Genomic DNA, 56937 nt, shown 5'->3' with positions numbered 1-56937 from the left:
TTAAGGCAGGCTGACGGCCAGTCTTGAGGGTCTTCAGCATCCTGTCAGTTTCGGCCTGCAAGATATGGCGCGTCCGGACCTACCACAAACGGGATGCGATGCGAAAGATACTGGCGTTAATGGCCTTTCTGGCGGGCTTTCCGGCCGCCGCCGCCCATGCCGATGACGCCTGTCTGGCGCCCATGGCGGATTGGCAGCCGCGCGCCGCCGTCGTTGACCTCGCCAGATCCAAGGGTTGGACGGTGCGCCGTATCAAGATCGACGATGGCTGCTACCAGATCGAGGCCCGCGATGCCGAAGGCCGCCCGGTCGAGGCGCTGGTGCATCCGGCAACGCTCAAGGTGCTGGAGATTGAACCGGGCGAGTCCGGGGAAGACTGACAGTCTGACGGCAAGCTGACGAAGAAACACCGGCGCCGTCAGGAAGCCCTCAGCCGAAGCTCCCAGTGTGGTCTCCATCAACCAAGGAGACACTGCCCATGACCAAGACCCTCAGCCTGTTGCTTGCCGCTACGGCACTTTCGGCGGCAATCGCGGTGCCCGCGTGGAGCGCCATGCGGGCCGCCATGCCAGGAGCCGGACAGGCCGCGCCGCAACTGATTCTCATCGATGACGATGACGATGACGATGACGATGATCAGGAATATGCGCTCAAAACCGGCAAGCGCGATCACCGCGACGATGAAGACGATGACGATGACTGCGAGGATGATGACGGCGCCTGTGGCGGCGCCATGAACCCGGCGCCGGCCGGCAAGACATCGCCGCCGCCGAATGGGCTGTTTGGCAAGGGCGAACCGCCGAAGGCCCAGGTCAACTGAACTTCCGAAAGCACGAATCATGATGAAACCGCTTCTCGGCGCGCTGGCATTGTCCACCGCGCTCACCCTGCCGGGCGCGGCCATGGCCCGTCCGGTGACCTTCACCACCGAACTCAACAGCTATGGTGGCAACGGCGCCTATCTGGCCTTCTATGTCACCGACAAGTCCGGCGCGTATGCCGGCAGCCTGTGGATGGCCGGCGGTAAATCGAGATACTACAAGCATCTGACCGGCTGGTACCAGGCGACGGGCGGCGACACCGCGCAGGTCGATGGCATTACCGGCGCCAGCGTCGGCCAGGGCCGGACGCTGGAGATCACGCTCGATCTGGCCGATGCGCTGTTCGAGGCGGGCTACACGCTCCACATCGACGCCGCTGTCGAGGACATGCGCGACAGCCCGCGCGAGATCTCGGTTCCGCTCACCGCGGCGGGTGCGGGACAGCCGGTCAAAGGCCGCCGCTACGTTTCGAGCTTCAGCTACGGCTTGTGAGCGGGAGGCCTTGATGATCCGCATGCTGCACCGCTGGCCGGGGCTTCTGGCGTTGGCGCTCGTCACGCTGCTGGCGCTGAGCGGGGCCGGTCTTTCGGTGTTTCCGGCGGCCGAACGGCTCGCCGCGCCGCAGGCCGAGGCCGGTCTTGACGTGGCCGCCCTCGCCGCCCGCGTGAAGACGGTCTACCCCGGCGTCGAGCAGATCAAGAGGGCGCCGTCTGGGCGCATCACCGCCTATTGGTTCGACGGCGGCACGCCCGGCGCGGCGGTCATCGATCCGGCCACCGGACGGGCGGTCGCGGAGCCCGGGCCAGGCCGTGTTCAGCGCTGGCTCACGGTGTTTCACCGCTCGCTGTTCATGGAGGACCGGGGCCGCCTCGTCATGGCGTCGGGCGCCTTGGCGATGCTTCTCCTCTCACTGTCAGGCGTCATGCTGATGGCGCGGCGGGCCGGCGGCTGGAGGAATCTGGCCAGGCCGTTCAAGGGGCCGTTGGCCAGCCGCCTGCATGCCGAACTGGCGCGCGCCGCGGTGGCGGGCCTCGTTCTGTCCTCGGCGACGGCACTGTGGATGACGGCATCGACCTTTGATCTTCTGCCCGCCGACGCCCGTGTTGCCGCATTAACCGCCGTGCCCAGCGGCAAGACTGGCATGCCGGTGGGCCGCATCACGGTGCTGACGGAAACCCCGGTCACTGACTTGCGCGAATTGAGCTTCCCCGACCCGGCCGATCCGTCGAGCGTCTATGAACTCCTGACCGGCCAGGGCAGCGGCAAGATCGACCAGGGCACCGGCCTATTGCTTGGCTGGACCGCCCCTGGCCCACGGGAGCGCGCCGCCGAGACCATCGCCATGCTGCACACCGGCCAGGGCGCGCCGGTGCTGGGTCTGGTGCTGGGCTTCATGGCGCTGAGCGTTCCGGCGATGGGCGTGACGGGTGCCGTGCAATGGATGGCCGCGCGGCGAGGGCGGCCGCGTATCCGCGGCAACCAGCCCGCCCATGTGGCGCAGACCGTCCTGCTGGTGGCCAGCGAAGGCGGCAGCACGTGGGGCTTTGCCGCAACACTGCACGAGGCGTTGCGCGCGGCTGGTCAGAAGGTGCATGCCGCGCCACTTGGCGCCTTTGACCCGGCCCGCTACGCCAACGCCCGGCGCATGATCATTCTCGCCGCCACCTATGGCGATGGCGATGGGCCGGCCGCCGCGGCGGGCTTCCTCGACCGTTTCACGGAACATGCCGCGGCAAAACTGCCGCTCGCCGTGCTGGGCTTTGGCGACCGCAATTTTCAGCACTTTTGCGGCTTCGCGAGCGAGATCTCCCAACGCGCCAGCCAGCAAGGCTGGCCCGAGCTTCTGCCTTTCGCCACAGTGGACCGCCAGTCGGCGCAGGATTTCGCCCGCTGGGGCCGCGACCTCGCCGCCAGGCTGGGCATCGGCCTCGACCTCGTTCATTTGCCGCCGCGGCCCGAGGCCCATCCGCTGAGGCTTGTCTCGCGCCGCGACTATGGCGCCGATGTCCAGGCGCCCACGGCGATCCTGCGCTTCGCGCTCCCGCGCGTTCCGCTGTGGCGGCGGCTGGCGGGCGGGGGCTTCGGGCGGTTTCAGGCGGGTGACCTGCTGGCGGTGGTGCCGAAGGGCTCAGCCGTACCGCGCTTTTATTCGCTGGCCTCCGCGGCGCATGATGGCTTCATCGAGATCGCGGTGAGAAAGCAGCCGGGCGGCCTGTGCTCGGGCGAATTGATGGCGCTGGCGCCCGGCGCCACCGTCTCGGCCTTCCTCAAGCGCAATCCCCGCTTTCATGCGGATAGGAGCCGCGCACCACTGATTCTGATCGGGGCTGGCGCGGGCGTCGCGCCGCTTGCCGGTTTCATCCGCGCCAATGCCCGCCGCCGGCCGGTGCATCTGTTCTTCGGCATGCGCCATCCTCAGAGCGATTTCCTCTATGACGGGGAAATCGCCGGCTGGCTCAGCGATGGCCGGCTGAAACGCCTGGCCACCGCCACATCGCGGGCTGAGCGGCCGCATTATGTGCAGGACGCGCTGCGGCTGAATGCGGCTGAGCTTGCGCGGCTGGTCGCTGCGGGCGCGCGGGTGATGGTATGCGGCAGACGCGACATGGCGGCGGGCGTATCCGAGGCGCTGTCCCAAATCCTGGCGCCCTGCGGTGTTTCGCTGGACCGGCTCAAGGCGGAGGGGCGCCATGTCGAAGACGTTTATTGAAGGCGGGCTCATCCGCCATGCGCTGAACGGCCCCACCATGGGCACGCGCTGGACGGCCGTGTTCCATGCTGAACGGGGATTTGATGCCGAACCGCTGCGCCAGGCGCTGCAGGCGGCGGTGGACGAGGTCGACAATCAGATGTCCGCCTGGAAGCCGGCAAGCGACATGAACCGCCTGTCCGCCGCGCCGGCTGGCGAATGGCTTGAGGTTCCGCGCCATCTCCTCGCCGTGCTGCGCCTCGGTGTCGAAATCGGGCAGGCATCCGGCGGCGCCTTTGACATCGGCCTTGGTGACGCCGTCAGTGCCTGGGGGTTCGGGCCCGATACGGCATCGGCGGCGCGAATCAGGGCCGCGCGGGTGGCGCGGCGCCGCCCGGCCCATGAGCTTCTGGAGTTCGGCGAAGGCCGGGTGCGCAAGCTGGCGCGGCTGGTGCTCGATCTCAACGGTATCGCCAAGGGCTATGGCGTTGACCGGCTGTCGGAAACCCTGAAACACGCCGGAATCGCCTCTGGACTGGTGGGGATTGACGGCGAGATGCGGGCTTTGGGGCTCCGCTCCGATGACACGCCGTGGGCGATTGCCGTTGAGACGCCTGACCCGGCGCGGCGTGCCGCCCATGCGGTGCTGGAACTCGAGGATGCGGCGGTGGCCACCTCCGGCGATTACCGCCATTGGATCGAAGCCGGCGGCCGCCGCCTTTCGCACACCATGGACCCGCGGCGCGGCGCCCCGCTTGAAAACAGCCCCGCTTCGGTCACCGTGGTCGCGGAGCGTTGCGCCGCGGCCGACGCCTGGGCCACCGCCCTCATGGTGCTGGGGCCGGAGCGGGGCGCGGCGCTGGCCAAACAGCGCGGACTTGACGCCCTGTTTCTTGTCCGAGATAGCCGGGGCGGTGCGGAAGATTTGCCGTTAGGTAAACTCTTCGCCGCGGGTGGCGCGGATGCCGCCGGTCCGGAATGCCGTTGACAGGCTTTGCGCCGCAAGCCTTACTCTCTCACAGGGGCAGCAAAACACGCCGGGCGGAAGACCCGTCGCAAAACTTGGGAAGAGAACGATGAGCATCAGATCGCAGGTAAAGTATTTGGCTGGCCTTGGGGTTGCAGCGCTGATCGGGCTTGCCGCCATTGCGCCGGCCAAGGCGGCGGTCTCCACCGATCCCGTGAAGCTCACGCTGCATGATTGGACGGGCCAGCTGATCACCACGCAGCTGATGGGCGAGATTCTCAAGAAGGCCGGGATCAACGTCGAATATGTCCAGGCTGATTATCTGGCGCAATTCACCGGGCTGCAGACCGGCGACCTGCATGTTGCCATGGAAATTTGGGAAACCACCGGCCGCGACGCCATGGATGCCGCCACCGCCACCGGCAAGGTCGAGGTGTTCGGCCCCACTGGCATGAAAGCCAAGGAGGAATGGTGGTATCCCGCTTATATGAAGGAGGCCTGTCCGGGTCTTCCCAACTGGGAGGCGCTCAAGGACGAGGCCTGCGCCAAGGCCTTCGCCACGGCGGAGACGGAGCCCAAGGGCCGCTATCTCGGCGGGCCGGTGACCTGGGGCGGCTTCGATGACGAGCGCGTGCAGGCCCTCGGCCTGCCCTTCGAGGTGATCCATGCCGGCACCGATGCCGCGCTGTTCGCCGAGCTCGAAAGCGCCTATCAGCGCAAGGCGCCCATCATGCTCTGGATCTACGCGCCGCACTGGGCGCCGTCGAAGTATCAGGGTGAGTGGGTCGAGTTCCCCGCTTACACCAAGGAATGCTACGCCGATCCGGCCTGGGGCAGCAACAAGGACATGGCTTATGACTGCGGCAAGCCTTCGGGAGAAATCTGGAAGGCCGGCTGGGCCGGCCTCAAGGACAAGTGGCCCACCGCCTACACGGCCATCAGGAATTTCAGCCTCGACAATGACGAGATGGGCAAGATGATCACCGAGGTCGATCTCGACGGCAAGAAGATCGAGGACGTGGTCGCCGGCTGGATGAAGGCCAACGAAGCGCGCTGGAGCGCCTGGATCAAGAACTGACGGTCAGGCGCCAGCCGCCTGCCGTAGCCATCCGCCGGGGGCCGATGCCGCGCGACAAGCTGATTTGCCGCAATGTCTGGAAGATTTTTGGCGCCGGCTCCTTGGCGGAGCTGGCGGCGCTCGGCGGCAACCCCAGTCCGGCGCAATGCCAGGCGGCGGGCCTCGTGCCCGCGGTGCGCGATGTCAGCCTCAACGTGCGCGAGGGCGAGAACTTCGTGATCATGGGGCTTTCGGGCTCCGGCAAGTCGACGCTGGTGCGCTGCATGTCGCGGCTCGTCGAACCCACGGCGGGCGAAGTCATCTTCAACGGCCGGGATCTGCTGGCCGCTTCCGAATCTGAAATGATCGATATCCGCCGCCACAAGATGGGCATGGTGTTCCAGCATTTCGCGCTGCTGCCGCATCTGAGCGTTCTCGACAATGTGGCCTTCCCGCTGGCGATCCAGGGCATCTCCCGCGAAGCCCGCGAGGCGCGGGCCCGCGAGATGATCGAGCTTGTCGGGCTGGCGGGCCGCGCGGCGGCGTTTCCGCGCGAGCTCTCCGGCGGCCAGCAGCAGCGCGTCGGCATCGCGCGCTCGCTCGCCGTGGAACCGGAACTGTGGTTTCTCGATGAACCCTTCTCGGCGCTCGATCCGCTGATCCGCCGGGAATTGCAGGAAGAGTTCATGCGGCTGCAGGCCGTGTTGCGCAAGACCATCGTGTTCATCACCCATGACTTCGATGAGGCGATCCGGCTCGCCGATCGCATCGCCATCATGAAGGACGGCGCCATCGAGCAGGTGGGAACCGCCGAAGAAATCGTCACCGCGCCGGCTACCGCCTATGTGAGGGAATTCACGCGGGCCGTTCCCAAGGCCAAGGTGGTCCGCGCCCGCTCGATCATGACGCCGGGAACAGCGACCGCGAGCATTCCAGCGGTGCCCGCCTCCGCTTCGATTGCCGATATCGCGCCCCGCTTCCTCACCGGCGTTGACCTGATGCGGGTGACCGATGACCGCGGTGCGACGGTTGGGCTTCTGCGGCGCGACGATGTCGTGCGGCTGATGCTGGGAGGGTGAGTGCTGTGAAATCCGCCGCCTCTTCCGGCCCCGCCGCGGCGCTGTTGCTGCTGGTGGCTTTCCTCATCACGGTGGTGTTCGTCATCCTCGGCGAGGAAGCGGTGAAATGGGCCTTCGACTGGCCAAAGGCCTGGACACTTCCGGCGGCGAGCTGGATCGGCGGTTTCATGAACTGGCTTACCACCGACGCGGCCATCGGCCCGCTGCGCTTTTCCGATGTCACGCGATTGCTCGCGGCCGTGGTCGATGTGCCCTATCGCATGGTGCTGGCGCTGCTCTCCACCGGTTTCGCGGCGGGCGAGGGCAGCGGCGCCCGGATGATCCTGCCGCCCGTCTCCTGGCTGGCGGTGACCGCGGTGTTCGTGCTGCTCGGCTATTATGCCGGGGGCGTCCGTCTGGCGCTGCTCGAGGCGGCCTGCCTTGGCTTCGTCGCGGTGTTCGGCCAGTGGGCCAGCGCCATGCTGACGCTGGCCTCGATCCTGGTGGCGGTGCCGCTGGGCGTGGCCGGCGGTCTTGCGCTGGGAATACTCGCCTATCGCTTCCAGTGGGTGGACCGCGCCCTGAAGCCGCTGCTGGACCTGATGCAGACCATCCCCGTCTTCGCCTATCTGGTGCCGATCCTGATCCTGTTCGGCTTCGGGCCAACCGCCGCCGTGGTGGCGACCCTGATCTACGCCATGCCGCCGATGACCCGCATCACCACCCTGGCGCTGCAGCGGGTCACGCCGGAAATCCATGATCTCGGGCGCATGGTGGGCTGCAACCGGCAGCAGATGACCTGGCAGGTGCTGGTGCCAAGCGTGAAGGACGCGCTGATGGTGGGCGTCAACCAGGTCATCATGCTGTCGCTCAACATGGTGATCATCGCCTCGATGATCGGCGCGGGCGGTCTTGGCTTCGATGTGCTGGCGGCGCTGCGGCGGCTCGATTTCGGGGCGGGCCTCGAAGCCGGTTTCGCGATCGTGGCGCTGGCCATCGCGCTTGACCGGCTGAGCCAGGCCTTCGCGCGGCGCAAGCCCGGCCCGCCGCGGCAGGGTGGCTTCGTGGCGCGCAACCCCTATCTGACAGCCGTCCTGGCGCTGCTGGCGGCGGGAAGCCTCCTGTCGCTGCTCATGCCGGGCATGCGGGATTTCCCGGAGGCCGCGCGCCTTTCAACCGGGCCGTTCTGGTCAGACCTGATGGCATGGATCAACGTCAATTACTTCGACACGCTGGAAGCAGTGAAGACCACGGTGCTGACAGGCCTGCTGCTGCCTGTGAAGCGATTCCTTCTCGGGCTGCCGTGGTTCGGCGTGGTGCTGCTGCTGGCGGCGCTGGGCTACCGGCTGGGCGGCTGGCGGCTGGCGGTGCTGGCGGGCGGGCTGGCGCTGTTGATCGCCGCCTCCGGGCAGTGGGAAAAAGCGATGATCACCGTCTATCTGTGCGGCGTCTCGGTGGTGCTGGCCATGGCGATTGGCCTTCTGGCCGGCGTCGCGGTGGCGGAGCGTGATCTGTTGTGGCGCGGTGTGCAGGCGGTGATCGACACGCTGCAGACGCTGCCGTCCTTCGTCTATCTGATGCCCGCGGTGATGCTCTTCCGGGTCGGCGATTTCACCGCCATGCTGGCGGTCATCGCCTATGCCATCGTCCCCGCCATCCGCTACACCGTGCTCGGCCTTCAGGGGGTCGATCCGCGGATCATCGAGGCCGGCCGCGCCATGGGCTGCACGCGCTGGCAGATCCTGACCCGCATCAGGCTCAAGCTGGCGCTGCCGGAGATCCTGCTGGGCCTCAACCAGACCATCATGTTCGCGCTGTCCATGCTGGTCATCACCGCGCTGGTCGGCACCCGCGATCTGGGGCAAGAAGTCTATATCGCCTTGACCAAGGCCGATCCCGGCCGCGGGCTGGTGGCGGGGCTGGCGGTGGCGTTCATCGCCATCATCGCCGACCGGCTGATCCACGCCGCGGCCCGCAAGGAACGCGCGCGCCTTGGTCTTGCCGGGGCGTAAACATGGTACGAAGGCATCACCGCCGGAAAGACAAACACGAAACGAGATCGTCATGACGCTTCCCACCCAGGCCCAGATCGTCGTCATCGGCGGCGGCATCATCGGCTGCTCGACGGCCTATCATCTGGCGCGCGACCACAAGGCCGATGTTGTGCTGCTCGAACAGGGCCAGCTCACCAGCGGTTCAACCTGGCATGCGGCGGGCCTTGTGGGCCAGCTGCGCGCCTCGGCCTCGATCACCAGGGTGCTGAAATACTCCGTCGAACTCTACAAGGGCCTGGCCGCCGAGACCGGGCTTGAAACCGGCTGGAAGATGACCGGCTGCCTGCGGCTCGCCACCAACCCGGACCGCTGGACAGAGTTCCGGCGGCTGGCCACCACGGCGAAGAGCTTCGGCATGGAGATGCATCTGATCTCCCCCGCCGAGGTGAAGAAGATGTGGCCGCTGATGGAGGTGGATGACCTGGTCGGCGCCAGCTGGCTTCCCACCGACGGCCAGGCGAGCCCCTCGGACATCGCCCAGTCGCTGGCCAAGGGTGCCCGCATGCACGGGGCGCGGATTTTCGAGAATGTGCGGGTCACCGGCTTCCGCATTCACGAGGGCCGCATCACCCATGTCGAGACTGATCAGGGCACGATCGCCTGCGAGAAGGTGGCCAATTGCGGCGGCCAATGGGCCCGGCAGCTGGGCGCGCTTGCCGGCATCAACGTGCCGCTGCAGCCGGTGAAGCACCAGTACATCATCACCGAGCGCATTGCCGGGCTCACTGCGGATGCGCCCACCATCCGCGATCCGGACCGGCGGACCTATTTCAAGGAAGAAGTGGGCGGCCTCGTCATGGGCGGCTACGAATCCAACCCGCAGCCCTGGACAACGGGTGACGTGCCGCAGGACTGGCAGTTCCGGCTGTTCGACGATGATTACGATCATTTCGAGCAGCACATGGCGCATGCCATCGCGCGGGTGCCGGCGCTGGCCGAGGTGGGCGTCAAACGCATGATCAACGGCCCGGAAAGCTTTACGCCAGACGGGAACTTCATCCTCGGCCCCGCGCCTGAATGCGCCAATATGTATGTGGGGGCCGGCTTCAACGCTTTCGGCATCGCCTCGGGCGGAGGTGCGGGCTGGGTGCTGGCGCAGTGGATCGTCAGCGGCGAGGCGCCGCTCGATCTCTGGGTGGTCGATATCCGGCGCTTCTCGGACTTGCACAAAGACCGCGGCTGGGTATCGGCCCGCACCTGCGAGGCCTATGGCAAGCACTACACCATCGGCTATCCGCATGAGGAATATGAAAGCGGCCGCCCGCGCATCGTCTCGCCGCTCTATGAGCGGCTGAAGGCGCATGGCGCGGTGTTTGGCTCCAAGCTGGGCTGGGAGCGGCCCAACTGGTTCGCGCCGCCGGGTGTCACGCCGCGCGATGTCTATGCCATGGGGCGGCAGAACTGGTTTGCCTATGCCGGGGCCGAACATGCGCTGGTGCGCAATGCGGTGGGCATCTTCGATCAGTCGAGCTTCGCCAAATACGAAATCTCGGGGCCAGATGCCGCCGCGGCGCTGGAATGGATCTGTGCCGCCAGCATCGCAAGGCCGCCTGGCCGCATCGCCTACACCCAGCTGCTCAACAGCCGTGGCGGCATCGAGGCCGATCTTACGGTGGCGCGCCTCTCGGATGACCGCTTCTATGTGGTCACCGGCACCGGCTTCCGCACCCATGATCTGGCGTGGATCCGCGATCATCTGCCATCCGGCGCGCGCGTCGATATCGCCGATGTGACGGAAGCATGGGGCACGCTGTCGCTGATGGGCCCCAAGGCCCGCGACGTGCTGGCGGCGGCCACCGCGGCCGATGTCTCGAATGAGGCTTTCCCCTTTGGCCATGTCCGCGAGATCGCGGTGGCGGGCGTCAGGCTGCGGGCGCTGCGCATCACCTATGTGGGTGAGCTGGGCTGGGAGCTGCATGTGCCGCTTGCCGAAACCGGCCGGGTGTTCGACGCGCTGATGCTGGCGGGTGCTGCTTTCGGCATCAGGCCCGTGGGCTACCGGGCGCTCGAATCGCTGCGGCTTGAAAAGGGCTATCGCGCCTGGTCCTCCGACATCACGCCCAATGACACGCCCTTTGAGGCGGGCCTTGGCTGGGCCGTGAAGATGCGCGCCAACACGCCGTTCCTCGGCCGCGCGGCGCTGGCGGCATCGGCGGAAAAGCCGCTCGGCAAGAGGCTCGCGGGCTTCACCCTGGATAATCCTGAAGTGGTGCTGGTGGGGCGCGAAACCATTCTGCGCAACGGCGAGACGGTGGGTTACCTCACCTCCGGCGGCTTCGGCTACACGCTGAACAAGCCGGTGGGCTATGGCTATGTGCGTCACGCTGCGGGTGTCAGCGATGATTTCCTGCTGACCGGCCGATATGAGCTGGTGGTGGCGGGTGACGTGTTCCCCGCCACGATCGGGCTCCAGCCCTTCTATGATCCGGGCAATGCCAGGGTGAAGGCATGATTGCCGATCGGCACAGAAAGATCGTGGTCATCTGCGCAAAGGACATCTGGTCATAGTTCCGCCATAAACAAACGATTTCAACCTCCGCGATTTCGGGGCACATCTTCAGCAAGGCGGATATCGCGACTTTGCGACGGATCAAGCACGGCGTGTCGTTCCATCGCTTGATCCTGGATCGTTTGAGCCGCTTCCCTCTGCAGGAGGAGTGGAGAGAGGTTCACAATGCCGGAGTTCGTTCAGTTTCTCGGTAAGGCCTTGATTATAACCATCGCCACCGCAGTTCTGGTGATGGTTCTTGCGATCTTCTTCAAATGGCTCCCGCGCCTTGGGCCGAAACGTCCCACCATTAATGTGCGGGCTGCCGCCGCCTTGTTCGAGGAAGGGCGTTTCTTTGATGTCTTGCTGTCATCCGGCGAGCGCCTCCGGAACCTGCAGTTCGAGGGCATCGTTCAGGCGGATGCTGAGGCAGGATGGTCGCTGAGCCAACTCGCCGTGATGCGGCGGCGCAACGGGGGCAAGGTGATCCTGCGAATCGACAGTGTGCGCGTGTTCGAGGAAGTCGCGCCAGCTCCGTCTGAAAGATAACCCACGATGGCGTGCCGTATCGAACATTTCGTCTATGGGAGTGCCACCGGGCTGAAGCGCTTTCGCGCCACCGTGGCCGCCGGGATAGAGATCAGCACGTTGCCAGGCGGTCTCATCCTGCGCGAGACTCTTTGCTGGGCGCAAGACATTGACACAGCCGTCGGCCGGATCGAGGCGCTCGCGCTTGCGCAGGGTTTGCAATATGATGGATACGGACAGGACTTCGGCGCTGGCGATCAGGGCGCGGGCCTCGACATCCAGTACCAGGCCTTCACGGACAGGACAGGTATCAGGGCCGGTCACGGCTTTGCACTGCCCTTGCCAGATGGGCGGTTTGGTCATGCTGTCTATCTGGGCAGCAATCGGCAGGGCTATCTCTTGCTCGACATCAGCGCATTGGTCGCGGATCAGCCCGTCAGCCCCGATACCCTGAGGGATGCGCCACGACGGTATCGGCAGCCGATTCTTGTTTTTCATACCGGCTTTGACGCTCTACCGCTTGCGTCATTGGCGCCACTTGCGCGGCTGCCCTGCACGGTACTGTTCCGCTGTGGCATCGGCGAGCCCCCCGATCCCGAGGAGATCGCGCGGCTTGAGAGGCGCTTCGCGGTCTCTGCGACAGACACGCCTGAGGGCTGGAATGCCTTGCTGATGGCTTTGGCCGAAGCAGGTGAACGCCTGCCCGGGACGGACAGCTATGCCCTGTTCACGGCCCGCGCCGGACGGACCGGAACTCTGAAACTGATCGAAGATTACACCATGCTGCAATTTGCGGACAAGGACCGCTTGCCGATGCCGTGGCAACCTGCAAACATTCAAGAGATCATCGCCATTCTGGCCGGCGGACCAGACGTGATCGCAGCGGCGGACCACGTGACATGACCCGGCTGTATCGCATAACCAATCGTTTCTTGCTGGATTCCGGGGCCGTGTTGGCCACGACCGGGTATTATGACCGCGGCGATGCTTCCTTGCTTTACACCCCTGATCCCGCTGCCCCGAAGTTATGGCACGCAACCCGCGCATGCGTCGCCGGAAGGCGCGGCGCAGGGGGGGAGGATTAATGCCTTGTGCACCTTCATCACGCTGATAGCCGCCACCGATGACCTCGAGCGCGTGAATGCCGTTCTGGCGACACGCGACAGGCGCAGCAATGTCCGCCGGGCTGAGCGGGTTGATACCCCTGCCCTGCGGGCGCTTCTGACCGCGGATGAGCGGGAATATGTGATTTCCCGCGCGCCCTGCGATTGCGGCACCTTTCTCGGCAGCGCCCTTCGGCATGGGACAGACCCTGACGCCATGCGCGCCAGCGAGATCGCGCGCTATCGCCGCAAAGGCTGGTCCGAGGCGCGGATCGCGCGCGCTATGTCCGACAAGGACCACGCCGCCACGCGCCCCCCGCGCCAGCAGCCGAACGAGGACGCCGTCTACTGGATCGGCCTGATGACCGTGCTGGCGCAGGGGCTTGGACTGAAGCGGCTGGGCCTCATGCATCATTTCTATAGCAAATCTCCGGGTCAGGAGCCGGAAACGGCCACCCGCAGGGAGGCAGGCTTGGTAGGCGAGGCCGCCGAAGCGCTGGCCTTCATGGCGGATGCTGTCGTCCATGACTTCGAGACAGGGGTGCGCAGCCGATGAAGCCCGGTATGCGCGAACTGCTGCCGAAGCTCCGGGAAATCGGCTTCGGGATATGGGACCCCCTTGGCCTGGCTGGCGCCTGGAAAGACGGCGAAGCGATGGCTGACGAGTATGACAGCCATCTGCTTCTGGCTTTTTCGGCAGCCGCGGAGGGTGGCGACGCAGAGGCCATTTGTGAGCGTCTGCGCCGGGCTGAGGTTTGCATGGGTCTTGAAAACGGCGGGCCTGCCAATCGCCGTACGATAGCCGCGCGGGAGCTGCTGAACCTGTCCGGGAGAGCCGCCGCTGACTAATGTCAAGCAGCATACCAATCCGCACTGGAGGTGACCTTTCAATAGGTTGTCCATCCGGGCCAGATCGAGGACGCTGTGTTTGCAATAATACGGTATCTTTGGCGAGGTCCCGCTGAACATCCGCAGGCATTCGCGATTTACGCCCTTTGGCCGGGCGCGTGCCGTTCTGGCGGTACTGAGCGGGCAAACGCCCGATCCTTCCCCCTTGCTTCTTTGCCCCGGCTCTTTTTTCAACAACCGGGGGCCGCCCGTCCCTTACCACTGCATGTTGACGAATTCAGGCGAGCCCACCACGTTGGCGCCGCCGTTCACGAAGTAGCGCAAGTTTACTTTGGCGCGCAGCGCATACATGACGAGCCAGCTTAACACCTCGACGCGCAGCTTCTCGCCTGCCTCCACGCATTCGATATAGTCAATGCCGTCGCGGCGGCGCTGCACGATGATGGCCTTGATCTCGTTGGGCTTCATCCAGCCGGGGATATTCTCGTCCGCCAGCCACTGGCAGCGGAAGCTCTTGCACGGGTCCTGCGGATGGTTGCCGTAGATCGAGCACTTGCCCTCGGTGAGATAATAGCAGGGGCGGCCCTTCCAGAACGGGCGGCCATAGGCCTGGCCGCTCAGCCAGCCCTCGCAACAGGCACTGCAAGTGCCGCAAATACGCTTGGGCAAGGTCGGTACGGTATCTGTCATGGTTCTGTGAAGCCCCGGTATAATTGCTGGAACAATGCCTGATTTCGCCTCGTACACTCAATCATTAATTGATTTAACAAGTCTTCTGCAGTCAACAGTTTCAGGTCAGCCTGGAGCGATGGCGTTTCGCCGCATGAAACTCGTGAATCCTTGCCTTCACCCACGGCTTCCCCGCCGCTGCCAACTGGTCTAGGCTTTCATGGCATGCGCATGATCATCCCGCGAGACCCGCCGTTGCCAGGCAATCGCATGGCTGTCACCTGTAAAGAAAAATCAAATAAATCAATAGTTTGTGAAATATCTCCCAGCTGCCCCACAGGCGAGCAGTGAACGGCAGGCGATATGCGTGAGCTTGTCTTCGACCGCCAATTCAACGCCGTTCCCGGCGAGGTGGAGGTGTTGTCACCGTTGGTGCGCCGGGTGGTGGCGGGCAATGCCGGACCCTATACCTTCAAGGGCACCTCCACCTTCATCGTCGGGCGCGGTCAGGTGGCGGTGATCGATCCGGGGCCTGACGACCCCGCGCATCTTGACCGTCTCCTCCATGCGCTGCGCGGCGAGACGGTGAGCCATATCCTGGTCACCCATTCGCATGCCGATCATTCGCCGCTGGCCCCGGCCTTGCGGCAGGCAACGGGCGCGCGCACCCATGCCTATGGCGCGGTAGCCGCACCGGGCGGCGTGGCGGGCCTCAGGCTCGATGCCTCGATCGACCACAGCTTCGCGCCGGACATAAATCTCCGCGATGGCGATGCGGTGACCGGCCCCGGCTGGACGCTGAGGGCGCTGTTCACGCCCGGACACATGTCGAACCACCTGTGTTTCGCGCTCGCCGAAGAACAGGCGCTGTTCAGCGGCGATCATGTCATGTCCTGGGCAACCAGCGTGATTGCCCCGCCCGATGGCGACATGGGGCAGTATTTCATCTCGCTCGAAAAGCTGCTGGGACGGAACGATCTCGTCTACCATCCCGGCCACGGTCCGTCGCGGCGCGACCCCCTGTCCCTGGTGCAGGGCTATCTCGCCCACCGCCGCCTGCGTGAAGAGGCGATCCGGACCAGCGTCGAAAATGGCGCGCGCAGCGTGAGAGATGTGGTGGCGGTCGTCTATGAGGGGCTGGACCCGGCGCTGCATGGCGCGGCGTCGCTCTCCGCCACGGCCCATCTCGAGCACCTCGTGGCCCAGGGCCGCCTGAGAGTGAGCGACGGCGTCTATGAAGCCGTGCCGGGAAAGCGGTAATCGCGGAACCGCTCACGCAGGTCGAGCTTGGAGATCTTGCCGGTGGCGGTGTGCGGAATCTCGTCCACGAACTCGACGTCATCCGGCATCCACCACCTGGCGATCTTGCCCTCCAGATGGGCGCGGATCTCCGCCGCCGAAACCCCGGCGCCGGCCTTGCGCACCACGACCAGCAGCGGCCGCTCGCCCCATTCCGGATGCGCGAGGCCAATCGCCGCCGCCTCCTGCACGCCCGGGCAGGAAAGCGCCAGATTTTCGAGGTCAATCGAGGAAATCCACTCGCCGCCGGACTTGATCACATCCTTGGCGCGGTCGGTGATCTGCATGAAGCCCCATTCATCGATGGTGGCAACATCGCCGGTGTCGAACCAGCCTTCGGCGTCGAAGGCGGCAAGCCCCTCGCCCCTGAAATAGCTGCGCGCGACAGCGGGCCCCTTGACCTTGAGCCGCCCGAAAGTGCGGCCGTCATGGGGAAGCGTATTGCCCGCGTCATCGGTGATCTTCATGTCCACCATGAAGGGCGGGCGGCCCTGTTTCAGTTTCAGCGGCCACCAATCGGCGTCGGCAATGCCCGTTGGCCGGTTGGCGAGCGAACCGATCGGGCTCATCTCGGTCATGCCCCAGGCATGGATGACATCCGTGTCGTAATGCTCGACAAAGGCCCGCATGATCGCTTCCGGGCAGGCCGAGCCGCCGATCACCACGCGTTCCAGATGCGGCAGGCGCAGCTGCGGGTTCTTCTCGAGATGGGCGAGCAGCATCAGCCACACGGTGGGCACGGCCGCGGCAAAACTCACCTTGCCCGCCTCCAGCATTTCGTAAAGCGATGCGCCGTCGAGCTTCGCCCCCGGCATGACCATCGCGGCGCCCGAAATCGGCGCCGCGAAGGCCAGTGACCAGGTATTGGCGTGAAACATCGGCACCACCGGCATCACCGTGTCGCGGGCCGACAGCGCCATTGAGTCGCCCAGCGCGCACATCAGCCCATGCAGAACATTGGACCGGTGCGAATAAAGCACACCCTTGGGCTTGCCCGTGGTGCCGCTCGTGTAGCAGAGGCCGCAGGCGGTGTTCTCGTCGAAGGACGGCCAGGCGAAGCCGGCATCGCCCGCGGCCAGCAGGGTTTCATAGCAGATGGGATTGCGAAGCGTGGTGGCCGGCGGCATGTGGGCTTCATCGGTCATGATGATGAAGCCTTTGACGCGCGGCAGCCGCTCCTGCAGCGCTTCCAGCAGCGGCACGAAGGTGAGATCGGTGAATATCCACTGATCCTCGGCATGGTTGATGATATAGGCCAGCTGCTCGGTGAACAGGCGCGGGTTGAGCGTGTGGACGATGGCGCCGAGCCCCATCAGCCCATACCAGATTTCAAGATGCCGCCAGCTGTTCCACGCCATGGTGGCGATCACCGCGCCGAGCCTTAGCCCCAGCTGCTTTTCACAGGCCGAGGCCAGCGCCCGGGAGCGGCGGTTCAGCTCCGCATAATCGGTGCGGTGCAGCGGACCCTCGATGGAGCGTGAGACAATCGCGGTCCGCCCATGCCAGCGCGCCGCGTGATCGAGCACCTGGTGAACCAGCAGCGGAAAATCCTGCATCAGCCCGCGCATGTCCGGCTCAGCTCCGCGGCTCGATCGGGGTGATGACGCCGAGGCCCAGCGCCTCTTCGATGAAACGCGCGCCGGCGAACAGCCGCGCCTCGCCGCGGCCGGGCGCCACCACTTGCAGTCCAACCGGCAGGCCGGTCCTGGTGAAGCCGCAGGGAATCGAGACAGCCGGCGAGCCAGTGAGCGTGACCGCGTGTACGATCATCAGCCAGTCGACATAGGAGGAGAACTGCACGCCGTCGCATTCCGTTACGTAGCGCTGATCGGCCGGAAATGGCGGCACGATGGTGGTGGGGCAAAGGAGAAGATCATAGGTCTCGAAGACCGCCCGCATGCGGCGGACCATGGCGCCGCGCTGGGCCTCGGCGCGGGCGATCTCGGCGCCGGTGAGGGCGAGGCCGCGCTCGATGTTCCACACCACTTCGGGCTTGAGGAGATCGCGGTGCTGGTCAAGCAGCGGCTTCATGTTGGCATAGGCGAGCGCGCGCAGCACCTGTGCGCAATCCCGGGTTTCCGATAAGTCCGGGTGCGCCTCCTCGACGATCACCCCTTCGGCTGCAAGCTTGCCGGCTGCGGCCAGCACGAGGGCGGCCACTTCGCGGTCGACAGGCGGCAGCCCCAGATCGCGCGATACGGCGATGCGCCGCGGCCGCCAGCCGCTCCGCGCCGCCGCCACATAGGAAGTTCCGTCCGAGGGCAGCGACAGCGGGTCTTCCGGCTCCTCGCCCACCATGGCGTCGAAAATGAGCGCCAGGTCGGTGACGTTGCGGGCCATCGGACCTTCGACGCCCAGGGTCGAATCGATCTTGGAGAACACCGTGGCCGCCACCCGCCCCGGAGACGGCCTGAGGCCGGTAACCCCGCAGAAGCTCGCCGGGTTGCGCAGGGAGCCGCCAAGGTCGGAACCATGCCCCACCCAGGCCATGCCGGTGGCCAGCGCCACCGCCGCACCGCCGGATGAGCCCGAGGCCGAGAGCTTCGTGTTCCACGGGTTGCGGGTGAGGCCGAAAACCTCGTTAAAGGTGTGCGCTCCAGCCCCGAATTCGGGCGTGTTCGACATGGCATAGACGACGCCGCCCCGGCCTTCGAGATGGCGGACCAGAACATCGGACGTCTCCGCCACCCGGTCCCGGAAAATCGGCGAGCCCTGGGTGCAGCGCACGCCTGCCACATCGATCAGGTCCTTGATCGGCACCGGCAGGCCGGCCAGCGCGCCGCGCGCGGCGGGCGGCTTTTCCATCAGCGCGCGGGCATGGCCGCGGGCGCGCTCAAAACACAGGGTTGGGAGCGCGTTGACGGCCGGGTTCACCGCAGCGATCCGCCGCTCCAGCGCGTCAAGGCAGTCGAGCGGGGTAATGGCGCCGCCGCGCAAGCCTGCCACGATCTCCATGGCGGTCATCCGGATCAGATCAGTCATGCGCCAGCCTTTCTAAAGCATGGCATGAAATCCGTTTGCCGCCAGCCCGTCAACCGGCGTAAAAGCCAGCAGTCGCTTTTCCAGGGAGATGATCATGAACGCACCCGTCGCAGCCCCCGGCCTGAACAAGGAATGGGTGGAACGCCGCGCCAAGGCCGTCTCGCGCGGCATCAGCGCCGGCGCGCCGGTGATCGCGGCGCGCGCCGAAAACGCCGAAATCTGGGATGTCGAAAACAACCGCTACATTGATTTCGGCGGCGGCATCGCGGTGGTCAACACCGGCCACCGCCACCCGGCGGTGATGAAGCGGGTCTATGAGCAGCTCGAGGCCTTCACCCACACCTGCGCCATGGTGATGCCCTATGCGCCGTTCATCGAGGTCTGCGAGCGTCTCAACGCCGTGGCGCCGATCACCGGCCCGAAGAAGTCAGCCCTCGTCACCACCGGCGCCGAGGCGGTGGAGAATGCCATCAAATTCGCCCGCGCCTATACCGGCCGTTCGGACGTCATCGCCTTCCATGGCGGCTTCCACGGCCGCACCCTGCTCGGCATGTCGCTCACCGGCAAGGTGGTGCCCTACAAGGCCAAGTTCGGGCCGATGGCGCCCGGCGTGTGGCATGTTCCCTTCCCCGTCGCCCACAAGGGCCACACGGTGGATGAATCGATCCACGCCATCGAATGGCTGTTCAAGGCCGATGTCGAGCCGTCGCGGGTGGCGGCGATCATCATCGAGCCGGTGCAGGGCGAGGGCGGCTTCTATATCGCGCCCAAGGAGCTGATGGTGCGGCTGCGCAAGCTCTGCGACGATCACGGCATCCTGCTGATCGCCGACGAGATCCAGTCCGGCTTCGGCCGCACCGGCAAGTTCTTCGCCATGGAGCACTACGGCGTCGAACCCGATCTGATGACGGTCGCCAAGTCGCTGGCCGGCGGTTTCCCGCTCGCCGCGGTGGTGGGCCGCGCCAAGATCATGGATGCGCCGGAACCCGGCGGCATCGGCGGCACCTATGCCGGCAACCCCATTGCCTGCGCCGCCGCACTCGGCGTGTTCGACGCCTTCGCCCAGGACGACCTGCTCGACAAGGCCGAAAGACAGGGCAAGATCATCATGGAGCGTCTGCAGGCGATCAAGGCCAAGGGCCGCGGCATGCCGATCGGCGATGTGCGCGGGCTCGGCGCCATGTGCGCCTTCGAGCTCGTCACCCAGCATGGTGGCAACGAGCCCGACCCGGCCGGCGCCAAGGCGCTGGCGGCGAAGTGCCTGGAGCGCGGCCTGCTCATCCTCACCTGCGGCGTCTATGCCGATACGGTGCGCATGCTGACCCCGCTCACCGCCTCCGAGATGATCATCAAGGAAGGCCTCGACATTCTGGAGAGCGCCCTGCTCGGCAACTGAAGGGCCGAGGGGGCGACGAAGCCGGGCATGGCCAGAGAAACGCCGCGCGAGATCGAATGGCCGACGGTGGCGCTGATCGCCGCCGTCTACCTGGCTCTTGGGCTTGTCGTGTGGTTCCACGCCAGCCTGCCGTGGTGGCTGATCCTGCCCATCGGCGCCTATTGCACGGCGCTGCACTCCTCGCTTCAGCACGAGGTGCTGCACGGCCACCCCACCGGCAGCCGGCGGCTCAACGAGGCCATGGTGTTCATCGCGCCCGCCCTGTGGCTGCCCTTCCGCCGCTACAAGGAAACCCATCTCGCCCATCACAATGACGCCAACCTCACCGACCCGCAGCTCGACCCCGAATCCTATTACCAGCTGCCAGAGCACTGGGCGCAGGTGAAAGGCATCCGCCGCGTGCTGTTCGCGATCAACCAGACGCTGGCCGGCCGTATGCTGATCGGCCCCGCCGTCAGCATCGTGCAGTTCTGGGGCGCGGAGTTCCGCGACATCGCACGCGGCAACCGCGAGACGCTGACAGCCTGGGCATGGTTCGCCCTCTCGGCGGTGATCACCCTGTGGCTGGTGGTGGGCGTGGCCGGAATGCCGTTCTGGCAGTATTATCTGCTGATCGCCTATCCCGGCATTTCGCTGGCGCTGGTGCGCTCCTATTGCGAGCACCAGGCGGCGGAAGCGGTCGATCACCGCACCATCATCGTCGAGGCCTCGCCGTTCTGGTCGCTGCTGTTCCTCAACAACAATCTGCATGTGGCGCACCACGCGAAGCCCGGCCTCGCCTGGTACAAGCTGCCGGCCTTCTACCGCGCCGAGCGCGCCGCGCTGATCGCCCGCAACAACGGCTATCTGATGAAAGGTTACAGCCAGATTTTCAGCCGCTTCCTGTTCAGGGCCAAGGAGCCGATCCCCTACCCCGACATGAGCTGGCTCAGAAAGTTGTAGCGGCCATGCGCCGCCGAGGCTGGAACCCGGGCGGATGATCGTTTAGAAGCCCGCGCCGGACCAGACAAAGGGAAAGACTGCCAGGTGACCAACCGGATCGAGATCGCGGGCCTCAAGGTTTCAGGAGACTTGTGTTCCTTCGTGGCCGAGGAGGCCCTGGCCGGCTCCGGCATCGGCGAGACCGAATTCTGGCACGGCTTTGCCGCCATTCTCGAAGACCTCGCGCCGAAGAACCGCGCCCTGCTGGCGAGGCGCGACGAACTGCAGGCGCAGCTCGACGATTGGTACCGCCGCAACGGCGCGCCTGCCGACATGGCGGCCTACCGCGCCTTCCTCACGGAGATCGGCTATCTGGTGCCGGAAGGCCCGGACTTCCAGGTGACCACCGCCAATGTCGACCCCGAGATCGCCCAGGTGGCGGGGCCGCAGCTGGTGGTGCCGGTGATGAACGCGCGCTATGCGCTCAACGCCGCCAATGCGCGCTGGGGCTCCCTCTATGACGCGCTCTATGGCACCGACGCGATCCCGGAACAGGACGGCGCCGGGAAGACAAAAGGCTACAATCCGGTGCGCGGCGCCAGGGTCATCGCCTGGGCGCGCAACTTCCTCGATGCGGCAGCGCCGCTCGCCGGCGCCAAGTGGGCCGATGTCACGCGCCTCACGATCGAGCGCGGCGGGCTGGCGACTGACCGCGGCGGCCTCAAGGACCCGTCGCGCTTCAAGGGCTTCCGCGGCTCCACGGACAATCCCGAGGCGATCCTGCTTGGCAACAACGGGCTTCACATCGAGATCGCCATCGACCGCACGCATCCGATCGGCAAGACCGACAAGGCCGGAATTTCCGATGTGACGCTCGAATCCGCCGTCACCGCCATCATGGACTGCGAGGACTCGGTGGCCGCGGTGGACGCCGCCGACAAGGTGGCCGTCTATCGCAACTGGCTGGGACTGATGCGCGGCGACCTTACCGAGGAAATTGACAAGGGCGGCCAGCGCTTCACCCGCCGGCTCAACCCCGACCGCGTCTACGAAGCCGCCGGCGGCGGCAAGCTGACGCTTCCCGGCCGCGCCCTGATGCTGGTGCGCAACGTGGGCCACCTGATGACCACCCCCGCGGTGCTTGACCGCCACGGCAATGAGGCGCCGGAAGGCATCATGGACGCGATGCTCACCGCCCTCATCGCGCGCAACGACGTTGGCCCGCGCGGACGGCGCATGAATTCGCGCGCCGGGTCCATGTATGTGGTGAAGCCCAAGATGCATGGGCCGGACGAGGTGGCCTTCGCGGTCGAATTGTTCGGGCGCGTCGAGCAGGCCGTGGGGCTTGCGCCCAACACCATGAAGATCGGCATCATGGATGAGGAGCGGCGCACCACCGTCAACCTCAAGGAATGCATCCGCCAGGCCAGCGCGCGCATCGTGTTCATCAATACGGGCTTCCTCGACCGCACCGGCGACGAAATCCACAGCGCCATGGAAGCGGGCCCGATGATCCGCAAGGGCGACATGAAGCAGGCGCCGTGGATCAAGGCCTATGAGGACTGGAATGTCGATATCGGCCTGCTCTGCGGGCTTCCCGGCCATGCCCAGATCGGCAAGGGCATGTGGGCGATCCCCGATCATATGGCGATCATGCTGTCGCTCAAGCTCGCGCATCCGCAGGCCGGGGCCAACACCGCCTGGGTGCCCTCGCCCACCGCGGCCACGCTGCATGCCACGCATTACCACAAGGTGAATGTGAAGGCGGTGCAGGAGCGGCTGAAGGCGAGGCCGCGCGCCAGCCTCGACGACATCCTGTCGGTTCCGGTCGCGACGCGGCCGAACTGGACGGCGGCCGACATCCAGAAGGAACTCGACAACAACGCGCAAGGCATGCTCGGCTATGTGGTGCGCTGGATCGACCAGGGCATCGGCTGCTCCAAAGTCCCCGACATCGACAATGTCGGGCTGATGGAAGACCGCGCCACGTTGCGCATTTCCTCCCAGCACATGGCCAACTGGCTGCGCCACGGCGTGGTCAGCGAGGAGCAGGTGATGGCTACGTTGAAGCGCATGGCGGCGGTGGTCGACAAGCAGAACGCCGGTGACACCAACTACCGGCCGATGGCGCCAGATTTCGCGTCATCGATCGCCTTCCAGGCGGCCTGCGACCTGGTGTTCAAGGGCGCCGCACAGCCCAACGGCTATACCGAGCCGCTGCTGCACCGCCACCGCCTCGCGGTGAAGGCCCGGGGGTGAGGCGGCCAGCCTTACTCGCCATAGGGAATCCAGATGTTCTTCACCTGCACGGCGCGGCGCAGATAGTCATGACCCTGGCCCTGGTCGCGTGACAGCCAGTCGCGGCGCCTGCCGTGCGAGACCCATGTGGCCTTGAGGTTTCCGGCGCTTGCCGCCTCGACCGCCGCCGCGCCCTGTCTGGAACCGCAATACCACACACACGCGACGTCATCGTGGTCTGCCAGCGTCTTCGCCAGCTCGTCGCGCTCACCGGTGACGATGTTGATCACGCCGCCCGGCACATCCGACGTGTCGAACACCTGATAGAGATCGGTGGCCGCCAGCGGCTGGCGGGGCGAGGGCACCGCGACCACCCGGTTGCCCATGGCGATGGCCGGCATCACCAGCGATACGAAGCCGAGAAGCGGCATCTCGTCGGGGCAGACGAGGCCCATGACACCCCAGGGCTCGTTCATGGCCAGCGTCACATGGCGTGACTTGGTGGCATGGACGCGGCCATCATATTTGTCAGCCTGCGCGGCGTACCAGAAGATGCGGGCGATGGCGGCGTCAACCTCCGCCTTCGCTTCAGCCTTGCCCTGGCCCATGGCGACGAGGCGGGCCGCGAACTCGGCGGCCCGGGGCGCCAGGTTCTCGGCGATATAGTAGATCACCTGCGCCCGGTTATGCGCGGTGGCCGCCGACCAGGCGGAAGCCTTGGCCGCCGCCTCGACGGCGTTGCGAATATCCTTGCGGTTGCCGAGCCCGGCCTGGCCGATGGCTTTGCCTTTCGCTCCGTAGACGGAATAGGAATAGCCGCCGTCCGGCCTTGCCTGCTTGCCGCCGATATAGAGCTTGGCCGTGCGGTCGATGCCGCCAGGCTCGCTCGCATCAGGCGGCAGCGCACTGAGTGGCGCGCGTTTCGCCGCCGCCTCCGGCCTCAGACCGGCCTCCCAGCCGGGGACGAGATATTCATACATGCCTTCCCGCCCGCCCTCGCGGCCGAACCCTGACTCGCGGTAGCCGCCGAAACCCGCCGCGGCGTCAAACAGATTCGTCGAATTGATCCACACCACGCCCGCCTTGACGCGGGCCGCCGTATCAAGCGCCAGGTTGATGTTCTCGGACCATACGGTGGCGGAAAGACCATAGCGGGTGTGGTTGGCGATCTGCACCGCTTCCTCCGGCGTACGGAAACTCATCAGCGCGGCGACCGGGCCGAAGATCTCTACGTCCATCACGGTGGACGACGGTTCGACATCGGTGAACAGCGACGGCGCGAACCAGTTGCCGGTTTCCGGCAGTCCGCAGGAGGCTTGCAGGAGCATGCCACCCTCGCGCTTTCCGGTTTCCACGAGTTCCGAGATGCGCGTGAGCTGAACGGGATCGACGATGGCGCCCATGTCCACGGACTTATCCAGCGGGTCGCCGACCCGCAGTGTTTCCATGCGCCGCTTCAGCTTGGCGAGGAACTTCGGCGCAATGCCTTCCTGCACCAGAATGCGCGAACCGGCACAGCACACCTGGCCCTGGTTGAACCAGATCGCGTCGACGACACCTTCCACCGCTGCGTCGAGATCGGCATCCTCATGCACGATGAAGGGCGACTTGCCGCCAAGTTCGAGCGAGAGCTTCTTCTCGGTCCCCGCCGTGGCCTTGCGGATCAGCCGGCCCACCTCGGTGGAGCCAGTGAAGGCGATCTTGCCGACATCGGGATGCTGCACCAGTGCCGCGCCCGTGGCGCCGTCACCGGTCACGATGTTGACCACGCCATCGGGCAGCCCCGCCTCGCGGCAGAGTTCGGCAAAGGCAAGTGCCGAGAGCGGCGTGAACTCGGCCGGCTTCAGCACCACCGTATTGCCGGCCGCCAGTGCCGGCGCGATCTTCCAGGCCAGCATCAGCAGCGGGAAGTTCCACGGGATGATCTGCCCGCATACGCCAAGCGGGCGATAGCCGGGAAATTCGTCGGCGATCAGTTCCGCCCAGCCGGCATGATGATAGAAGTGCCGGGCCGCCAGCGGAACATCGATGTCGCGTGATTCGCGGATCGGCTTGCCATTGTCCATGGTCTCCAGCACGGCGAGGAAACGCTCGCGCTTCTGGATCAGCCGGGCCAGCGCATAAAGGCAGCGCGCGCGGTCGTGGCCGGCAAGCTTCGCCCAGGCCGGAAACGCCTTGCGCGCCGCCTTCACCGCCGCATCGATGTCGGCCGCGGCGCCCAGGCTGACCCGCGCCAGCGGCTTGCCGGTCGCCGGGTTGGACACCGTGAACAGCCTGGCCCCGGCCGGCTTCGTGAAGCGGCCGTTGATGAAATGGCCGAAGCCGCCGGCATTGGCCTCGAGCCAGGCAAGCACAGGCGCATTGCCTTCCGGCGCTGGGCCATAATCCATGGTGGCGAGAATCTCTGAAACGCTGGGCATGGCGCGGGGCTTTCTCAGGCGAGCGGCTGGTGCGTGGCGGCGGCGTAGCGTCCGGTGACATGGTGTTCGAGCTGGCGTTCGATGTCGGCCAGCATCGAGGAGGCGCCAATCCGGAACAGATCCGGCTCCAGCCAGCGGCGGCCGAGCTCTTCCTTCATCAGGATCATCCAGGTCATGGCGTCCTTGGCGGTCTTGAGGCCGCCCGCTGGCTTGAAGCCGATGTGGTATCCGGTGAGATCGCCGTAATCGCGCAGCGCCCGCACCATGATGAGGCTCACCGGCAGCGTGGCGTTCACCTCTTCCTTGCCGGTCGAGGTCTTGATGAAATCGGCTCCCGCCTGCATCGCCACCATCGAGGCCTTATAGACATTACGGAGCGTCTTGAGATCGCCAGTGGCGAGGATCGCCTTCATGTGCGCTGGTCCACAGGCGGCCCGCATGGCGGCTACCTCATCATAGAGCGCCGTCCAGTCCTGGGTGAGCACCTGGGTGCGGTGGATGACGATGTCGATCTCCTCCGCCCCGTGATCGACGGCATAGCGGATTTCGGCGAGTCTCTGGGGAAGCGGCGTCAGCCCGGCCGGAAAACCGGTGGCGACCGAGGCCACCGGAATGCCGGAACCCGAGAGCGCCTTGACGGCATAGGGCACCATTGCCGGATAGACGCAGACAGCGCCCACCTGCGGCGGGTTTTCGGCCAGCCCCAGCGCCGCCACCAGATCGGGGCGCAACGGGCGCATCGCCTTGGCGCAGAGCCGGTGCACGCGGCCCGGCGTATCATCGCCACTCAATGTGGTGAGGTCGATGCACTGAATTGCCTTCACCAGCCAGGCCGCCTGATAGGCCTTCTTGACGCTGCGCCGCGCCGGCAGGGAGGCGGCGCGGCGCTCTGCCGCCGAGAGGTTAACCTGCACATCCTCGAACCAGTCAGCCGACAGCGGCACGCCTTGATTGCGCGCCACCGGCGCGAAACGGGCGGCGGGGGCTAATGGCCGGAGTTTAGTCATCATGGCATCTCCCTTGCGGGTTCAGTCTAGCAGCCTATCGAGCAACGCTCAAACGCCGGGCCGGTGATGCGGCTTGCTGTGTGCGCGCCAGACAACATGAAGTGCCCATCTCGCCCGGAGCGGGCGCGGTCATCCGGCATTTGTCCTAGGCTTGACCTGACAACAGCTGGTCCAGCGCTTCGGTTACGGTCTTGCGTTGGCCGGCGCTCAGAGCAAGGCCATGCTTGGTGCGGCGGTCCAGCACGTCTTCGGCCGTCCGGGCCCATTCCTCCCGGCGAAGATAGTCAATTTCACGCTGATAAAGCAGCCCGCCAAAGTGACGGCCGAGATCCGCCTGGCTGCTTGTGTTGCCGAGCAACTTCAGTGCCCGCGTTCCATAGAGACGGGCGTAATGATAGGAGAGCGGTTCAGAAAGCCATGGATGGCTGATGCGGAAGCCAGCCAGGAATTGGTCGAAATCGGCGTCCGGCATATCGCCGCCCGGAAGCGGAGCAGTGGCCGTCCACGCATTCTTCATGTTGGGGAAGTTCGGCCGGAGCTTCTCTAACGCATGTTCCGCCAGCTTCCGATACGTGGTGATCTTGCCGCCAAACACCGAGAGCATGGGAGGCTCTCCTGCTATGTCAAACACATAGTCGCGCGTCACCGCCGAGGGGTTTTCGGCATTGTCGTCATAAAGCGGGCGGACCCCGGAGAATTGGTGGATGATCGTATCCTTACTGACCGGCGTCTTGATGTAGCGGTTCACGGCGGCCAGCAGATAATCAATCTCGCCGTCATCAATCGCCACGTCTTCGGCCCGGCCCTCATAGGGGATGTCGGTGGTGCCGATCAGCGCCATGTCCTTTTCATAGGGATTGACGAAAATCACCCGCCCGTCGGTGTTCTGAAACAGATAGGCATGCGGCCCCCGCCAGAATTTCGGCACCACGATATGGCTTCCCTTGACCAGCCGCACCCGGCGCGGCGAGTTGGACCCAGCTACCTGGCTGATGACGTTCTCGACCCATGGCCCGGCGGCATTGGCGATGGCCCTGGCGCGGAGCGCTGATACCGCGCCATCGGCGGCCGTGAGCCGGACGTCCCATGCGCCATCTGCGCGGCGCGCCGAGGTCACCGCGGTGCGCGTCATCACCAGGGCGCCGCGTTCTCTGGCGTCCACCGCATTGAGAGAAACAAGCCGGGCGTCGTCGACCCAGCAATCGGAGTATTCGAATGCGCGGGTGAAATCGCCGCGGATCGGCATGCCCTCGGGATCGCGGCGCAGATCGATGTTGCGGCAGCCGGGCAGCTTCTGGCGGCCGCCCAGGTGATCATACAGGAACAGGCCGAGGCGCACGAGCCAGGCCGGGCGTTGTTCGGGCGAATGCGGCAAAACGAAACGCATCGGCCAGACGATGTGCGGCGCGGCGTTGAGCAGAACCTCGCGCTCAATCAGCGCCTCGCGCACCAGCCGGAATTCATAATACTCGAGATAGCGCAAGCCGCCATGAATGAGCTTCCCCGACCTGGACGACGTGCCCTGCGCGAGATCGTCCTTCTCGCAAAGAACAACGGAAAGCCCCCGGCCCGCCGCATCGCGCGCGATGCCCGCGCCGTTCACGCCGCCGCCAATGACGAGTAGATCGACCGGTTTCAACGCCCGCATGCCGGCTGGTCCGTCAGCACAGGTTGAGCGCGGGTTCGCCCGCCAGATAACGGCGTACCTCTTCCGCCGCGAGGCCCGCCGCATAGCGCACGGTTTTGACCGAGGCCCCGGCGATATGCGGCGTCAGCGTGACATTGGGAAGCGCCAGAAACCGGTTGTCAGCCGGTGCGGGCTCGACATCGAAGGTTTCGAGCATGGCGCCCCTGAGCTTGCCGGAGACCAGCGCCTCATGGAGATCATCGTAGTTCACCAGCGGGCCGCGCGCCGTATTGATCAGATAGGCCCCGTCCTTCATCTGGGCGAGCGTGGCACGGTTGATCATATGGGCGGTCTCCGCCGTTACCCGCGGGTGCAGCGAGAGCACGTCCGACTCCGCGAGAATGCGCTCAAGCGAAGCCTGGATGACGCCATCGCTCAGATCGCCGGCCGAGAGCTGGACATAGGGATCGCAAACCAGAATACGGCAACCAAAGGCTTTCAGCAGCCTGACCACGCGGCGACCGACCTCGCCATAACCGATCAGGCCAACGGTCATCTCCGACAATTCCTGGCCGGTCAGATCGGCGCGGTAGAGATCGCCCCGCCATTCGCCGCGGCGCAGCGCGTCATGGCCCCTTGTGATGTTGCGGGTCTCCGCCAGTATGGCCCCGATGGTGAATTCGGCCACCGCGGAAGCGTTGCGGCCCGGCGTGTTGACAACGGTGATGCCGCGGGTCCGCGCCGCGGCCATATCTATGTTGACAGGGCCGCCACGCGACACGGCGACGAACTTCAGGTTTGGCAGCCGGTCCATGATCGAGGCGGAGAGCGGCGCCAGCTGCGTCACCAGGATTTCGCTGTCGCCGGTGTAGGCCACCACCTCGTCAGCCGTTCCCATGTATTCCTTGAGGCCGTCCATGCCCTTCACGGCATAGCCATGCTCCATCGGCGCGTCCGGCCAGGGCATGTCATGAGTCCGGATCGACAGCTCGAACAGCCGGCAGCGCTCGCGCAGCGCCTCTTCGAACATGGCGGACAGCATGAAACGGTCCCCGATGACGGATACCTTATGACGCACGATTGGCCACCATGGCGCGCCAGAGAGGGCGCATTTTCTCGCGGGTTTCCTTATAGATGCCGAAGGCGCCGTCATAGCGCGTCACGAGCGCCGCATCGGGCTCCGTTGCGGCGCCGAGCAACGGGTCAACCCAGGCGGCGGCGCAGGCGTCCATGGACGGATAGAGCTTCTGCTGTACGGCGGCCATCATCGCCGCGCCGGCCGCACCCGCCTCCTCGCGGTCGACCGAACGGATGCGCGCCTTGAGCGTGCTCGCCAGCATAACGCGCAGAGCCTGAGAGCGCGCCGCGCCGCCGGTGACCCTGACTTCAGCCGGAATGTCGCCCATCGCCGCGTAGCAGTCCCGCGCCGCGAAGCACAGACCTTCGAACACGGCGCGCATAAGGTCGGCGAAACCCATGCCCAGTTCGAGGCCGGTGAACATCGCCCGCGCGGCTGGTTCCATGAAAGGCCCGCGCTCGCCGGCCTGCGAGATATAGGGGTGGAAAATGGCGCGCGCCGGGTCCGCCTTCATCACGCGCGTATCGAGGCCTTTCAGCAGGTCGCCCCGTGACCTTTCCTGGCCCTCAGAGGCCAGCACATCGCGGCCCACATCGAGCAGCCAGTCAATGTTAAGGGTTGACGCCATGTTGGACTGGATCTGCGCATACATGCCGGGTACCGGAAAACACATAGTATAGCCGGAGAGCTCGGCATTGAGCTTCACATCTTTCGCCGACGGCGCGATCTTCATGTGCATGCCGGTGGAGCCGACGATGGTGCAGCCGGTTTCGCCCCGCGGATCGTAAAGCCCGCCGCCAAGCCCGGTGCACAGCACATCAACATAGCCGAGCGTCACCGGCGTTCCGGCTCTGAGGCCGGTCAGCGCCGCGGCTTCCCGCGTCAGCCGGCCCGCGGATTCGGTTCCTTCCACCATTTCGGGCAGCAGCGATTTCGCCCGCGAAGCGCCGAGCACATCCAGAACCTCCGGCGCATAGCTGCGCGTGGCATAACGCCCAAAGGTGAAATTGGCTTCTGACGGATCGGTGTGCCGGTCGCCCGTGAGCTTGAAATAAAGCCAATCCTTACAGTGGAAGGCGGTGGCGGCGCGGGCCAGCACCTCAGGCCTGTTACGGCTCATCCACACCAGCTGCATGCTCATCTGACAGGCATTCACGCCAGTCCCCGTACGCTGGTAATGCGCGGCATAGGCGCCGCTTTGGGTGAAGGCTTCGGCGATTGGCGCGGCGCGCGCATCGAGCCACAGCCAGGCCGGCGCCACGGGCTCGCCCGCCTTGTCGATCAGCCACATGCCATCGCCCTGGCCGGTCACCGAAATGGCGATGAGCCGGTCCGCCAGATTCGGAATCCTGCCGCCAAGCTCTTTCAGCGTCGCAGCCGCATCGGCCCAGGTGCGGGCCATGTCCTGTTCGGCCCCGCCATCGGCAAAGGTCTGATAGCGGTTGGCGACGGCCGCCGCCGCAATCTGTTCGCCCGCCGTGGTGAAGGCCACGGATTTGATCACCGAGGTGCCGGCATCGATGCCGATCAGTACGCCGTCCGTCATGCCGCTGCGCCTCCATGGGCAATGGCCTCGCCGCTGTCGGGGTCAAACAGGTGCAGGTCCCGTGCCGCGACGCCGAGCGAGATATCGCTGCCGGGCGCCCGCGCAACGCGCTCCTGCGCCACCGAAACCACCGTGCGCCCCGCCATGTCAACGGCCACATGGGTTTGGTCGCCGAGCCACTGGCAGGCTATGATCTTACCCGTCAGCGGACCTTCGCCGAGCTGCAGCGCATGCGGCCTGATGCCGACCGCCACCTTCGGCATGCCCGCCAGCGTTTGGCGGAGCCCGCTGTCCATCTCTCCGGCTGAGAAGCTGAGGGCCGCGCCGCCGTCCAGCACGAAGCTCACGGTTTGCGGCCCCACCTTCACACCGGCATCGAACACATTCATCGGCGGCTCGCCGATGAAGGTTCCGGTGAACAGATTGGCCGGGCGGACTTTGAGTTCGGCGGGCGTTGCATATTGCTGAAGTACGCCGCCTTCCATCACCGCAATCCTGTCGGCCAAGGCATTGGCTTCCGTCTGATCATGGGTCACAAGGATGGTGGTGCAGCGATGCTGGCGCAGATAGTGCTTGATACGGCCGCGGAGCACGGCCCGCAGCTGTGGTTCGAGCTGCCCCATGGGCTCATCGAGCAGGTAGAGCCCGGCATCGCGCACCAGCGCGCGGCCAAGGCTCGCGCGCTGCTGCTGGCCGCCCGACACCGAGGACGGATACCGCCCCAGAACATCGGCAATCTCCAGCATCCCGGCCATGGCCTTGACGCGGGTTTCCTGCTCCGCCTGCGAAAGCTTCGAGGACTTGAGCGCGAATGACATGTTCTCGCCGATGGTCAGCGGCGGGTAGAGCGAATAGGCCTCAAACGCCATCGCCACGCCGCGCGCGGCCGGCGGCAGCGCGTGAATGGGCTTGCCGCCCAGGATAATGGAACCGCTGCTTAACTCCTCAAAGCCGGCGATCATGCGGAGCGTCGATGTCTTGCCGCAGCCGGACGAGCCGAGAAGCGCCACGATCTCCCCCGGCTTGACCGTAAGGTCCAGCGCCTTCACCGCATGCACGCTGCCCTTGCGGGAGCGGTAGATCTTGTCGACCTTGTCGAGCACCAGTTCAGCCATCGATCCGCTCCCCGGTCTGGCGGTCGAACAGATGGGTGCCCGATTGCGCGAAGCTGGCCCGCACCCGCGATCCCGCTTCGGGAATGCCAGGGCTGGCTGCCGGCAGCGAGGCGAGGAATTCCCAGCCCCCCGGCGTCTTGAGAAGCAGAACGGCGCGTTCATTGAGCGGCGTCACCGCCACCACTTCGGCCTCAAGCCCGTCCGGCGCGCCGAATGCGACGGCTTCTGGCCGCACGCCGAGCGTTACGGGCCGGCCGGAATGAGCTCTGTAGGCCTGCGAAACCAGAACCCCTGCCCCGCCCAGCGCCACCTGAACGCCGCCCGGACCATCTTCGACAACGGTATCCGCCGTGTTGATGGAGGGATCGCCAAACAACCGCGCCACCCCCAGCGTGGCCGGGAACACATAGGTGTCTTCCGGCGTGGCCGTTTGCACGAAACGCCCGCCAGCGAGCACCGCGATGCGGTCAGCGAGCGCCATCGCCTCCTTGTAGTCCTGTGTAACATAGAGAACCGTCGCGCCGCTCTGGCGGAGCAGCCGCGGCAGCTCCAGCCTCATCTCGAAGCGCAGCTTCGCATCGACATTGCGCAGCGGATCGTCAAGCAGCAGGATCTTGGGGCTGGCGGCAAGCGCGCGGGCCAGCGCCGTGCGCTGCTTCTGGCCGTTGGAAAGCTCGCGCGGCGCATGGCCCAGCACATGGTCGATTTTCAGGAGCCTCGCGACCCTGGCGACGCCCGCCTGCACCTTGTCCTCGGCGGCGCCGGCGGCGCGCAGCGGAGTTGCGATGTTTTCGGCCGCCGACATGTGCGGAAACAGCGCGAAGTTCTGGAACGCCATGCCGACGCCGCGGTGCTCCGGCGCGATGTCGGACACGTCATGGCCGGCGATCTCGACCGACCCCGCTGTCTGTTCCTCCACGCCCGCGATGATGCGCAGCAGGATGGTCTTGCCGGCGCCGGAGCCGCCGAAGATCACAATGATTTCGCCGGCCTTGGCTTCGAGGTTCAGATTCTCGAAGACCCTGAAGGCGCCATAGCTCTTTGCCAGCGATTTTATGGCAAGCTGGGTCATCCTTTTACCGCCCCCATGGACAGGCCCTCGACGAGATAGCGCTGCGCATAAAGGGCGAGCGCCAGCGTGGGCGTGATGGAGATGATGATCGCCGCGGCGATCTGGCCATACTGGATGCCTGAAGCGGTGACAAAGGCCAGAGCGCCCACCGTCACGGGCTGCTTGTCAGCCGAGGCCAGAATCAGCGCGAAGATGAAATTGTTCCAGGCGAAGATGAAGGCCAGGAGCCCCGCCGCCGCGATGCCAGGCTTGGCCAGCGGAATGGAGATTTTGCGGAACGTCCGCCACCAGCTGTTGCCGGCAATCCGGTAGGCATGCTCGATGTCGGGGCTGATGTCCTCGAAATAGCCGCGCACAATCCACAGAATCAGCGGCAGGCAAATGAGCTGGTAGACCCAGATCAGCCCGATATAGGTGTTGGTGAGGCCCATCGACTTGAAATAGAGGCTCAACGGAAGCAGCACGAGAAGCGCCGGCGCGAAGCGGAACGACAGCAGCGTGAAAGCGATATCCTCGCCCAGCCTGAACTTGAAGCGCGCGAAGGCATAAGCCGCGGGCACGCCCAGCAACAGCGAGAGGGCCACCGAGCACACAGAGAGCAGCACCGAGTTAAACATGTTCTGCATGAAATTCAGCTGCAGGCTGCCGGCTGCCGTGCGCAGCTGGCCGGTGATGAGCGCGGTGTAGTTGTCGATGATCGGCGTGAAGGACAAGGATGGCGGAATCCGCAGGATCGTCTCGTTTGTCTGCAGCGACATGAGGAAGATCCACAGGATCGGGAACAGGAAAAACACCAGCACCAGCGCGATCAGCGCGCCGCGCACAACACGTTCAAGGCCGGATGTGTGATCCATGGTTCAGCCCACCCCATGGGCGCGTTCGCGCAGCTTGAGCCATTGCTTGATGAACACGTTCGACAACGCATAGGTGATCGCCCACAGGATGATCATGAGGGCCGCCGAGCGGCCGACATTGGTGGCCTGGAAGAAGTCGAGATAGGCCTGCACCTGGAACACCAGAAGTTTGTCGCCCGGGCCTCCCTGCGTCATCGCATAAATGATGTCGAACTGCTGGATCGAGTCGAGCAGCCGGAATAGCGTGGCGGTGATGATGTAAGGCATAAGCATGGGCAGCGTGATGCGGAAGAACACGAAACTTCGCGGCACGCCATCGAGCGCCGCGGCCTCGAAGGGCGCTTTCGGCAATGAGCGCAGCCCGGCCAGCAGCAGGATCATGATGAAAGGCGTGTAGACCCAAATGTCGACAAGCACCACGGTGAACAGCGCGGTCGAGGGGTCCGAGGCCCATTTGAAGTCCACGATGCCGGCGAGCGAGAGCAGATAGCTGAGGATGCCGAAATCGGGGTGCGTCATCAGTTTCCACATCAGCGCGGCAAGCGCTGGTGCGGTCATCAGCGGCAGCAACAGCAGGATTGAGGCAATATTGTTGAAGCGGGTAGGCCGCTGCAGCAGGAGCGCGATGCCCAAGCCCAGCAGCAACTCGAGGCCGACCGTCAGGAATGCATAGACCAGAGAGATGTATGCCGTGTTCCAGAACTTCGGATCGGTGAAGAAATTGATGTAGTTGTCGAACCAGATGAAGCCCTTCATGGCGGGCAGGTTCATCCGGTAGCGCAGCATGGAGTAGTACACGGCGGTGAAGAACGGGATCAGTATCCCGATACACATCAGGAGCGCGGGAAGAGACAGCATGTAAGGCAGTGCGCGCCGCATGAGGCGGCTCTGCTTCACGGGGGCGCGTATCTCTGTGGCGGCGGACATTCCTGGGCCTGGCGTTCGGGCGTGAGTGGTGTCGGGGAGGCGCGCGGGATGCCTCAGGGCGATGGCGCCCCGCGCGTCAGGCCTTGCTTAGCCGAGGCCCGCTTCCGCAAGCTTCTTGTCGATTTCGGAGGCCATGGTGTCCAGGCCCTCGTCGACCGGAATTTCCTTGGCCACCATCTTCTGCAGGTTCTCCGCCCACAGCGTGGTGAGATCGAAGAACAGCGGCTGGGCGGTGAAGTAGATCTTCGCGCCCGGGGCCGACACGTCATGCTGGTTGAGATAGCCAGGATAGGACTTGTCGATGCGGTTGCGGAACTCCTCGTCCTTCCAGACCGAGGCGCGGACCGGGTTGACGAAGTCCATCTTGCGGGCGCCGAACAGGTCGTGCTCGACCGAGGTCGCCCACTGCAGGAAGTACCAGGTGGCGTCTTTCTGGGTGCCGGCGTTGTTCATCGCCAGCGACCAGATCCAGACGTTCGGCGTTGGAGCGGAGGCCGCGGGGTTGGCCGCGAACGGCGCATAGCCCAGATTGCCCTTCTCCTTGTTGTCGCCGCCGTTCATGAAATAGCCGAGGATGTCGGCGTCGAAGATCATGGCGGACGCGCCGGCGCCGAGATCGGTGCCGACCTGATACCACGTGTAGGTGGACCAGTTCTTCGGGCCGGAGTCCTGGATCATCTTCACCCAGTCCTTGTGGAACGCCTTGGAACCGGCGGTGTTCATCGCCGCCTTCAGCTTGCCGTCGGTGACGGTGAAGTCACGCTCGCCGAAATTGGCGTAGCCCGAGAGGAAGCCCGGGTGGATCGTCGCCCAGGAGCGCGAGCCGCGCACGCCGATCCCGTAGGGCCCGCCGAGGTCCTTGGTGAGCTTTGCCGAGATCTCCACCATTTCGCCGAGGTTCTTCGGCGGTTGCACGCCAGCCTTGTCGAACATCGCCTTGTTGTAGGAGATGTTGTTCAGCTCATAGCCCCACGGAATGCACCACTGCTTGGCGTCCGCCGAGCCCAGCTCGCCGCCCGGCACGCCGTTCCACGACGTGGACGCGCGCAACCCTGGCAGAACATCGTCCCAATTGTAGTTGGGATTGGTCTTTGCCGGATCCTTGATGTATTCGTTGAGATCGGTGATCCAGCCCGCCGGACCGTAGGTCCAGGTCATGTAGGCGCCGGTCATGAAGGCGTCATACTCCGTCGAACCGGAGGACAGCGCCGCCGTGACCTTGTCGAAATAGACGTCCTCCGGGAAGATATCCCAGGAGATGTCCATGCCGGTCATGTTCTTGAAGGTTTCGATGTTGGCGATCATCGCATCCGCATAGGGATGCTTGTTGAGCAGAAGCTTGAGTTTGGTGCCCTTGTGCTTCTGCCAGTCGAAGTCCGCCGCCATCGCCGTGGTCTGCGCCTGGGTCAGCAGGAAGCCGGCGGCCGAGGCCGAGAGGCCCGCCTTGCCGGTTGCCTGGATCAGTTCGCGGCGGCTCATCTTCTTCGCCACAAAGGCGTCAAAGAGACCTTTTTCCTTATCGTACATTCCCATTCCTCCGTTGGTTTTGGGTAAGCTTAGCCCGCTGCGGTTTTCCCGTTCTTTTTGCCGGGCTCGCGTCCCGGTTTCGCTGAAACGAGGCGTCTTGCACTCGCCTCGTCGGTGATCAGGCCAAAAAGAAGTCCGTGCTCAAGAATGGCGCGGATAGCCCGAGTTTTGGACGTGCCGCCGGCAAGGGCGACGATCTTGTGTTGCTTGAGGCCGGAGAAGCGCGGCGCCAGCGCCCGGTCGGAGACCGAATTGGGCAGATGTTCGCCGCGCTCGTTGAAAAAGTGGCCGAGAAGCTCGGCGCATGCGCCGGTCTTCATCACTTCTTCGACGTCCTCGTCGTCCACCATGCCGGCGGTGGCGATGAAGCTCTTGCGGTCGACTTCGCCGATGCCAGCTATATAGAGTTCGGCCTCTCGCGCCATGGCGATGACATCGGAGACGCCATATTGCGATTCCAGCACCTGGCGGTCCTTGGCGGTATTGGCGAAGAACGGGACAGGCATGACATAGGCCTCTGCCGCCGTGCGCTCGGCAAGCCGGTGGATCACGTCGAAGGGGCTTGCCGCGAAGCGCCGGGTCAGGCCGCCGAGCAGCGACACGAAGCGGGTGTTGCGCGCCGCCACGCTCGGCATCAGGTCAACGGCCGCCGCCAGGGTGCGGCCGTGGCCGATGCCGATCATGCCATAACGGCCATTTTCGATGAGATTGCGGAGATAGCGCGCCCCGGCCACGCCTAGAGTCTTGAGCGGCAGCGGCCCGTCGTCGATGTTGGGCACCACCTCGCAGAAATTGAGGCCATAATCGGCCTTGATACTTTCCTCGAGCGCGATGCAGCCGGAAATCGGCCCTTCCACGAACACGCGGATCAGTCCTTCGGCGCGGGCCCGGGCAATCAGGCGGTGCGCCTTGGTGCTCTGAACGCCCAGCAATTCCGCGACTTCGCCCTGGGTCTTGCCACCGGCGAGATGCAGCCAGGCGGCGCGGGCCGCGAGAGCGGCCTCCTCGTCCACCTGGGGGGCTGGCTGATGCAGAGTCAACGCCTCATCCATGGTTGAAAATTTTTTCTTGAGGTGCAATATTTTTCAGATAAGCTCCCGCGTCAACAGAAATCGATGCTGCGCCGCAAAACCCGGGCCTCCTCATGGCATTCTCGCTGTCCGTCAACACCAATCCCTTCGTGAACCGTTTTGCCGAGCCGGAAGATCTGATCGCGGTGCTGGCGGACGACATCGGCATCGGCCACATTCAGCTCGTTCATGAGTTCGTCAACCCGTCGTGGAAGGCGGCCACGGTAAACCGGCTAACCTCCCGCATGGCCCGCGCCTGCGCACAAAAGCGCGCCAGGATCACCTCGATCATGACCGGCCCCTATGGGCGGCTCAATCATTTCGCCCATCCGGACGTTGAGGTCCGGCAATACTATGTCGACTGGTTTAAGGGCATGGCTGATATCGCCGCCGATCTCGGTGCGCCGGCCATCGGCACCCAGTTCGCCATTTTCACCTTCAAGGATTATGACGATCCGCGCCGCCGCGAAGAGCTGATGAAGGTGGCCCTGGCATGCTGGCGCGAGGTGGCCAGCCACGCCAGGGCGCGCGGCCTCACATGGCTGTTCTGGGAGCCGATGTCGGTTGGCCGCGAACTTGGCCACACCTTGCGCGATGCGCAGCGCCTTCAGGACTGGATAGACGCGGCTGACCTGCCCATTCCGCTGCGGCCGATGGTCGATATCGATCATGGCGATGTCTCATCGTCTGATCCGGCAGATGTCGATCCCTATGCCTGGGCGAAGGCGTTCGCCGCCCAATCGCCCATCATTCACATCAAGCAATCGACCATGAACAAGGGCGGCCACTGGCCGTTCACCGCGCAATACAATGAAAACGGCCGTATCACGCCGGAGAAACTCCTCGCGGCGGTGCGGGCGGGCGGCGGCCACGGCAATGAGCTCTGCCTGGAGCTCGCCTTCCGCGAACGCGAACCCGCTGACCGCAGCGTCGTGGCGGCGGTCAAGGAGTCGGTCGCCTGCTGGGCGCCCTACGCCAGGACGGGATACAATTGATGAAAGCGCCGTGGATCGGCACCAGCTGGAAGATGAACAAGACCCGGGCCGAAGCGCGGGCTTTCGCCGAGGCGCTGAAAGCATCGCCTTGCGCCGCCAATGGCAAAGCGCGGCTGTTCGTGGTGCCGCCGTTTCCCGCGATTGCCGAGGTGGCGGCCATTCTTGCGGGCACCAAAGTCATCACCGGCGCGCAGAACATGCACTGGGCCGATCATGGCGCCTGGACCGGCGAGGTCTCGCCGCCCATGGTGAAGGACTGCGGCGCCACGCTGGTTGAGCTGGGCCACAGCGAGCGCCGCACCCATTTTGGCGAAACCGATGAAACCGTCGCCCGCAAGGTCGCGGCGGCGGTGAAGCATGGCCTGCTGGCGCTGGTCTGCATCGGCGACACGCGCGGCGAATATGAGGCCGGCGCCACGGCGGATGTGCTGGCCAGGCAGACGCGCTATGCGTTGCGTGACGCTGGCAAGCAAGCGCCTGGCCATGTGATGATCGCCTATGAGCCCGTGTGGTCGATCGGCGAGGGCGGCATTCCCGCCGACCCCGTATTTGCCAATGCCCAGCACGCGCGATTGAAGGCGCTCACCGCGGAGATCGCCGGCCAGCCGCTGCCAATCCTCTACGGCGGCAGCGTCAATCCGCAGAACTGTTGCGCGCTGGCCGCCATGCCGGATGTCGATGGCCTGTTCATCGGGCGCGCCGCCTGGAACCCCCAGGGGTTCATCGGCATTGTCGAGGCCGTGACCGAGTCGCTGGCGGGACTTGCCCGGCCTGTCGTTTCCTCAAAGCCAATCGCCGGACCGGTCTGAGCCATACAGCGCCGGGAGCGCCCGGCCGGTTTCGCATCGGCTTCCAGGCGCGGGCGGTTTCAGCTGGAAAGAGGCTCCGCCGGGCCCTCGCCCTTCCGGTTGTCACCGGGCTGTCACAATATCTGTCCATGGCTCCGGGCCGATGGACGAAATCTCCGCCATTCAGGCGTTATCCCCGATCGCCCTGAAGCGCGCCGAAAGCTGAGCTTTCGTTCGGCAACCGAAATCAGGCCCGAGCGGCTGAGTGCGGGGGTGGACATGGTTATGCGGGTTGGGATCAATGGCATGGGGCGGATCGGGCGGCTGGCCCTGCGGGCGGCGCTCGGCGGCGCGTGGCGAGACCCCGGCGACCCGCGCCGGGAGAACCGTCTCGATATCGTCCATGTGAATGAGATCAAGGGCGGTCCGGCGGTGTCCGCTCACCTGATCGAATTCGACTCGGTGCAGGGGCGCTGGCGCGAGGACATCGCCACGCATGGTGAGGGCGCTATCCGGATCGGAGAAAGGAAGATTGGCTTCTCCGCCCATGCCTGTCCGGGAGACGTCCCCTGGGGAGATCTGGGTGTCGACGTGGTGCTGGAATGCACCGGAAAGTTCCTGACGGCGGCCGCACTGGATGGCCACCTCGCACGGGGCGCCCGCCGGGTGATCGTCGCGGCCCCCGTCAAGGAGCCGGCCGTGCTCAATGCCGTGGTGGGCGTCAATCACCATCTTTACGATCCGGCGAAACACCGGATCGTCACCGCCGCCTCGTGCACAACCAACTGCCTGGCGCCGGTCGTGAAGGTCATCCATGAGGCGATCGGCATCCGCCATGGCCAGATCACCACCATTCACGATCCGACCAACACCAATGTGGTCGTCGACGCGCCCCACAAGGACCTGCGGCGGGCCCGCTCCGCAATGCTGTCTTTGCAACCCACCACCACCGGCAGCGCCACCGCCATCGCGCTCATTTATCCGGAGCTCAAGGGCAAGCTGGATGGGCATGCGGTGCGCGCTCCCGTGCTGAACGCCTCGCTGACCGATTGCGTTTTCGAACTCAAGCGGGAAACAACGGGGGAGGAAGTGAACGCCTTGTTCGCCGCGGCCGCCGGCGGCGCGCTGGCTGGCATCCTGGGTTATGAACCGCGGCCGCTCGTTTCCGCTGACTACGCGCGCGACACGCGCTCGGCGGTCATCGATGGGTTATCCACGCTGGTGACCGGCGGAACGCTGCTCAAGGTCTATGCCTGGTACGATAACGAAATGGGCTATGCCTGCCGGATGGTCGATCTCGCCTGCCACATTCGTGAAACCGGCCTCTGATGCCGCCCGGCGCCCGCGATTACGTCATCGTCACGGCCGCATATTGGGGCTTCACGCTCACCGATGGCGCGCTCCGCATGCTGGTCCTGCTGCATTTTTTTCAGCTGGGCTATTCGCCTTTCGCGCTGTCGCTTCTGTTCCTGCTCTATGAGGCGGCGGGCATCGGCGCGAACTTCATTGGCGGCTGGCTGGCCACCCGTTATGGCATCACCCGGATGCTCGGCATCGGGCTTTCCGCGCAGATATTCGGTTTCCTCGCGCTCTCGGCGCTGTCGCCCGGCTGGGCGGCGGCGGCCTCGGTCGTATGGGTGGTGGCTGCGCAGGGAATCTGCGGCATCGCCAAGGACCTGACCAAGACCGCCTCAAAATCGGCCATCAAGATCGCGGAGAAGCAGGCCAAGGCCGAAAACGCCCAAGGGCGGCTGTTCCGCTGGGTTGCCTGGTTCACCGGCTCCAAGAACGCCATGAAAGGCATCGGGTTCTTTCTCGGCGGCGCGCTGCTGGAGGTCTTCGGCTTCCGCGTCTCTCTCTGGGTGATGGCGGCGGCCCTGGCGCTGGTGCTGGCCGGCGTCCTGCTGTCGCTGCCGCCGCTGATGGGAAAGAGCAAAGCCAGCACCACGGCGCGCGAGTTGCTGGCCAAGTCGCGGGGAGTCAATCTGCTGGCAGCGGGCCGCGTTTTTCTGTTCGGCGCGCGCGATGTCTGGTTTGCCGTCGGCGTTCCGGTGTTCCTCTATTCCAATGGCTGGACCTTCGCCATGGTCGGAGGCTTCATGGCGCTTTGGACAATCCTTTATGGCGTGATCCAGGCCATGGCCCCGGCCATCATCCGGCGCAGCCCCGACGGGCTTTCGACAGAGGCGCCGGCAGCCCGGCTGTGGTCCGCCTTGCTGGCGCTGATTCCGGCGTTGCTCGCCGCTGCGCTTTCCGCAAGCCTGCCGTTGGCGCCGGACAAGGTGCTTGTCGCGGGGCTGGCTTTGTTCGGGGCGGTGTTCGCGGTCAATTCGGCCATCCATTCCTATCTGATCCTCGCCTATGCAGGTTCGGAAAAGGCCGCCGAGGACGTGGGATTCTATTATGCCGCCAATGCCTGCGGCCGTTTCGCGGGCACGCTTCTTTCGGGACTCCTTTATCAGTGGGGCGGGATCACGGCCTGCCTCACGGGTTCGGCGGTGATGCTGGCCGCATGCTTCCTGACAACCCTTGCATTGCCCGCCGGACGCCGCTGAACGGCGAGAGCAGACTGGACCGGCAGAAAATGGCGACCCCGGCAGGATTCGAACCTGCGACCTAGTGCTTAGAAGGCACTTGCTCTAGTCCAGCTGAGCTACGGGGTCGGCCCGCCGTCAGTGCGTCCAGTTATCGGGACGGCCAAATTTGAAATTGTCGGAATAGGATTTTTTGATCGGCCGGCCCGCCGGCGCCTCCGGCAACACGATGTGAGGCAGGCCCTCGCGCTCGCAATAGGCGATGGCGTCTTCCTTGGTATCGAAGCTGAGTTTCACCTGCTGGCGGGTGTCGGCCGAGGATGTCCAGCCCATGAGCGGGTCGGCGGAGCGCGGGGCCGCGGCCTCGAACTCGACCAGCCAGCGGCCGCCGGCCTTTCCAGACTGCATGGCGTTGCGCGAAGGCTTATAAATGCGGACAGGCATGGATTCTTTCTCGTATGGCTCAACGTTCCGGCAGGCCGTGGTCGGGGTGGCCAGATTCGAACTGACGACCCCCTGCGCCCAAGGCAGGTGCGCTACCAGACTGCGCTACACCCCGATTGCGGCTGCTGCTTGCGAGCAGGCTCATAGCCGATAATGCGGCGGCGGGGCAAGGCTCGCCTGTGCGGCAGGTCAGGCCAGGACAAGCAACCGGCCGGGCTGGTTGCGGCGCCGCCGCGGCTAGGTTTTCGCATGTGCGCGGTTTCGCGTCACTGTCACGCTGCAAGGCGCCTCCGCCGCAACTTTGGCCGAGACGCTGCCGAGGAGCTTCCGCATGGCGGAGCTGGCGCGCGCCCCCATCACGATGTGATCGACGTTGTTGAGGCGCGCATAGTCCAGAATGGCGTCCGCCGGGTCCACCGCCTCCAGCACGTGATACGTCACCTGTGCGTCTTCGATCCGCAGGGGCCGCGCCCAGTCCTTCAGCGCGGCGAGCCGCTGCACATGCTTGTTGTTGCCCTCCGCATCCAGCGTCTGGTCCAGCGCGATGCGGTTCAGCTTCTGTACATTGAGCACCGCAAGCCGGGCCTGTGGCGCACGCTCCAGAATGCGGAGCGCGGTCGTGCGGAGCTTGCCGGCCAGCTCCGGCGTCATGTCGTCGAGGTTTACCGCCACCAGGACGATCGGCGCATCGGAGGCCTCCGCCCGGCGCGGCGGACGGTCGATGAGGCTCATTTCGGGCTCGCCCTTGCGCCTGAGCACCGCGAAGAAACCGTCTTTCTCGCGCTTCCCGGACCGCGCCGTGAGCATCACCTGCTCCGGGTGGCGGAGATCATGGGCAAGCTGCGCCGCCGTGGGGTAGCGCCGCGAGGCCTTCACCTCGAGGCAGCGCAGAACGATTTCCTGGAACCACGGCGGCAGCGCCGGGTTGAGCTTGCGGGGCGGCGCCGGATCGCGCCACAGCCGCCGCTTGAGGCCTGCGAGCGTCCGCGGATCGCCGAACGGCCGCGTGCCGGTGGCGAAGAAATACATCAGCGCGCCCAGCGCGAAGATGTCGCTGCGCGGATCGTGGCGGATGCCCAGCACCTGCTCCGGCGCCATATAGGGCGCGGTGCCATAGGGCAGCCGGAACTCCGCCTGCATCAGGTCCGGCAGGTCGCGGTGGTGCGCGAGGCCGTAGTCGATCAGCACCGCCTCCCCCGATGAGCGGAACATGATGTTCGACGGCTTCACATCGAGATGGACCACACCCTGGCCATGGAGCGAGACCAGCGCATCGGCCACCGCCGCGCCGAGCGCCGCCACCTTGTCAACGCCAAGCGGCAGCGATTGCAGCTGCGGCAGCAGCGTGTCGCCGGGAAGCTGCTCCATGACGATATAGGGCTGGGTGGCGAAATCGCCGTTGGCGATGTGGCGGGGCGCATGCGGACCCTTGAGGTGCGGCATGATCATCTGCTCCATCTCGAAGCTGACGATGGCGGCGGGGTCCTCGCCCTCATAGACCACCGGCGTCTTCATCAGGAATCCGGCGCCGTCGGCCTCGCGGGTGACGCTCCACAGATGCGCCATGCCGCCGGCATGGGTGAGCTTGTCGATGCGAAAGCCGTCGAGCACGGTGCCAATGCCGAGCTTGCCCTTGACCACTCAGCGCCCCTCCAGAAGCCGCTCCGCCAGGGAGTCCGGCAGGCCCAGGGCGCGGATGTGCTGCACCACACTTTCGACGTCATAAGGCGCGCGGTGATAGGTCAGGGTCCTTGCGGCGGTGTCGTAGACGGCGAAGGACGCCGAGGTGTTGCCATCGCGCGGCTGGCCCACCGCGCCCAGAACCGCAAGCCACTTGCGCTGCGCCAGCAGCGGCGTGGCAACCTCCGTGACGGGAACATGCGAGATGAGTTTGTCCGTGGCCGACAGGCAATAGAGGGCTGGCACATGCACATGCCCGCAGAAGGTCACCCGGGCGGGGCAGCGCGACAGGCTGGCGCGCGCCGCCCCGGCATCGGTCACATAATGCCAGGCCGCCGGATCGGAGGCATCGGCATGCACGAACAAGAGATCATCCAGGCGAAGCTCGAACGGCAGCCGCGCGAGGAAGGAGGCCGACGCCTCGCTCAACCGCGCGCGCGTCCAGGCCAATGCCTGGGCAGCCGCGGCATTCATGTTGTTCGTGGGCTTCAGCACCGCAAGATCATGATTGCCGAGCACCATGATGGCGCCGGCCTCGGCCAATGGCCGCACCCGGTTGATGACCGCTTCGGGATCGGGCCCATAACCCACCAGATCGCCGAGAAAAGCCAGGCTTTCAGCCTCGAGCCGCGCCGCGGCAGCGAGACAGGCGTCGAGTGCCGGCAGGTTGGCATGGACATCGGACATCAGGGCGATGCGCATGGGCCGGAGATCAACATATCCCGCAACCACATGGAACACCGACCTTAGTTCGACACGTCATCATGGCCCGCGCCCGGCATAGGTTGTGTTTGGCCATGAGCTTGTTATGAATAGGCAGCCGGGAGGAACCGCCACATGAATATCTCCGCGCTGCTGGTGCAACAGTTCACGGACGTCTTCCGCCTCGGCCTCTTGGCGGCGCTGATCTATACGGCCTGGCGCACCCGCGCGCAGACCGGCGTGTTGCTGCCTCTGCTGGCGGGCATCGTGTTCGTGGCGGTGATCATCCCCACAACCATGCCCCTGCCCGGCGTGCCGCAATGGCTCGCCATCGCGACGGGCCTTGCCGTCAACGCGGTGATCGCGGGCGTGTTCTGGCTCGCCTGGCAGGCGATCGTCAAGACAAAGTCCTGACCAAACACAACGGGCCGGGAAAACCCCGGCCCGCCGCGTTTCAAGTTGCAGGATGGATCAGCGCCGCAGATCGTCGGCGAAGATATCCTTCTTGTGGGTGCCGCCCGGCACGAAGATGGCGCCGATCACCACCGTCATCAGGGCGATGATGATCGCATACCACAGGCCGGAATAGATGTTGCCGGTCTGCGCCGAGATCGCGAAGGCGGTGGCGGGCATCAGACCGCCGAACCAGCCATTGCCGATGTGGTAGGGCAGCGACAGGCCGGAGTAGCGGATGCGCGTCGGATAGAGCTCGACAAGCGCCGCCGCGATCGGGCCATACACCATGGTCACCAGAATGATCAGGAAGGTGAGGATCGCGATGATCGACAGCTTCTGGCCGGTGAAAATATCAACGAAGTTGGAGGCTTTCGCGATCGACGGGTTGTCCGCCGCAACCAGCGGATAGCCAGCCGCCTTCAGGGCCTCGTTGAGCGCCTTCTCGAAGCCCGGCTTGACCGCCTTCTCCTTGTCGAGGGCCGCCTGGGCGGCGTCGATTGCCGCCTGGTCGGTTCCCGCCTTGGCGGCCGTGAGCGCTTCCGTCGCCGCCTTGATGGCGGCGGCATTGGCGGCGGCGTTGAAGGACGGCACGACCGTCTCGCCGACCTTTATCTCGGCGATGCTGCCAGCCGGAGCGGCGACCGTCGAATAGTTCACCGACGTGCGCTGCAGCTGGGCCTTGGCCACGTCGCAGGAGTTGGTGAACTTGAGGGTGCCCGTCGGGTTGAACTGGAACGAGCAATCAGCCGGATCAGCGCTCACCGTGACCGGTGTCTGCTGGGCAGCGAAGAGCACCGGGTTGGCGACACTCGTCAGCAGCTTAAACACCGGCATATAGCTGATCGCGGCGATCAGGCAGCCCGCCAGGATGATCGGCTTGCGGCCGATCCGGTCTGACAGCGAACCAAAGAACAGAAAGCCAGCGGTGCCGAGGATCAGCGACCACGCCACCAGCACGTTGGCCGTGAAGCTGTCGAGCTTGATGACGTTCTGCAGGAAGAACAGCGCGTAGAACTGGCCCGTGTACCAGACCACGGCCTGGCCGGCCACAAGGCCCAGAAGCGCGATCAGCGCGATCTTGCCATTGCGCCAGTTGCCGAAAGCCTCGCGCAGCGGCGCCTTGGAGGCCGAACCCTCTTCCTTCATGCGCTTGAAGGCGGGCGACTCGTTCATCTGCAGGCGGATATAGAGCGAGATCAGCAGCAGGACGATCGAGCCGAGGAACGGAATGCGCCAGCCCCAGGCATTGAACGCCTTCATCATCTGCGGCGTGCCATCGGGATTCATCACCGCGGCGCCGGCGGCGTCAAGCACCGCCGTCTCGGGATAGTGGCTGTTCACATAGCCCTGCACCACGAGGATCACGATCAGCGACAGGAGAAGGCCGAGCGTTGCCGTGGTCTGGATGAAGGAGGTGTAATAGCCGCGCCGGTCAGGCGGGGCGTGTTCGGCGACATAGATCGCCGCGCCGCCATATTCGCCGCCGAGCGCCAGGCCCTGGGCCATGCGCAGTGCGATCAGGATGATCGGCGCCGCCGCGCCCCAGGCATTGTAATTGGGCAGGAGGCCGACCAGGAAGGTTGACAGGCCCATGATCAGGATGGTCATGAGGAAGGTGTATTTGCGGCCGACGAGGTCGCCCAGCATGCCGAACACCAGCGCGCCCAGCGGCCGCACGATAAAGCCCGCCGCGAAGGCCAGCAAGGCAAACACATTGCGCGTTGCTTCCGGGAAGGCGGTGAAGAACTGCGCGCCGATGATCGCCGCGAGAGAACCGTAAAGATAGAAGTCATACCACTCGAAGATGGTGCCGGCCGATGAGGCGACGATCACCTTTTTCTCTTCCGCGGTCATCGGCCGCGATCGCGCACTGCCCGGGCGGGCTGTTGCTGTTTCTGCCATGTGAACTCCCCCTTGGTCCTGGACGGGCCTTGGCGCCGTCCGTTGGTTGCACGGACGGATCGCCCCCACTCAAGGCTCCGCCCTTGGCGTCGATACATATCGAAAACCGCCACGCCGGGTTATTGGACTTTCGCAGGGAGTTGGCAGGAATGTTTTCGCAACTGCGGTAGGCTATTGATCAAACGAAGGTTTTTGTCTCACCCCGGACGAAATGAGGGGCTTGCCAGTGGCCGGGCGATCTCCTATACACCCGCCACTGCCCGGCCGCCCAGGTAGCTCAGTTGGTAGAGCAGCGGACTGAAAATCCGCGTGTCGGTGGTTCGATTCCGCCCCTGGGCACCATTTTTTGCAGAAGCAAATTCCCCGATCTGCCGTGCCCCTGCCCTCGTCGCCGCGGGCGGCGCGTCGTGGTGGAAAGATTCTCAGCTACTTGAGGTGCGACCTGAGGAAGACGCCGGCGTTCGCCAGTGCCTCGCTCGCTTCCGGCGCAGGCGCCCCCTGGAAGACATGCCACATACCCTCGTAAAGATCGATGACCACGTCCACCTTCGCCGCCTTGAGCACCCGGTAGGTGCGCACACTTGTGCTGAGCAGTATCGTCCGGGTCCCGTCCTGGATCATCGTCGGCGGAAATCCTCTGCTGAAGTCGCCGTAGAGGGGTGACACCCGCGGATCCTTGAGGTCCAGCGTTCCCGCATAGGCGCGCGCCGAGGCACCGAGCAGCCCCTCGTAGGACAGCGTCGGGTCCGCGTCGGCGAGCGTGATGCTTGTGTCCCCGGAGTTGGAGAGGTCGGCCCAGGGGGAGAAAAGCAGCACGGCAGCCGGCAGCGCCACGCCTTCATCGCGAAGGTTGATGACCGCGCGCATGGCGAGATTGCCACCCGCCGAGTCACCGAACAGCGCGATGCGGTTCATCGGCGTTCCGTCAGCAACGATCGCCCTCAAGACCGCGCTGACCTGCGCCTGTACCGTATCCCAGTGTACCGCGGGCGGATTGGTGTAGTCGACAGAGATGACCCGCAGGCCGCTGGCTTGCGCCACCAGTGCCGCCATCCCCGCCATCGAGCGGGCACTGAACAGCGTGAAGGCGCCACCATGAATATAGACAACCACGCGGTCATCCTCCGTCCAGCCTCTTGGCCGCACGTCAAGAACGGGCACACCGCCGATCCTCGCAGTCGCGACGGTTCCGCCCGTCCGCTCAAGGACCACGCGATTGGCCTCTTCCAGCGCCTTTTCCTGCCCGGCGTGCAACGCCTGCCAGCCCGGAAGGTCGTCAGGCGCCGGCGCCGCAAGTTGCTTCAGTCCGGCACCTTCGAGGAATTCGATGACGGTCTTCGCTTCAGGCGAAATGGTATCTGGGAGTGGCACGGCTGAGTTTTCCCCGGCAAGGACTTGACTTGACAACATGGCAAGGACGACAAGGGCCGGCAACACCACACGCGCCGTCTTCCGGCGTGCCGAAGCCACCGCTTGTCCTCTTCCCGCCGCCGACATGAACAACAACGCGGCAGGAGCCAGACGGGAGAAACCGGTGGCTTTGCCAGAGAAACTTACGTCCTTGGGGTCCGGCCTCCGCACTGCTCGCTCCTTTCGCGGTTGACCATGCCACGCTCGATCCACACCGGACAAGGACCGTTCGCGTGTTCAAGATGGCAGTGCTCTGTCAGGACAAAGATGTGAGATGGATCGGACGGCCAGCTATCCGGCCGCGCAGACCCGTTCCAATCGCATCTTTGATGGCCCGGTTACCGGCGCCGAAACTCCGGGGCTTGGCGTCATGCATGGTCACGCGGTGCGAATGCGATCCCTGGGCGCCATCACTGTGGCCAGGGCAGCGACCAGGTCTTCACATTGGTGAAGAACTTCATCGCCTCCATCACCCCTTCCTTGACGCCGTTGCCCGAGTCCTTGATGCCGCCGAAGGGCGACATCTCGATCCGGTAGCCGGGCACCTCCCAGATGTTGACCGTGCCCACCTCGAGGCCCTCGATGAAGCGGGTGATGCGGCTCAGATGATTGGTGCACACACCCGATGACAGGCCAAACGGCGTGGAGTTGGAAATGCGGATGACCTCGGCGTCGTCATTGGGCACCCGCACGATCGGTATGATGGGACCGAAGGTTTCCTCGAACACGAGGTCCGACCGGTGCGGCACGAAATCGACGGTGATCGGCGGCAGCAGCGCCCCCCGGCGGCCGGGATTGTAGAGCACCCTCGCGCCCTGCTCCGCCGCCCTGTGGACGCGGTCCTCGAACATGCGTGCGGCGTCCTCATGCACCACCGTGCCAAGCTCGGTGGCCGGGTCCATCGGGTCGCCGAAGCTGATCGCCTGGGCGCGGGCCAGAACCTTTTCCACGAAGCGGTCAGCCACCCGCTCCTGCACCAGGATGCGCTTCACCGCCGTGCAGCGCTGGCCTGAGTTTCGCGTGGCGCCGGCAACGGCGAGGTCCGCCGCCTTGTCGAGGTCGCTGTCGGAGAGATCATCGAGGATGATCAGCGGATCGTTGCCGCCTAATTCCAGCGCGGCGCGGCGGTAGCCGGCCTTGGCGGCGATGATCTTTCCCACCCGCACGCCGCCGGTGAAAGTGATGACGCCGATCTCCGGGTTGGTCACCATCTCGTCGCCGATCTCGTCCGGCCAGCCGGTGACCACCTGGAACATCTCCGGCGGCAGGCCCGCCTCGTAGAGAATGTCAGCGAGCGCCAGGCAGGTGAGGGGCGTGAGCTCGGTCGGCTTGCAGACCACGCAATTGTTGGTGGCGATCGCCGGGGCCACTTTGTGCGACACCATGTTGAGCGGATGGTTGAAAGGCGTGATGGCGGAGATCACGCCCGCCGGCTCGCGCTTGGTGAAGATCTTGCGCGGCTTTCCCTGCGGCGTCACATCGCAGGAAAATATCTGCCCGTCATCGAGAATGGCGAGCTGCCCGGCCAGTGAATAAACGTCATAGGCGCGGCCCACCTCATAAAGCGAATCCTTCTTCGAAATGCCAAGTTCCAGCGTGATCAGGTCCGAGAGCGAATCCTTCCGCAGGCGGATCAATTCCGCCGTGCGGAACAGAATCTGCTGGCGCTCATAGCGGGACAGCCTGGGCTTGTAGGCCCTGGCGATGGCAAAGGCCTGGGCGGCGTGCTCGGCGCGGCCAGCGGGAACCGTGCCGATCATGTTGCCGGTGTAGGGGTAATGCACCGGCACCACCTCCTCGGTCACAACCTTGCGGCCGCCGATCCGCATGGCTTCGGCGATCACCGGATGATCGGCCTGGGGTGCGTTCATGTCAGTTCTCCACGATGTGGTTGCAGCCCAGGGCGAAGGCATCGAAATTGCGCAGCTGGGCCGGGGCGTTCCTGAATTTGCGGTTGGCGATGACCGGGATCTCCTGCTCGGTGAGGCCGCCATGCGAACGCAGCGGCGCGTCGAGCCCCGAAAGATCGTGCCTGGCGCGCGAGGTGCCAATCACCTTGGTGCCGGCGGGGCCGCCGGAAAGCACGATCACATTGCCCATCCGGTCCGGCGGCAGTTCATAGCGGGCACAGCCGCTGGCGCGGTCCACCACGACGTCGATCCCGGGCTGCAAGGCGATCTCCGCCATCACTTCCTTGACGTCCGGACCATAGACATAGACGGTCGCGAAGCTGCCAAGCGCACCGTGATGGACCACATAGGGATCGGTGATCGGCAGGATCACTTTCGTCGTGCCGGGGCCGAAGGCATCATCGAGCAGGTCCTGCAGGTAGATCACGTCGGGAGCGCCATCGGCGAGGTGCTTGTCCTTCATGCCGTGGTCGGCGACGATCACCACGATGGCGCCGCCTTCGTCAAGCGCGCCCAGATAGCGGTCCATCATGGCATAGAAGCTGTTGGCGCCCGCGGAGCCGGGCGGATATTTGTGCTGCACGTAATCGGTGGTCGACAGATACATGAGGTCCGGCTTGAAACCGGAGAGCAGCCGGACGCCCGCGGCGAAGACGAATTCCGAAAGACCCGCCGAGTAGACATCCGGAACACCCATGCCAGCGAGCCCACAGGCATCGGCGATGCCGTTCTCCGCCAGCGTCACCCTGTCGGCCTTCTCGGAGGAAAAGGCCACCGCCGTGCCGTCGAAGACGAGGCCCTTGCCCAGCAGCAGGCGCAGCTTGTCCTTGGCGGTGACCACGGCCACCCGTGCGCCCGCCTTCTGGAAGGCCTCGAAGATGGTGGGGGCGCGCAGCCACTTCGGATCGTTCATCATGGTTTCCTGGCCGGTCGCCGGGTCGATCAGGTAATTGCCGCAGATGCCGTGCACGGCAGGAGGCCGGCCGGTGACGATCGAAAGATTGTTGGGATTGGTGAAGCTGGGGATCACCGACAGGCCGCGGCGGTTCTCGCCCCTGGCGATGATGCGCTGGAGATTTGGCATCAGCCCCGCCGCCATGGCGGTTTCCATATAGGCGGGCTCGCTGCCATCGCAGCAGATGACCACCAGCGGAGCCTTGGGCCAGTTGTAGTCACGGCCGTTGACGGTGACGGTTTTCATGCGGTCCCTACCCCTCCAGCGGCGCGAGGTCGGTGACATTCATCTCGCGCAGCACCGCGCTGATCGCCGCCAGCACGGCCGTCATCACCTTCTCGTCCACCTTGCCGATGGTGCCGATGCGGAAGCTCGGCCGCCTCGTGAGCTTGCCGGGATAGATCGCGAAGCCGCGGCGGCGAAGTTCCTCGTAGAATTTCTCGAAATCGAAATTGGGGTCACGCGGCGTGAGAAAGGTCTGGATGATCGGGCCGGCCTCGTGATCGGCGAGCAGCGTCGCGAAGCCCATGGCGCGCATACCCTTGACGAGCACCTGCGCGTTCCTGGCATAGCGCTGGCCGCGCGCCGCAACACCGCCCTCGGCGGCATGCTCCTGCATGGCCTGGTGAAAGGCCACCAAGGCATGGGTGGGCGGCGTGAAGCGGAACTGGCCGTTGGCCTCAAGGCCCTTCCACTGCTCATAGAGGTCGAGCACCACCGAATGGCTCATGCCCTTCGAGGCGAGCAGCAGGTCGCGCTTCACCAGCACATAGGAGAAGCCCGGAACGCCCTCGATGCATTTGTTGGAGGAAGAGACCATCACGTCGATCCCATCCATCATGTCGAGCGGCAGCGCCCCGAAGGAGGACATGGCATCGACCATGCAGATCTTGCCGCGGCGCCTCATTTCACGGGCGATGGCGGCGATCGGGTTGACGATGCCCGAGGTGGTTTCGCAATGGATGATCCAGACATGGCTCAACGCCGGATCGGCGTCGAGTGCCGTCACAACATCCTCAACGGTCGGGGCGGCGCTGTCGCCCTTGTCGATCCTGGTCACCGGGCGGCCGAGACGGGTGAGGATCGCGGCGGCGCGGTCGCCATAGGCGCCATTGGCCACCACCAGCGTCTTGCCCTCCGTCTTGGGGCAGAAGGCGCCGAGTGCGGCCTCGATGGCGAAGGTGCCGGAGCCCTGCATGATCACGCATTCATAGCCGCCGTCACAACCGGCGAGGCCCAGAAGGCCCTTGCGGATGTCCGCCACCAGGCGGCGGAACTCGATGTCGCGCGAGCCCCAGTCGGCCAGCATGGCGGCCTTCACCGTGCGCGAGGTGGTGAGCGGGCCCGGCGTGAGCAGATAAGGCATGTCTTCCTGGCCGGGCGGGCCGTTGAAGCGCTGGGCGAGCTTGTCCATGGGAGCCTCCGTCAAAGCGTTGCCGAAACTGGCGGCTTGACTGGCATCAGTCAAATCGTATGTTCTGATGTACCTTATAGGTTTGAATGATATGCGGCACGCCCAGCTCAGGGCCTTTCATGCCGTCGCCGTGCATGGCGGCTTCTCGCGCGCGGCGGAGGCGCTGGGGCTGACCCAGCCCGCCGTGTCCGACCATGTGCGGAAACTGGAGGAGGCTTACGGCGTGCAGCTGTTCACCCGCGGGCCTTCGGGCGTGGCGCTGACCGGCATGGGCCGCAAGCTGTTCGCCATCGCCGAGCGGCAATTCGAGGCGGAGGCCGAGGCGGCCGAACTCCTGTCGCGCGGCAAGACACTGGAAGAGGGCGAACTCACCATCGGCGCCGACGCGGCGGTGCACATCCTGCCTGCCCTGGCGCGCTTCCGCGTCCGCCATCCGCGGCTCACGGTACGGCTGGTCACCGGAAACTCCGCCCAGCTCATCAGAAGGCTCGAGGATTTCTCGATTGACATCGCGGTCACCGCCGAGCGGCCGGCGGGCGAGGCCTTTCTCGCCCGCAAGCTGAGCAGCGACCGGCTGGTGGCGGTGGTGCAGCGCAGTTCGCGACTCGCGAGGCTGAAGAGTATCGGCTTCGAGGCGCTGGCAAAGCTGCCGCTGATCCTGCGCGAGGAAGGCTCGGTGACCCGCCGGCTGATCCTCGAGGAAGCGGCACGGCGCGGGCTCAGCCTGACCGCCGCCATCGAGATCGAAGGCCGCGAGGCGGCGCGCGAGGCGGCGGCGCAGGGCTTGGGCCTCGCCGTGATGGCGCGTGGCGAACTGGCGCCGGACGGCAGGCTCACAGTGCTGCCGGTCGCCGACTGGGACACCGAAATGGAGGAATGGATGATCTGCCTCAAGGCCCGCAGCGCACTGCATGCCATCCGCTCGTTCTTCACGCTGGACCAGGAAAGCGCTAAGCACGGTTCATGAGCTTCACCGCCGCCTGCATCCAGACGACCGCCACGCCCGATCTTGGCCATGACATCGCGGTTCTTTCGCGCCTGATCCGCGAGGCCGCCGCGGAGGGCGCCAGCTTCGTGGCAACGCCCGAATACTGCGCCGGGCTCGATACCAAGGATGGCAAGCTGTTTCCGGTGGCCCATCCAGAATCAGAGCATCCGGCGCTGCCCGCCCTGCGGGGGCTGGCCAGCGAACTCAGGATCTGGCTGCTGGTGGGCTCGATCGGCGTCAGGTCGCCGGACGGACGTATCTTCAACCGCAGCTACATGCTCTCGCCCGAGGGCACAATCCCGGCGCGCTACGACAAGATCCATCTCTTCGACATCGACCTCGGCGGCGGCCACAGCTACCGCGAATCCGCCACCATCGCGCCAGGCGACAAAGGCGTGATCGCGCCTTGCGTGGAAGGCACGATCGGCCTGTCGATCTGCTATGACATCCGTTTTCCGATGCTCTACCGCGCCTATGCCAAGGCGGGGGCGCAGATGCTGGCTGCCCCTGCCGCCTTCACCCGGGTTACCGGCATGGCCCACTGGCACGTGCTGCAGCGGGCGAGAGCCATCGAGAATGGCGCCTATGTGATCTCCCCCAGCCAGGGCGGCACGCTCTCCGGCGGGGCGGAATGCTATGGCCATTCGCTGATCGTCGATCCCTGGGGCCAGATCCTGGCGGAGGCCGGCGACGCGCCTGGGGTAATCCTCGCTGAAATCGATATTTCAAAGGTGGCCGAGACCCGACGGCGCATTCCGTCCTTGACCCATGACCGGCCCTTCAGCCTCGGGAAGCCTTGAAAAACAGAACCGGAACACCCATATCACAGGTCCGGTTGGGCGAAGGAGGGCACGGGCATGATCGGTTATATTCTTCTGGGCCTTGTTGCCGCTGTCGCCGCCTATCTGATCTGGGCCTACAACGCGCTGGTCAGCAACAAGAACCTGGTGGCCGAGGGCTGGAGCGGCATCGACGTTCAGTTGCGCCGCCGGGCCGACCTGGTTCCCAATCTCGTGGAAACCGTCAAGGGCTATGCCACCCACGAGGACAAGCTGTTCCGCGACATCGCGGAGCTGCGCGCCAAGTCCATCGCCGGCGGCACGGTCGCCGAACAGTCGGCTGTCGGCCAGGCCATGACCCAGGCGCTCGGCCGCATCTTCGCCATCGCCGAGGCCTATCCGGAACTCAAGGCCGACGCCAATTTCCGCGACCTGCAGGACAAGCTCTCCGGCATCGAGGATGAAATCCAGATGTCGCGGCGTTACTACAACGGCGCGGTCAGGAACCTCAACACCATGATCGAGAGCTTCCCCAGCAATCTGGTGGCGCGGCAGTTCAATTTTGAGAAGGCCGAATTCTTTGAGATCGGCGACGCTGCGGCGCGCGAAGTGCCGAAGGTCGATTTCAAGACGCGCTGAGATGCGTCAGCTTCTCTTCCTCGCGGTCGGCCTCTTCCTGGCGATCGCCACGCCGGCATTTGCCGAAGAGCGCATCATTCAATTCGTCAGCGACGTGACGGTCAATGCCGATGCCACGCTCAACGTGCGCGAGACGATCGACGTCCAGGCGGACGGCGTTGACATCCGGCGCGGCATCTTCCGCGATTTCCCGGCAAGCTATGATGACCGCGCCGGGCAGCGGGTGACGGTCGCGTTCGACGTGATCAGCGTGACCCGCGACGGCAGGCCCGAGCCTTATGCGCTCGAGCCACTCAGCAATGGCGTGCGGGTGCGGATCGGCGACAAGGATGTGTTCCTCGAACATGGCCCGCATCGCTACGAGATCGTTTATCGAACCAGCCGGCAGATCGGCTTCTTCGAGGATTTCGACGAGCTCTATTGGAATGTCACCGGCAATGGCTGGGAGTTTCCGATTGATGCGGCGCGGGTGCGGATCGCGCTTCCCGCCGGGGCCAGCATGTCCCGGGATGCGGTCTACACCGGAGCACAGGGAAGCACGAACCGGGATGCCCGGGTGATTGCCGCCGCGGGCCATGTTTTCGAAGCCGAGACCACCAGGCGCCTGGCGCCACAGGAAGGCTTCACGGTGGCGGTCGCCTGGCAGAAAGGCATCGTGACCGCGCCGGCGGCGGCCCAGAAACTTGGCTGGTGGATTTCGGACAATGCCGGATTTTTCGCGCTGGGGCTGGGGCTTCTGGTGTCTGGCCTGTATTTTCTCTTCGCCTGGAACCGGGTGGGGCGCGACCCTGCCAAGGGCAACATCATTCCGCTGTTCACCCCGCCCAAGGGGCTGGGGCCTGCGGGCGTGAGGTTCCTGAACCGTTACGGCGCGGATGACCGCAGCTTTGCCGCCGCGCTGGTGGGTCTTGCCGTCAAGGGCCGGCTCAAGATCGCCGACGACGACGGCGATTTCACCATCACCAAGCTGGCGGATGCGGGCGGGCGCGACGCGCTCACCGCTTCGGAAAAAGTCCTTTACGCCGCGCTCCCCGAGGGCAGCACCGCGCTGAAGCAAGCCAACCAGAAGACCGTGGCCGCCGCCAAGAATGCGCTCGAAGGCGCGCTGGCCGATGAATATGAGGGCACGGCGTTTCTGCGCAATCTCGGATGGTTTGCGGCAGGGCTTGGAATTTCGATCCTTTTCCTCGCGGCGGCGGCGCTGCTGTTTGCCCGGGTGCGTGGCTTCGAAAGCCTGTTTCCATTGGCCTTCCTCGGCGGCTGGTGGGGCATGATCATAGCCATCGGCTGGGCTTCGGTCAGAGGCATCGCCGCGGCGCGCGGTCTGTGGGGAAAGATATCCTCTCTGGCCGGCCTGTTGTTCCTGATCCCTTTCGTGGGGGCCGGCGTCCTCGTTCCCATCGGCATGTTCGCCAGCGGAGAGGCCTCCACCATGCTTTATGTGCTGGCGGCGGCGGCGGCGCTGTTCGGGCTGCTCAATGTGATCTTCTATCACCTGCTGCGCGCGCCGACCGAAAGCGGCCAGCGCCTGCGCGACCAGATCGAAGGCTTCCGCCTCTATCTCACGACCGCCGAGGAAGAACGGCTCAAGGTTCTGCACCCGCCCGAGAAGACGCCGGAGCTTTTCGAACGCTACCTTCCCTATGCGCTGGCGCTCGATTGCGAGAATGAGTGGAACGCCAAGTTCGCAGCCGTGCTGGCCGCCGCGGCAGCGGCGGGAGCGGCGGCACCCGTGTGGTATTCCGGCAGCCACTGGAACCCCGGCCGCACCGGCGATTTCACCGACAGCCTGGGACGGGGCCTGGCGGCGAGCGCCGCGGCAGCCGCCACGCCGCCGGGGCGATCTTCCGGATCGGGTGGCGGCGGATTCTCCGGTGGCGGCGGCGGCGGCGGTGGCGGCGGCGGCTGGTAGGATTTTTTGCACGCCCGGACGCGCCTGCGCGGGGCGAGACAATCTTTCCCTCTCCCCATTTATGGGG

48 protein-coding genes and 3 tRNA genes are annotated in these 56937 nt (G+C 65.3%); 27 read left to right on the top strand and 24 right to left on the bottom strand.

The window, feature by feature from the left end; genetic code table 11:
• Positions 1 to 98: 98 nt before the first annotated feature.
• From ACKOED_RS11200 to ACKOED_RS11140, 13 genes are all read left to right on the top strand, one after another.
• A complete protein-coding gene (locus ACKOED_RS11200) occupies positions 99 to 380 on the top strand; it encodes a PepSY domain-containing protein (RefSeq protein ID WP_408916675.1) in 282 nt (93 codons plus the stop codon).
• A gap of 98 nt (positions 381 to 478) precedes the next feature.
• Positions 479 to 820: a hypothetical protein gene (locus ACKOED_RS11195; protein ID WP_408916674.1), complete on the top strand. Its 342-nt coding sequence runs from the start codon at positions 479 to 481 to the stop codon at positions 818 to 820.
• A 22-nt stretch (positions 821 to 842) separates the two neighbouring features.
• Entirely contained in the window at positions 843 to 1313 is a 471-nt protein-coding gene (locus ACKOED_RS11190) for a DUF2271 domain-containing protein (protein ID WP_408916680.1), read from the top strand.
• Positions 1314 to 1326: 13 nt separating this feature from the next.
• On the top strand, positions 1327 to 3531 hold the full coding sequence (locus ACKOED_RS11185; protein ID WP_408916673.1) for a PepSY domain-containing protein: 2205 nt from the start codon (positions 1327 to 1329) through the stop codon (positions 3529 to 3531).
• Entirely contained in the window at positions 3512 to 4498 is a 987-nt protein-coding gene (locus ACKOED_RS11180) for an FAD:protein FMN transferase (RefSeq protein WP_408916672.1), read from the top strand. Before ACKOED_RS11185 ends, ACKOED_RS11180 begins: the two co-directional genes overlap by 20 nt.
• 88 nt (positions 4499 to 4586) lie before the next feature.
• A complete protein-coding gene (locus tag ACKOED_RS11175; protein ID WP_408916671.1) occupies positions 4587 to 5555 on the top strand; it encodes an ABC transporter substrate-binding protein in 969 nt (322 codons plus the stop codon).
• A 44-nt stretch (positions 5556 to 5599) separates the two neighbouring features.
• Complete coding sequence (locus ACKOED_RS11170; RefSeq protein ID WP_408916670.1) at positions 5600 to 6613, top strand: glycine betaine/L-proline ABC transporter ATP-binding protein; 1014 nt, start codon at positions 5600 to 5602, stop codon at positions 6611 to 6613.
• Positions 6610 to 8604: an ABC transporter permease gene (locus ACKOED_RS11165; RefSeq protein ID WP_408916669.1), complete on the top strand. Its 1995-nt coding sequence runs from the start codon at positions 6610 to 6612 to the stop codon at positions 8602 to 8604. The genes ACKOED_RS11170 and ACKOED_RS11165 overlap by 4 nt, the downstream gene beginning before the upstream one ends.
• Before the next feature lie 52 nt (positions 8605 to 8656).
• Positions 8657 to 11098: an FAD-dependent oxidoreductase gene (locus tag ACKOED_RS11160; protein ID WP_408916668.1), complete on the top strand. Its 2442-nt coding sequence runs from the start codon at positions 8657 to 8659 to the stop codon at positions 11096 to 11098.
• Between the two features lie 222 nt (positions 11099 to 11320).
• The gene (locus ACKOED_RS11155; protein WP_408916667.1) at positions 11321 to 11683 is read left to right on the top strand and encodes a hypothetical protein; all 363 of its coding nucleotides are present in this window, start codon (positions 11321 to 11323) and stop codon (positions 11681 to 11683) included.
• Positions 11684 to 11689: 6 nt separating this feature from the next.
• Positions 11690 to 12565 carry a hypothetical protein gene (locus ACKOED_RS11150; RefSeq protein ID WP_408916666.1) on the top strand — a complete coding sequence of 292 codons (876 nt, stop codon included), beginning with the start codon at positions 11690 to 11692 and terminating at the stop codon, positions 12563 to 12565.
• 186 nt (positions 12566 to 12751) lie between these two features.
• Entirely contained in the window at positions 12752 to 13321 is a 570-nt protein-coding gene (locus tag ACKOED_RS11145) for a hypothetical protein (RefSeq protein ID WP_408916665.1), read from the top strand.
• Between the two features lie 8 nt (positions 13322 to 13329).
• On the top strand, positions 13330 to 13614 hold the full coding sequence (locus ACKOED_RS11140) for a hypothetical protein (protein WP_408916664.1): 285 nt from the start codon (positions 13330 to 13332) through the stop codon (positions 13612 to 13614).
• A gap of 255 nt (positions 13615 to 13869) precedes the next feature.
• On the opposite strand, the gene ACKOED_RS11135 is transcribed toward ACKOED_RS11140, so the two are convergent.
• The gene (locus tag ACKOED_RS11135; RefSeq protein ID WP_408916663.1) at positions 13870 to 14304 is read right to left on the bottom strand and encodes a hypothetical protein; all 435 of its coding nucleotides are present in this window, start codon (positions 14302 to 14304) and stop codon (positions 13870 to 13872) included.
• Between the two features lie 342 nt (positions 14305 to 14646).
• On the opposite strand from ACKOED_RS11135, the gene ACKOED_RS11130 reads away from it, so the two are divergent.
• Positions 14647 to 15543 (top strand): MBL fold metallo-hydrolase, encoded by an 897-nt coding sequence (locus ACKOED_RS11130; protein WP_408916662.1) that lies wholly within the window; start codon positions 14647 to 14649, stop codon positions 15541 to 15543.
• On the opposite strand, the gene ACKOED_RS11125 is transcribed toward ACKOED_RS11130, so the two are convergent.
• Positions 15516 to 17150 (bottom strand): long-chain-fatty-acid--CoA ligase, encoded by a 1635-nt coding sequence (locus tag ACKOED_RS11125; protein WP_408916661.1) that lies wholly within the window; start codon positions 17148 to 17150, stop codon positions 15516 to 15518. The genes ACKOED_RS11130 and ACKOED_RS11125 overlap by 28 nt on opposite strands.
• A gap of 7 nt (positions 17151 to 17157) precedes the next feature.
• Positions 17158 to 18564 carry an amidase gene (locus tag ACKOED_RS11120; RefSeq protein ID WP_408916660.1) on the bottom strand — a complete coding sequence of 469 codons (1407 nt, stop codon included), beginning with the start codon at positions 18562 to 18564 and terminating at the stop codon, positions 17158 to 17160.
• 94 nt (positions 18565 to 18658) lie between these two features.
• Here ACKOED_RS11120 and gabT point away from each other — a divergent pair, with 94 nt between their 5' ends.
• From gabT to ACKOED_RS11105, 3 genes are all read left to right on the top strand, one after another.
• Entirely contained in the window at positions 18659 to 19960 is a 1302-nt protein-coding gene (gabT, locus tag ACKOED_RS11115) for a 4-aminobutyrate--2-oxoglutarate transaminase (protein WP_408916659.1), read from the top strand.
• Positions 19961 to 19987: 27 nt separating this feature from the next.
• Positions 19988 to 20902 (top strand): fatty acid desaturase, encoded by a 915-nt coding sequence (locus ACKOED_RS11110; RefSeq protein ID WP_408916658.1) that lies wholly within the window; start codon positions 19988 to 19990, stop codon positions 20900 to 20902.
• 84 nt (positions 20903 to 20986) lie between these two features.
• Positions 20987 to 23140, top strand: a complete 2154-nt coding sequence (locus ACKOED_RS11105; protein ID WP_408916657.1) for a malate synthase G — start codon at positions 20987 to 20989, stop codon at positions 23138 to 23140.
• 11 nt (positions 23141 to 23151) lie between these two features.
• On the opposite strand, the gene ACKOED_RS11100 is transcribed toward ACKOED_RS11105, so the two are convergent.
• From ACKOED_RS11100 to ACKOED_RS11050, 11 genes are all read right to left on the bottom strand, one after another.
• Complete coding sequence (locus ACKOED_RS11100) at positions 23152 to 25539, bottom strand: aldehyde dehydrogenase family protein (protein ID WP_408916656.1); 2388 nt, start codon at positions 25537 to 25539, stop codon at positions 23152 to 23154.
• A 14-nt stretch (positions 25540 to 25553) separates the two neighbouring features.
• A complete protein-coding gene (deoC, locus tag ACKOED_RS11095) occupies positions 25554 to 26546 on the bottom strand; it encodes a deoxyribose-phosphate aldolase (protein ID WP_408916679.1) in 993 nt (330 codons plus the stop codon).
• Positions 26547 to 26691: 145 nt separating this feature from the next.
• Positions 26692 to 28194 carry a glycerol-3-phosphate dehydrogenase gene (locus ACKOED_RS11090; protein WP_408916655.1) on the bottom strand — a complete coding sequence of 501 codons (1503 nt, stop codon included), beginning with the start codon at positions 28192 to 28194 and terminating at the stop codon, positions 26692 to 26694.
• Between the two features lie 13 nt (positions 28195 to 28207).
• On the bottom strand, positions 28208 to 29215 hold the full coding sequence (locus tag ACKOED_RS11085) for a 2-hydroxyacid dehydrogenase (RefSeq protein ID WP_408916678.1): 1008 nt from the start codon (positions 29213 to 29215) through the stop codon (positions 28208 to 28210).
• Between the two features lie 25 nt (positions 29216 to 29240).
• On the bottom strand, positions 29241 to 30797 hold the full coding sequence (locus tag ACKOED_RS11080) for an FGGY family carbohydrate kinase (RefSeq protein ID WP_408916654.1): 1557 nt from the start codon (positions 30795 to 30797) through the stop codon (positions 29241 to 29243).
• Complete coding sequence (locus tag ACKOED_RS11075) at positions 30794 to 31912, bottom strand: ABC transporter ATP-binding protein (protein ID WP_408916653.1); 1119 nt, start codon at positions 31910 to 31912, stop codon at positions 30794 to 30796. The genes ACKOED_RS11080 and ACKOED_RS11075 overlap by 4 nt, the downstream gene beginning before the upstream one ends.
• Entirely contained in the window at positions 31905 to 32984 is a 1080-nt protein-coding gene (locus tag ACKOED_RS11070) for an ABC transporter ATP-binding protein (protein WP_408916652.1), read from the bottom strand. Before ACKOED_RS11070 ends, ACKOED_RS11075 begins: the two co-directional genes overlap by 8 nt.
• Positions 32981 to 33838, bottom strand: coding sequence for a carbohydrate ABC transporter permease (locus ACKOED_RS11065; RefSeq protein ID WP_408916651.1), 858 nt, complete (start codon positions 33836 to 33838; stop codon positions 32981 to 32983). The genes ACKOED_RS11070 and ACKOED_RS11065 overlap by 4 nt, the downstream gene beginning before the upstream one ends.
• A gap of 3 nt (positions 33839 to 33841) precedes the next feature.
• Complete coding sequence (locus ACKOED_RS11060) at positions 33842 to 34765, bottom strand: carbohydrate ABC transporter permease (RefSeq protein ID WP_408916650.1); 924 nt, start codon at positions 34763 to 34765, stop codon at positions 33842 to 33844.
• A gap of 87 nt (positions 34766 to 34852) precedes the next feature.
• Positions 34853 to 36292: an ABC transporter substrate-binding protein gene (locus ACKOED_RS11055; RefSeq protein ID WP_408916649.1), complete on the bottom strand. Its 1440-nt coding sequence runs from the start codon at positions 36290 to 36292 to the stop codon at positions 34853 to 34855.
• Positions 36293 to 36321: 29 nt separating this feature from the next.
• On the bottom strand, positions 36322 to 37332 hold the full coding sequence (locus ACKOED_RS11050) for a sugar-binding transcriptional regulator (RefSeq protein WP_408916648.1): 1011 nt from the start codon (positions 37330 to 37332) through the stop codon (positions 36322 to 36324).
• Between the two features lie 104 nt (positions 37333 to 37436).
• Here ACKOED_RS11050 and ACKOED_RS11045 point away from each other — a divergent pair, with 104 nt between their 5' ends.
• The 4 genes from ACKOED_RS11045 to arsJ all read left to right on the top strand — a co-directional run bounded on the left by ACKOED_RS11045 (position 37437) and on the right by arsJ (position 41700).
• Positions 37437 to 38357 (top strand): sugar phosphate isomerase/epimerase family protein, encoded by a 921-nt coding sequence (locus ACKOED_RS11045; RefSeq protein WP_408916647.1) that lies wholly within the window; start codon positions 37437 to 37439, stop codon positions 38355 to 38357.
• On the top strand, positions 38357 to 39166 hold the full coding sequence (locus tag ACKOED_RS11040; RefSeq protein ID WP_408916646.1) for a triose-phosphate isomerase: 810 nt from the start codon (positions 38357 to 38359) through the stop codon (positions 39164 to 39166). Before ACKOED_RS11045 ends, ACKOED_RS11040 begins: the two co-directional genes overlap by 1 nt.
• Positions 39167 to 39430: 264 nt before the next feature.
• The gene (locus ACKOED_RS11035; protein WP_408916645.1) at positions 39431 to 40474 is read left to right on the top strand and encodes an ArsJ-associated glyceraldehyde-3-phosphate dehydrogenase; all 1044 of its coding nucleotides are present in this window, start codon (positions 39431 to 39433) and stop codon (positions 40472 to 40474) included.
• Positions 40474 to 41700 (top strand): organoarsenical effux MFS transporter ArsJ, encoded by a 1227-nt coding sequence (arsJ, locus tag ACKOED_RS11030; protein WP_408916644.1) that lies wholly within the window; start codon positions 40474 to 40476, stop codon positions 41698 to 41700. The genes ACKOED_RS11035 and arsJ overlap by 1 nt, the downstream gene beginning before the upstream one ends.
• A 30-nt stretch (positions 41701 to 41730) precedes the next feature.
• Here arsJ and ACKOED_RS11025 read toward each other — a convergent pair.
• From ACKOED_RS11025 to ACKOED_RS11005, 5 genes are all read right to left on the bottom strand, one after another.
• Positions 41731 to 41808, bottom strand: a tRNA-Arg gene (locus ACKOED_RS11025).
• Between the two features lie 9 nt (positions 41809 to 41817).
• Positions 41818 to 42123 (bottom strand): ETC complex I subunit, encoded by a 306-nt coding sequence (locus tag ACKOED_RS11020; RefSeq protein ID WP_408916643.1) that lies wholly within the window; start codon positions 42121 to 42123, stop codon positions 41818 to 41820.
• 38 nt (positions 42124 to 42161) lie between these two features.
• Positions 42162 to 42238: transfer RNA gene (locus ACKOED_RS11015), tRNA-Pro, on the bottom strand.
• A 122-nt stretch (positions 42239 to 42360) separates the two neighbouring features.
• The gene (locus ACKOED_RS11010) at positions 42361 to 43764 is read right to left on the bottom strand and encodes a serine/threonine protein kinase (RefSeq protein ID WP_408916642.1); all 1404 of its coding nucleotides are present in this window, start codon (positions 43762 to 43764) and stop codon (positions 42361 to 42363) included.
• Positions 43765 to 44505: a metallophosphoesterase family protein gene (locus tag ACKOED_RS11005; RefSeq protein ID WP_408916641.1), complete on the bottom strand. Its 741-nt coding sequence runs from the start codon at positions 44503 to 44505 to the stop codon at positions 43765 to 43767.
• A 135-nt stretch (positions 44506 to 44640) separates the two neighbouring features.
• Between ACKOED_RS11005 and ACKOED_RS11000 the strand changes: the two genes are divergently transcribed.
• Positions 44641 to 44919, top strand: coding sequence for a hypothetical protein (locus ACKOED_RS11000; protein WP_408916640.1), 279 nt, complete (start codon positions 44641 to 44643; stop codon positions 44917 to 44919).
• A gap of 57 nt (positions 44920 to 44976) precedes the next feature.
• Here the strand turns inward: ACKOED_RS11000 and ACKOED_RS10995 are convergent, their stop codons facing one another.
• Positions 44977 to 46815 (bottom strand): MFS transporter, encoded by a 1839-nt coding sequence (locus tag ACKOED_RS10995; RefSeq protein WP_408916677.1) that lies wholly within the window; start codon positions 46813 to 46815, stop codon positions 44977 to 44979.
• Between the two features lie 314 nt (positions 46816 to 47129).
• Here ACKOED_RS10995 and ACKOED_RS10990 point away from each other — a divergent pair.
• Positions 47130 to 47205 (top strand) — tRNA-Phe (locus tag ACKOED_RS10990).
• Between the two features lie 84 nt (positions 47206 to 47289).
• Here the strand turns inward: ACKOED_RS10990 and ACKOED_RS10985 are convergent.
• The 4 genes from ACKOED_RS10985 to ACKOED_RS10970 form a co-directional block, all read right to left on the bottom strand.
• The gene (locus ACKOED_RS10985; RefSeq protein ID WP_408916639.1) at positions 47290 to 48234 is read right to left on the bottom strand and encodes an alpha/beta hydrolase; all 945 of its coding nucleotides are present in this window, start codon (positions 48232 to 48234) and stop codon (positions 47290 to 47292) included.
• A 449-nt stretch (positions 48235 to 48683) separates the two neighbouring features.
• Positions 48684 to 50144 carry a phosphonoacetaldehyde dehydrogenase gene (gene phnY, locus ACKOED_RS10980; protein ID WP_408916638.1) on the bottom strand — a complete coding sequence of 487 codons (1461 nt, stop codon included), beginning with the start codon at positions 50142 to 50144 and terminating at the stop codon, positions 48684 to 48686.
• Position 50145: 1 nt separating this feature from the next.
• Complete coding sequence (gene phnA, locus ACKOED_RS10975) at positions 50146 to 51384, bottom strand: phosphonoacetate hydrolase (RefSeq protein ID WP_408916637.1); 1239 nt, start codon at positions 51382 to 51384, stop codon at positions 50146 to 50148.
• 7 nt (positions 51385 to 51391) lie between these two features.
• The gene (locus ACKOED_RS10970; RefSeq protein WP_408916636.1) at positions 51392 to 52552 is read right to left on the bottom strand and encodes a 2-aminoethylphosphonate--pyruvate transaminase; all 1161 of its coding nucleotides are present in this window, start codon (positions 52550 to 52552) and stop codon (positions 51392 to 51394) included.
• Between the two features lie 91 nt (positions 52553 to 52643).
• On the opposite strand from ACKOED_RS10970, the gene ACKOED_RS10965 reads away from it, so the two are divergent.
• The 4 genes from ACKOED_RS10965 to ACKOED_RS10950 are packed head-to-tail and all read left to right on the top strand — an operon-like array spanning position 52644 to position 56870.
• On the top strand, positions 52644 to 53519 hold the full coding sequence (locus ACKOED_RS10965) for a LysR substrate-binding domain-containing protein (protein ID WP_408916635.1): 876 nt from the start codon (positions 52644 to 52646) through the stop codon (positions 53517 to 53519).
• On the top strand, positions 53516 to 54340 hold the full coding sequence (locus ACKOED_RS10960; protein WP_408916634.1) for a carbon-nitrogen hydrolase family protein: 825 nt from the start codon (positions 53516 to 53518) through the stop codon (positions 54338 to 54340). The genes ACKOED_RS10965 and ACKOED_RS10960 overlap by 4 nt, the downstream gene beginning before the upstream one ends.
• A gap of 57 nt (positions 54341 to 54397) precedes the next feature.
• Complete coding sequence (locus ACKOED_RS10955; RefSeq protein WP_408916633.1) at positions 54398 to 54958, top strand: LemA family protein; 561 nt, start codon at positions 54398 to 54400, stop codon at positions 54956 to 54958.
• A gap of 1 nt (position 54959) precedes the next feature.
• Entirely contained in the window at positions 54960 to 56870 is a 1911-nt protein-coding gene (locus ACKOED_RS10950; RefSeq protein WP_408916632.1) for a DUF2207 domain-containing protein, read from the top strand.
• Positions 56871 to 56937 lie beyond the last annotated feature (67 nt).

The sequence above is a fragment of the Aestuariivirga sp. genome (assembly GCF_046093005.1).
GTDB lineage: Bacteria > Pseudomonadota > Alphaproteobacteria > Rhizobiales > Aestuariivirgaceae > Aestuariivirga.
Note: the sequence above shows the minus strand (reverse complement) of the source record. Positions and strands in the feature narration are given on the sequence as shown.

Excerpts from the sequence above, each read along its gene's own strand:
- ACKOED_RS11200 (WP_408916675.1), top strand. The coding sequence starts at position 99 with ATGCGAAAGATACTGGCGTTAATGGCCTTTCTGGCGGGCTTTCCGGCC.
- ACKOED_RS11195 (WP_408916674.1), top strand. The coding sequence starts at position 479 with ATGACCAAGACCCTCAGCCTGTTGCTTGCCGCTACGGCACTTTCGGCG.
- ACKOED_RS11190 (WP_408916680.1), top strand. The coding sequence starts at position 843 with ATGAAACCGCTTCTCGGCGCGCTGGCATTGTCCACCGCGCTCACCCTG.
- ACKOED_RS11185 (WP_408916673.1), top strand. The coding sequence starts at position 1,327 with ATGATCCGCATGCTGCACCGCTGGCCGGGGCTTCTGGCGTTGGCGCTC.
- ACKOED_RS11180 (WP_408916672.1), top strand. The coding sequence starts at position 3,512 with ATGTCGAAGACGTTTATTGAAGGCGGGCTCATCCGCCATGCGCTGAAC.
- ACKOED_RS11175 (WP_408916671.1), top strand. The coding sequence starts at position 4,587 with ATGAGCATCAGATCGCAGGTAAAGTATTTGGCTGGCCTTGGGGTTGCA.
- ACKOED_RS11170 (WP_408916670.1), top strand. The coding sequence starts at position 5,600 with ATGCCGCGCGACAAGCTGATTTGCCGCAATGTCTGGAAGATTTTTGGC.
- ACKOED_RS11160 (WP_408916668.1), top strand. The coding sequence starts at position 8,657 with ATGACGCTTCCCACCCAGGCCCAGATCGTCGTCATCGGCGGCGGCATC.
- ACKOED_RS11155 (WP_408916667.1), top strand. The coding sequence starts at position 11,321 with ATGCCGGAGTTCGTTCAGTTTCTCGGTAAGGCCTTGATTATAACCATC.
- ACKOED_RS11150 (WP_408916666.1), top strand. The coding sequence starts at position 11,690 with ATGGCGTGCCGTATCGAACATTTCGTCTATGGGAGTGCCACCGGGCTG.
- ACKOED_RS11140 (WP_408916664.1), top strand. The coding sequence starts at position 13,330 with ATGCGCGAACTGCTGCCGAAGCTCCGGGAAATCGGCTTCGGGATATGG.
- ACKOED_RS11135 (WP_408916663.1), bottom strand. The coding sequence starts at position 14,304 with ATGACAGATACCGTACCGACCTTGCCCAAGCGTATTTGCGGCACTTGC.
- ACKOED_RS11130 (WP_408916662.1), top strand. The coding sequence starts at position 14,647 with ATGCGTGAGCTTGTCTTCGACCGCCAATTCAACGCCGTTCCCGGCGAG.
- ACKOED_RS11125 (WP_408916661.1), bottom strand. The coding sequence starts at position 17,150 with ATGCGCGGGCTGATGCAGGATTTTCCGCTGCTGGTTCACCAGGTGCTC.
- ACKOED_RS11120 (WP_408916660.1), bottom strand. The coding sequence starts at position 18,564 with ATGACTGATCTGATCCGGATGACCGCCATGGAGATCGTGGCAGGCTTG.
- gabT (WP_408916659.1), top strand. The coding sequence starts at position 18,659 with ATGAACGCACCCGTCGCAGCCCCCGGCCTGAACAAGGAATGGGTGGAA.
- ACKOED_RS11110 (WP_408916658.1), top strand. The coding sequence starts at position 19,988 with ATGGCCAGAGAAACGCCGCGCGAGATCGAATGGCCGACGGTGGCGCTG.
- ACKOED_RS11100 (WP_408916656.1), bottom strand. The coding sequence starts at position 25,539 with ATGCCCAGCGTTTCAGAGATTCTCGCCACCATGGATTATGGCCCAGCG.
- deoC (WP_408916679.1), bottom strand. The coding sequence starts at position 26,546 with ATGACTAAACTCCGGCCATTAGCCCCCGCCGCCCGTTTCGCGCCGGTG.
- ACKOED_RS11090 (WP_408916655.1), bottom strand. The coding sequence starts at position 28,194 with ATGCGGGCGTTGAAACCGGTCGATCTACTCGTCATTGGCGGCGGCGTG.
- ACKOED_RS11085 (WP_408916678.1), bottom strand. The coding sequence starts at position 29,215 with ATGCTGTCCGCCATGTTCGAAGAGGCGCTGCGCGAGCGCTGCCGGCTG.
- ACKOED_RS11080 (WP_408916654.1), bottom strand. The coding sequence starts at position 30,797 with ATGACGGACGGCGTACTGATCGGCATCGATGCCGGCACCTCGGTGATC.
- ACKOED_RS11075 (WP_408916653.1), bottom strand. The coding sequence starts at position 31,912 with ATGGCTGAACTGGTGCTCGACAAGGTCGACAAGATCTACCGCTCCCGC.
- ACKOED_RS11070 (WP_408916652.1), bottom strand. The coding sequence starts at position 32,984 with ATGACCCAGCTTGCCATAAAATCGCTGGCAAAGAGCTATGGCGCCTTC.
- ACKOED_RS11065 (WP_408916651.1), bottom strand. The coding sequence starts at position 33,838 with ATGGATCACACATCCGGCCTTGAACGTGTTGTGCGCGGCGCGCTGATC.
- ACKOED_RS11060 (WP_408916650.1), bottom strand. The coding sequence starts at position 34,765 with ATGTCCGCCGCCACAGAGATACGCGCCCCCGTGAAGCAGAGCCGCCTC.
- ACKOED_RS11055 (WP_408916649.1), bottom strand. The coding sequence starts at position 36,292 with ATGTACGATAAGGAAAAAGGTCTCTTTGACGCCTTTGTGGCGAAGAAG.
- ACKOED_RS11045 (WP_408916647.1), top strand. The coding sequence starts at position 37,437 with ATGGCATTCTCGCTGTCCGTCAACACCAATCCCTTCGTGAACCGTTTT.
- ACKOED_RS11040 (WP_408916646.1), top strand. The coding sequence starts at position 38,357 with ATGAAAGCGCCGTGGATCGGCACCAGCTGGAAGATGAACAAGACCCGG.
- ACKOED_RS11035 (WP_408916645.1), top strand. The coding sequence starts at position 39,431 with ATGCGGGTTGGGATCAATGGCATGGGGCGGATCGGGCGGCTGGCCCTG.
- arsJ (WP_408916644.1), top strand. The coding sequence starts at position 40,474 with ATGCCGCCCGGCGCCCGCGATTACGTCATCGTCACGGCCGCATATTGG.
- ACKOED_RS11020 (WP_408916643.1), bottom strand. The coding sequence starts at position 42,123 with ATGCCTGTCCGCATTTATAAGCCTTCGCGCAACGCCATGCAGTCTGGA.
- ACKOED_RS11005 (WP_408916641.1), bottom strand. The coding sequence starts at position 44,505 with ATGCGCATCGCCCTGATGTCCGATGTCCATGCCAACCTGCCGGCACTC.
- ACKOED_RS11000 (WP_408916640.1), top strand. The coding sequence starts at position 44,641 with ATGAATATCTCCGCGCTGCTGGTGCAACAGTTCACGGACGTCTTCCGC.
- ACKOED_RS10995 (WP_408916677.1), bottom strand. The coding sequence starts at position 46,815 with ATGACCGCGGAAGAGAAAAAGGTGATCGTCGCCTCATCGGCCGGCACC.
- phnY (WP_408916638.1), bottom strand. The coding sequence starts at position 50,144 with ATGAACGCACCCCAGGCCGATCATCCGGTGATCGCCGAAGCCATGCGG.
- phnA (WP_408916637.1), bottom strand. The coding sequence starts at position 51,384 with ATGAAAACCGTCACCGTCAACGGCCGTGACTACAACTGGCCCAAGGCT.
- ACKOED_RS10970 (WP_408916636.1), bottom strand. The coding sequence starts at position 52,552 with ATGGACAAGCTCGCCCAGCGCTTCAACGGCCCGCCCGGCCAGGAAGAC.
- ACKOED_RS10965 (WP_408916635.1), top strand. The coding sequence starts at position 52,644 with ATGCGGCACGCCCAGCTCAGGGCCTTTCATGCCGTCGCCGTGCATGGC.
- ACKOED_RS10960 (WP_408916634.1), top strand. The coding sequence starts at position 53,516 with ATGAGCTTCACCGCCGCCTGCATCCAGACGACCGCCACGCCCGATCTT.
- ACKOED_RS10955 (WP_408916633.1), top strand. The coding sequence starts at position 54,398 with ATGATCGGTTATATTCTTCTGGGCCTTGTTGCCGCTGTCGCCGCCTAT.
- ACKOED_RS10950 (WP_408916632.1), top strand. The coding sequence starts at position 54,960 with ATGCGTCAGCTTCTCTTCCTCGCGGTCGGCCTCTTCCTGGCGATCGCC.